The organism is Chitinophaga sp., assembly GCF_035761305.1.
Taxonomy (GTDB): domain Bacteria; phylum Bacteroidota; class Bacteroidia; order Chitinophagales; family Chitinophagaceae; genus Chitinophaga.
The window spans coordinates 1-57,671 of the sequence record NZ_DASTRI010000262.1 but is presented as its reverse complement, the minus strand read 5'-3'; the positions used below and the strand labels follow the sequence as shown (position 1 = coordinate 57,671).

The 57,671-nt window shown below is 49.1% G+C and carries 45 protein-coding genes and 1 tRNA gene (1 of these 46 running past the window's edge); 32 read left to right on the top strand and 14 right to left on the bottom strand.

Annotated features, from left to right (window positions below):
• The 3 genes from VFS25_RS22000 to priA all read left to right on the top strand — a co-directional run.
• Window positions 1-9 carry the 3' portion of a DUF4258 domain-containing protein gene (locus VFS25_RS22000; protein ID WP_326464336.1) on the top strand. Its footprint begins 402 nt before the window's first position, so the window shows 9 of its 411 coding nt (coding positions 403-411); the start codon falls outside the window, past its left edge; it ends in the stop codon at window positions 7-9.
• A 198-nt stretch (window positions 10-207) separates the two neighbouring features.
• Window positions 208-912 (top strand): lysophospholipid acyltransferase family protein, encoded by a 705-nt coding sequence (locus VFS25_RS21995; RefSeq protein WP_326464335.1) that lies wholly within the window; start codon window positions 208-210, stop codon window positions 910-912.
• 4 nt (window positions 913-916) lie between these two features.
• Window positions 917-3,361, top strand: a complete 2,445-nt coding sequence (gene priA / locus VFS25_RS21990; protein WP_326464334.1) for a replication restart helicase PriA — start codon at window positions 917-919, stop codon at window positions 3,359-3,361.
• Window positions 3,362-3,459: 98 nt separating this feature from the next.
• On the opposite strand, the gene VFS25_RS21985 is transcribed toward priA, so the two are convergent.
• The gene (locus VFS25_RS21985; RefSeq protein ID WP_326464333.1) at window positions 3,460-4,128 is read right to left on the bottom strand and encodes an NAD(P)H-binding protein; all 669 of its coding nucleotides are present in this window, start codon (window positions 4,126-4,128) and stop codon (window positions 3,460-3,462) included.
• A 176-nt stretch (window positions 4,129-4,304) separates the two neighbouring features.
• Here VFS25_RS21985 and murB point away from each other — a divergent pair, with 176 nt between their 5' ends.
• Complete coding sequence (gene murB / locus VFS25_RS21980) at window positions 4,305-5,321, top strand: UDP-N-acetylmuramate dehydrogenase (protein ID WP_326464332.1); 1,017 nt, start codon at window positions 4,305-4,307, stop codon at window positions 5,319-5,321.
• A 133-nt stretch (window positions 5,322-5,454) separates the two neighbouring features.
• On the opposite strand, the gene VFS25_RS21975 is transcribed toward murB, so the two are convergent.
• From VFS25_RS21975 to VFS25_RS21960, 4 genes are all read right to left on the bottom strand, one after another.
• On the bottom strand, window positions 5,455-6,414 hold the full coding sequence (locus VFS25_RS21975; protein ID WP_326464331.1) for a YpdA family putative bacillithiol disulfide reductase: 960 nt from the start codon (window positions 6,412-6,414) through the stop codon (window positions 5,455-5,457).
• A 198-nt stretch (window positions 6,415-6,612) separates the two neighbouring features.
• Window positions 6,613-7,332, bottom strand: a complete 720-nt coding sequence (locus VFS25_RS21970) for a type 1 glutamine amidotransferase (protein ID WP_326464330.1) — start codon at window positions 7,330-7,332, stop codon at window positions 6,613-6,615.
• Between the two features lie 69 nt (window positions 7,333-7,401).
• Complete coding sequence (locus tag VFS25_RS21965) at window positions 7,402-7,929, bottom strand: DinB family protein (RefSeq protein WP_326464329.1); 528 nt, start codon at window positions 7,927-7,929, stop codon at window positions 7,402-7,404.
• Between the two features lie 62 nt (window positions 7,930-7,991).
• Window positions 7,992-8,165, bottom strand: a complete 174-nt coding sequence (locus VFS25_RS21960) for a hypothetical protein (protein ID WP_326464328.1) — start codon at window positions 8,163-8,165, stop codon at window positions 7,992-7,994.
• A 587-nt stretch (window positions 8,166-8,752) separates the two neighbouring features.
• Here VFS25_RS21960 and VFS25_RS21955 point away from each other — a divergent pair.
• The 8 genes from VFS25_RS21955 to VFS25_RS21920 all read left to right on the top strand — a co-directional run bounded on the left by VFS25_RS21955 (window position 8,753) and on the right by VFS25_RS21920 (window position 21,415).
• Window positions 8,753-10,930 (top strand): outer membrane beta-barrel protein, encoded by a 2,178-nt coding sequence (locus VFS25_RS21955; RefSeq protein WP_326464327.1) that lies wholly within the window; start codon window positions 8,753-8,755, stop codon window positions 10,928-10,930.
• 180 nt (window positions 10,931-11,110) lie between these two features.
• Entirely contained in the window at window positions 11,111-14,200 is a 3,090-nt protein-coding gene (locus VFS25_RS21950; protein ID WP_326464326.1) for a lantibiotic dehydratase, read from the top strand.
• Window positions 14,175-16,358 carry a peptidase domain-containing ABC transporter gene (locus tag VFS25_RS21945; RefSeq protein ID WP_326464325.1) on the top strand — a complete coding sequence of 728 codons (2,184 nt, stop codon included), beginning with the start codon at window positions 14,175-14,177 and terminating at the stop codon, window positions 16,356-16,358. Before VFS25_RS21950 ends, VFS25_RS21945 begins: the two co-directional genes overlap by 26 nt.
• A 134-nt stretch (window positions 16,359-16,492) precedes the next feature.
• A complete protein-coding gene (locus VFS25_RS21940; RefSeq protein ID WP_326464324.1) occupies window positions 16,493-16,690 on the top strand; it encodes a class I lanthipeptide in 198 nt (65 codons plus the stop codon).
• 184 nt (window positions 16,691-16,874) lie between these two features.
• Complete coding sequence (locus VFS25_RS21935; RefSeq protein WP_326464323.1) at window positions 16,875-18,233, top strand: S41 family peptidase; 1,359 nt, start codon at window positions 16,875-16,877, stop codon at window positions 18,231-18,233.
• Between the two features lie 2 nt (window positions 18,234-18,235).
• Complete coding sequence (locus tag VFS25_RS21930) at window positions 18,236-19,357, top strand: sensor histidine kinase (protein WP_326464322.1); 1,122 nt, start codon at window positions 18,236-18,238, stop codon at window positions 19,355-19,357.
• Between the two features lie 40 nt (window positions 19,358-19,397).
• On the top strand, window positions 19,398-20,123 hold the full coding sequence (locus VFS25_RS21925; RefSeq protein WP_326464321.1) for a LytTR family DNA-binding domain-containing protein: 726 nt from the start codon (window positions 19,398-19,400) through the stop codon (window positions 20,121-20,123).
• Between the two features lie 116 nt (window positions 20,124-20,239).
• Window positions 20,240-21,415, top strand: coding sequence for a lanthionine synthetase C family protein (locus tag VFS25_RS21920; RefSeq protein WP_326464320.1), 1,176 nt, complete (start codon window positions 20,240-20,242; stop codon window positions 21,413-21,415).
• A 74-nt stretch (window positions 21,416-21,489) separates the two neighbouring features.
• On the opposite strand, the gene nagB is transcribed toward VFS25_RS21920, so the two are convergent.
• From nagB to VFS25_RS21885, 7 genes are all read right to left on the bottom strand, one after another.
• Complete coding sequence (gene nagB, locus VFS25_RS21915) at window positions 21,490-23,415, bottom strand: glucosamine-6-phosphate deaminase (RefSeq protein WP_326464319.1); 1,926 nt, start codon at window positions 23,413-23,415, stop codon at window positions 21,490-21,492.
• Between the two features lie 151 nt (window positions 23,416-23,566).
• Entirely contained in the window at window positions 23,567-25,876 is a 2,310-nt protein-coding gene (locus VFS25_RS21910) for a family 20 glycosylhydrolase (RefSeq protein ID WP_326464318.1), read from the bottom strand.
• Window positions 25,877-25,947: 71 nt separating this feature from the next.
• A complete protein-coding gene (locus VFS25_RS21905; RefSeq protein WP_326464317.1) occupies window positions 25,948-26,721 on the bottom strand; it encodes an endonuclease/exonuclease/phosphatase family protein in 774 nt (257 codons plus the stop codon).
• 314 nt (window positions 26,722-27,035) lie between these two features.
• Window positions 27,036-27,797, bottom strand: coding sequence for a copper homeostasis protein CutC (locus tag VFS25_RS21900; protein WP_326464316.1), 762 nt, complete (start codon window positions 27,795-27,797; stop codon window positions 27,036-27,038).
• 118 nt (window positions 27,798-27,915) lie between these two features.
• Complete coding sequence (locus VFS25_RS21895) at window positions 27,916-28,962, bottom strand: N(4)-(beta-N-acetylglucosaminyl)-L-asparaginase (RefSeq protein WP_326464315.1); 1,047 nt, start codon at window positions 28,960-28,962, stop codon at window positions 27,916-27,918.
• A 68-nt stretch (window positions 28,963-29,030) separates the two neighbouring features.
• Window positions 29,031-29,996, bottom strand: a complete 966-nt coding sequence (locus VFS25_RS21890; RefSeq protein ID WP_326464314.1) for an ROK family protein — start codon at window positions 29,994-29,996, stop codon at window positions 29,031-29,033.
• Window positions 29,968-31,593, bottom strand: coding sequence for an MFS transporter (locus tag VFS25_RS21885; protein WP_326464313.1), 1,626 nt, complete (start codon window positions 31,591-31,593; stop codon window positions 29,968-29,970). Before VFS25_RS21885 ends, VFS25_RS21890 begins: the two co-directional genes overlap by 29 nt.
• Window positions 31,594-31,854: 261 nt before the next feature.
• On the opposite strand from VFS25_RS21885, the gene VFS25_RS21880 reads away from it, so the two are divergent.
• From VFS25_RS21880 to argH, 12 genes are all read left to right on the top strand, one after another.
• A complete protein-coding gene (locus VFS25_RS21880) occupies window positions 31,855-33,189 on the top strand; it encodes a sugar MFS transporter (RefSeq protein WP_326464312.1) in 1,335 nt (444 codons plus the stop codon).
• Window positions 33,190-33,334: 145 nt separating this feature from the next.
• The gene (gene galK / locus VFS25_RS21875) at window positions 33,335-34,480 is read left to right on the top strand and encodes a galactokinase (protein ID WP_326464311.1); all 1,146 of its coding nucleotides are present in this window, start codon (window positions 33,335-33,337) and stop codon (window positions 34,478-34,480) included.
• A gap of 184 nt (window positions 34,481-34,664) precedes the next feature.
• Window positions 34,665-36,749 (top strand): alpha-L-fucosidase, encoded by a 2,085-nt coding sequence (locus VFS25_RS21870; protein ID WP_326464310.1) that lies wholly within the window; start codon window positions 34,665-34,667, stop codon window positions 36,747-36,749.
• Window positions 36,750-37,175: 426 nt separating this feature from the next.
• Complete coding sequence (locus tag VFS25_RS21865) at window positions 37,176-37,970, top strand: GNAT family N-acetyltransferase (RefSeq protein WP_326464309.1); 795 nt, start codon at window positions 37,176-37,178, stop codon at window positions 37,968-37,970.
• A 27-nt stretch (window positions 37,971-37,997) separates the two neighbouring features.
• Window positions 37,998-39,197 (top strand): argininosuccinate synthase, encoded by a 1,200-nt coding sequence (argG, locus tag VFS25_RS21860; protein ID WP_326464308.1) that lies wholly within the window; start codon window positions 37,998-38,000, stop codon window positions 39,195-39,197.
• Window positions 39,198-39,216: 19 nt separating this feature from the next.
• The gene (gene argC, locus VFS25_RS21855) at window positions 39,217-40,194 is read left to right on the top strand and encodes an N-acetyl-gamma-glutamyl-phosphate reductase (RefSeq protein ID WP_326464307.1); all 978 of its coding nucleotides are present in this window, start codon (window positions 39,217-39,219) and stop codon (window positions 40,192-40,194) included.
• A gap of 63 nt (window positions 40,195-40,257) precedes the next feature.
• The gene (locus tag VFS25_RS21850) at window positions 40,258-41,385 is read left to right on the top strand and encodes an aspartate aminotransferase family protein (RefSeq protein WP_326464306.1); all 1,128 of its coding nucleotides are present in this window, start codon (window positions 40,258-40,260) and stop codon (window positions 41,383-41,385) included.
• 52 nt (window positions 41,386-41,437) lie between these two features.
• The gene (locus VFS25_RS21845) at window positions 41,438-42,391 is read left to right on the top strand and encodes an acetylornithine carbamoyltransferase (RefSeq protein WP_326464305.1); all 954 of its coding nucleotides are present in this window, start codon (window positions 41,438-41,440) and stop codon (window positions 42,389-42,391) included.
• Window positions 42,391-43,173, top strand: coding sequence for an acetylglutamate kinase (argB, locus tag VFS25_RS21840; RefSeq protein ID WP_326464304.1), 783 nt, complete (start codon window positions 42,391-42,393; stop codon window positions 43,171-43,173). Before VFS25_RS21845 ends, argB begins: the two co-directional genes overlap by 1 nt.
• A 3-nt stretch (window positions 43,174-43,176) precedes the next feature.
• Entirely contained in the window at window positions 43,177-44,241 is a 1,065-nt protein-coding gene (locus VFS25_RS21835) for a M20 family metallo-hydrolase (protein ID WP_326464303.1), read from the top strand.
• 1 nt (window position 44,242) lies between these two features.
• Window positions 44,243-44,824: a GNAT family protein gene (locus VFS25_RS21830; protein ID WP_326464302.1), complete on the top strand. Its 582-nt coding sequence runs from the start codon at window positions 44,243-44,245 to the stop codon at window positions 44,822-44,824.
• A 108-nt stretch (window positions 44,825-44,932) separates the two neighbouring features.
• Entirely contained in the window at window positions 44,933-46,264 is a 1,332-nt protein-coding gene (gene argH / locus VFS25_RS21825) for an argininosuccinate lyase (protein WP_326464301.1), read from the top strand.
• A gap of 4 nt (window positions 46,265-46,268) precedes the next feature.
• On the opposite strand, the gene VFS25_RS21820 is transcribed toward argH, so the two are convergent.
• Window positions 46,269-48,647 (bottom strand): TonB-dependent receptor, encoded by a 2,379-nt coding sequence (locus tag VFS25_RS21820; RefSeq protein WP_326464300.1) that lies wholly within the window; start codon window positions 48,645-48,647, stop codon window positions 46,269-46,271.
• A 255-nt stretch (window positions 48,648-48,902) separates the two neighbouring features.
• Here VFS25_RS21820 and VFS25_RS21815 point away from each other — a divergent pair, with 255 nt between their 5' ends.
• The 5 genes from VFS25_RS21815 to VFS25_RS21795 all read left to right on the top strand — a co-directional run bounded on the left by VFS25_RS21815 (window position 48,903) and on the right by VFS25_RS21795 (window position 53,459).
• On the top strand, window positions 48,903-49,304 hold the full coding sequence (locus VFS25_RS21815; RefSeq protein ID WP_326464299.1) for a single-stranded DNA-binding protein: 402 nt from the start codon (window positions 48,903-48,905) through the stop codon (window positions 49,302-49,304).
• Window positions 49,305-50,578: 1,274 nt separating this feature from the next.
• Window positions 50,579-50,650, top strand: a tRNA-Met gene (locus VFS25_RS21810).
• Window positions 50,651-50,839: 189 nt separating this feature from the next.
• Complete coding sequence (gene era / locus VFS25_RS21805; RefSeq protein WP_326464298.1) at window positions 50,840-51,706, top strand: GTPase Era; 867 nt, start codon at window positions 50,840-50,842, stop codon at window positions 51,704-51,706.
• Between the two features lie 125 nt (window positions 51,707-51,831).
• Window positions 51,832-53,145 (top strand): ribosome biogenesis GTPase Der, encoded by a 1,314-nt coding sequence (der, locus tag VFS25_RS21800; RefSeq protein WP_326464297.1) that lies wholly within the window; start codon window positions 51,832-51,834, stop codon window positions 53,143-53,145.
• 107 nt (window positions 53,146-53,252) lie between these two features.
• Window positions 53,253-53,459 carry a hypothetical protein gene (locus VFS25_RS21795; protein WP_326464296.1) on the top strand — a complete coding sequence of 69 codons (207 nt, stop codon included), beginning with the start codon at window positions 53,253-53,255 and terminating at the stop codon, window positions 53,457-53,459.
• Between the two features lie 201 nt (window positions 53,460-53,660).
• On the opposite strand, the gene VFS25_RS21790 is transcribed toward VFS25_RS21795, so the two are convergent.
• On the bottom strand, window positions 53,661-55,268 hold the full coding sequence (locus VFS25_RS21790) for a S41 family peptidase (protein ID WP_326464295.1): 1,608 nt from the start codon (window positions 55,266-55,268) through the stop codon (window positions 53,661-53,663).
• 178 nt (window positions 55,269-55,446) lie between these two features.
• Between VFS25_RS21790 and VFS25_RS21785 the strand changes: the two genes are divergently transcribed.
• The 3 genes from VFS25_RS21785 to VFS25_RS21775 all read left to right on the top strand — a co-directional run.
• On the top strand, window positions 55,447-56,331 hold the full coding sequence (locus VFS25_RS21785) for an N-acetylglucosamine kinase (RefSeq protein ID WP_326464294.1): 885 nt from the start codon (window positions 55,447-55,449) through the stop codon (window positions 56,329-56,331).
• 73 nt (window positions 56,332-56,404) lie between these two features.
• Window positions 56,405-57,226, top strand: coding sequence for an N-acetylmuramic acid 6-phosphate etherase (gene murQ, locus VFS25_RS21780; RefSeq protein ID WP_326464293.1), 822 nt, complete (start codon window positions 56,405-56,407; stop codon window positions 57,224-57,226).
• A gap of 23 nt (window positions 57,227-57,249) precedes the next feature.
• Window positions 57,250-57,671: hypothetical protein (locus VFS25_RS21775; protein ID WP_326464292.1), on the top strand; the 422-nt coding region annotated here is incomplete at its 3' end.

Genomic DNA, 57,671 nt, shown 5'->3' with positions numbered 1-57,671 from the left:
TGCGACTAACCGGCTCCAAACTGCTGTAAATAAATGTTGTGGAGCCCCTGGCGGCCGCTAATTGATAATTCGTAATTGATTATTGGCAATAGTTGCTTAATTTTCCGGTTTGGTGTTCACCTAAAGGGACCTGTGTTTATGAAGTTTTTACTAAAGCCGGTACAGTTAATATATGTAATATATGCGCTGTTAGTTTGGTTGGGGATTATGTTCCTCATTCTTCCTTTTATAGCCCTGGCATCCCTGCTGGGAAAAGTAAGGGGAGGCAATATCACTTTTTACTTCCTGCGCCTGTGGGCACACCTCTGGTTTCCGCTGGTAGGTATATGGGTTCGCAAAATACATCAGGATGATCATGAGAAAGGCACCTTCGTATACACTGTAAACCACCGTTCCTACCTGGATGCCTGTATTGCCGTAAAGGTAATGGGCTTGCCCTTTCGCCCGCTGGGCAAAATTGAAATGAAGAAAATACCGTTTTTCGGGTTTATTTATAAACAGTCGGTAGTATTGGTAGACAGGTCCAGCGCGGCGGGCCGCTCCAACAGCGTGCGGGAAATGATGTATATGATCAGGCAGGGGATTTCCGTGCTTATTTTCCCCGAAGGAACCACTAATGAAACCGATAGCTTGTTAACGCCTTTTCATAACGGCGCTTTTCGTATAGCCATTGAAACACAAACGCCTTTAAAGCCGGTGCTGTACCTCGACAGCGGCATCCGGTTCTCCAATAAAAAAATGCTGGACCTTTCACCCGGGCGCTGCCGGATATTGTTCCTGCCTTCTATACCGGTGGAGGGCCTTACCATGAGCGACCTGCCGGCACTGAAGGAAAAAGTGTTCAATATTATGTACGCCGCCCTGAAGGAGCATTCCGAATATACCGATGTGGTATTAGGGCAGGCTAGTTAAATCCATGAAATACGCAGATGTAATATTACCGCTGGCCTTACCCAAAAACTATACATACGCTATACCGCCCGGTATGGAAGCAACCATCCAGGCGGGCAGCCGTGTGGCCGTACAACTGGGCCGGCAAAAGAAATATGCCGGTATTGTAAAAGCCGTGCATGAGCATGCGCCCCCCGACTACAAAACCAAACCCCTGCTGGACCTCCTGGATAAAGAACCGGTCGTATACCCGGCACAGTTATCTTTCTGGCAGTGGATTGCATCGTATTACATGTGTACAGAAGGAGAGGTGTTGAACGCCGCCCTGCCTGCACACCTGAAGCTTTCCAGCGAAACCATCTTACTGTTTAACGACGCCTATGGCGACGATTTTTCTGCTTTGGGAGATGATGAATACCTGGTGGCGGAAGCCCTGCTGATCCGTAAGGAGCTGCGCATTGGAGAGGTGCAGCTGGTACTGGATAAAGCAGATGTGTATACGACTATCAAAAAGCTGATAGAAAAAAAGGTGTGCCTGGTGCATGAGGAGTTAAAAGAGGCTTATAAAGAGAAAAAGGAAAATTATGTGCAGCTGCACCCCGCTTATGAGCAGGAAGAGCAGCTGGCAGCCCTGTTCAACGAAATGGGACGGGCGCCCAAGCAAATGGAGCTGCTGCTGGCCTACCTGCACCTCCTGAAAACACAGGGCGCTGTTTTACAAAGCGAGCTGCTGAAAAAATCCGGCGCTACTGCCGCGCAGCTGAAAGGGCTGGTAGATAAAAACATTGTTTGGATAGAAAAACGGGTGGTGGACCGTGTGCCGGGCACCAAAGCGGAAGCCCAGATAGATTTTACCCTGAGCCCTGCCCAGGAAACCGCCCTGCTGGCCGTGCGGCAAAGTTTTGTGCAAAAGCCGGTAACGCTGCTGCATGGGGTAACCTCCAGCGGCAAAACGCAGGTATATGTAAAGCTGATAGAAGAATACATAGCCACCGGTAAGCAGGTGTTATACCTGTTACCGGAAATAGCGCTTACAGCGCAGATCATCCGCCGCCTGCAAAAGCACTTTGGCAGCAAAATAGGCATTTACCACTCCCGCTTTAACAATAATGAACGGGTAGAAATATGGAACAAAGTAAAGAGCGGCGAGCTGCAAATTGTACTGGGCGCCCGTTCCAGCCTGCTGTTGCCTTTCCGCGACATAGGGCTTATTATATTGGATGAGGAGCATGATGCCTCCTACAAGCAGCAGGATCCCGCACCCCGCTATCACGCCCGCGATGCGGCCATTTATTATGCCGGCTTGTTCGGGGCCAGGGTGCTGCTGGGCTCTGCCACGCCCTCCCTGGAATCTTATTTTAACGCACAGCAGGGCAAATATGCGCTGGTTACGCTGGAAGAAAGATTTGGCGGGGTGGAGATGCCCTCCATTGAAATAGCGGATATTAAGCAGCCAACCGCCGAAAAACGGATGCTGCACAATTTTACGCCTATGCTGGCAGATGCGGTTAACCAAACCCTTGCAGCCGGCAAACAGGTAATCCTGTTCCAGAACCGGCGCGGGTATGCGCCCTTCCTGCTATGTACCACCTGTGGATGGATCCCGCATTGCAAACAGTGCGATGTATCGCTTACCTACCATCGCAACCAGGATAAGCTGCACTGCCACTACTGCGGCACGCAATATCCTTACCTGTATACCTGCGCGGCCTGCGGCAGCCAAACACTGGTGACCAAAAGCTTTGGCACCGAAAAGATAGAGGAAGACCTGCAGCAGCTGTTTCCGCAGGCCCGTATAGCCCGGATGGATGTGGATGCAGTGCGCAACAAAGACAGCCATAATAAAATGATACAGCAGCTGGAGCAGCAGCGTATAGACATACTCGTTGGTACGCAAATGGTAGTGAAAGGGCTCGATTTTGAGAATGTGAGCCTGGTGGGCATCCTCAGCGCCGACAGCCTGCTGAGCTACCCCGATTTTCGTGTAAATGAACGGGCATTCCAGCTGATGGAGCAGGTAAGCGGCCGCGCGGGCCGTAAAAAAGATAAGGGCCAGGTAGTGATACAGGCCAATAATACCCGGCATCCTGTATTACAGTATGTAACCCTGCATGACTATAAGGCCATGTACGATGCGGAAATTATGGAGCGGCAGCAATTCGGCTATCCGCCTTTTTTCCGTTTGCTGAAGATCACTGTTAAGCATAAGAAGCAGCAGGTGGCAGAACAGGCTGCGCAGATACTGGGCAGCTGGCTGCAGCCGCACCTGGGCCCGCAGCTTGTAGGCCCCGCTGCCCCGTTGGTAAGCCGGGTAAGGAATAACTATCTGCAGGAAATGTTAATTAAGCTGCCGCGGGAGTCAAAAGTAATTGCCCACACCAAACAGCTGCTGCGCGAACATTTTATAAAGCTGCAGGCAGAGAAAAAATTCCGTTCGGTAATCATTATCCCCGATGTAGACTGTGTATAGATGTGCGGATGTGCGGATATGCAGATGTGCAGATGGATTGACATTATTTTATTTTCATTTGCATATCTGCACATCCGCATATCTGCACATCTGCATATCTACAACGGTTCCCCTGCCATTTCCTTTATAGCATCTGACTCATAAATGTGCGTGCCGCTTTCTCCTTTCACGGCTGCGGCTACCATTGCCTTTGCCACGGTAAGGGCGCGTATGCCACGGTACTTTTTCCACCGGCCCTGCAGCAGAAAGTAAAATACCTGCACCAGCCATTGCGCAAACAGGTCGCCCGGGCGGGGCTCTTCCCGTTTGCCAAGCAGGGCTGACGGGCGAAACAAATGCAGGCTGTTAAAACCCAGGCGGGTTACGGCCTGCTCAACCTCTCCCTTGGTGCGCAGGTAAAAAAAGCGGGAATTTACATTGGCGCCGATAGATGATATTAGCAGGAACTGTTTAAAGCCATGCCGTTTAGCCAGGGTGGCGCAGCGCACAGGAATATCAAAATCTACCTTCCGGAATTGTTCCTTGCCGCCGGCTTTGCGCCGGGTGGTGCCTATGCAGCAGAACAATACATCGCCCTGCAGGGCGGCGGAAAGGCTTTCCTCATCTTTAAAATCCACAATAATACTTTCCAGCCCGGGCCGTTGCTTCAGTTCCGGTTTGCGCACCAGCACCTTTACCTTGTCAAAAGCAGGGTTGTGCAGCAGCAGGTTTACCAGGTGGCTGCCGGTAAAACCGGTGGCGCCAATTACAATAGCTGTCTGAGGCATTGTTCTGTTAATTATCTTTGTTCTTTTAGCTACTGGCCGCCGGCCGGTAGCAGTTAACTGCAACCTGTAGCGCTTACAGCCAGGTGATAGTTCAAATGGTTACAAGTAACAGGCCATAAATAGCCGGTATTACTTATAATCAATTCATATAAAGTTAAGTCATTGAATTCGCACATATGCAGGTAGCAGAAAATGTTTTACTCAGGCCGTACAATACATTTGGCATTGCCGCACAAGCCCGTTTTTTTGCCCCGTTTGCCACCCTGCAGCAGTTGCAGGAGCTGCTGGAAGATGCCCGCTGGAAAGCCGTTTCCCGCATGATATTAGGAGGAGGCAGCAATATCCTGTTTACCCGGGATTTTAATGGCCTGCTCCTGAAAAACGAGCTGAAAGGAATTACTGTTGTGGGAGAAGATACCGAATATGTATATGTGAAAGCAGGGGCCGGAGAAAACTGGCATCAGTTTGTACAATACTGTATAGCCAATAATTACGCGGGACTGGAAAACCTGTCGCTGATACCCGGCAATGTTGGCGCCAGCCCCATGCAGAATATCGGCGCTTACGGGGTAGAGATAAAAGATTATTTCTTTGGGCTGGAGGCCTGGCACCTGCATGACCATACGCTGGTAACCTTTAACAATGCAGATTGTGCCTTTGGCTACAGGGAAAGTGTGTTTAAGCGTAAATATAAAGGGCAGTTTGCAATACTATCTGTTACCTATCGCCTGCGTAAGCAGCCACAGTTCAATACCACCTATGGCGCCATAGAGCAGGAGCTGCAGCATATGGGCATAAAAGAGCTTTCTATACAGGCCATCAGCCAGGCCGTGATCAATATCCGCCGCTCCAAGCTGCCAGACCCTGCACAGATCGGCAATGCAGGCAGTTTCTTTAAAAACCCTACCATCAGCGGGGAACAGTTTGCTGCTGTTAAGCAGGCCCACCCTGATATTGTAGCTTATCCCGCAGCTAACGGGCAGTATAAGCTGGCAGCAGGCTGGTTGATAGAGCAATGCGGCTGGAAAGGCTTCCGCCGGGGCGATGCCGGCGTGCATGCCCGGCAGGCGCTGGTGCTGGTGAACTACGGCGATGCCAGCGGCAAGGAGATTTTTGATCTGTCGCAGGAAGTGCTGGATAGCGTACATGAAAAATTTGGCGTGCAGCTGGAACGGGAAGTGAATATCGTTTAATTATAATTACGAATGAAGGTAGTGTGTTTGTAACTGAAAATGCGTAATTGGGATGTATGACTACGGCAATAACTATCTGCCTGCAGGTTATTCAATGTATGTAAATAGCCCACTTCCGTAATTCGTAATTACATCATCCCTTTATGTGCGCAATAATCCTGTCCGCATGTTCCCTTGAGTTTTCTATAAACCATACATGCGTGTCCATACCGCCGCAAACTACGCCTGCCAGGTATATACGGGGCATATTGGTTTCCATGGTGTCCGGATCATAGGCAGGATATTTTTTCTCGTCTTTTGACAGCGCAATACCTGCCTTTTCCAGGAAGCTGAAGTTAGGCTGATAGCCTGTCATGGCAAGCACGTAATCATTTTCCACGGTTACGGTGCCCTCGGGGGTGGAAATATCTACCTCTCCCGGCCGGATGGCTTTTATTACAGAATGGCAATAGGCTTTAATAGAGCCTTCTTTAATACGGTTTTCAATATCCGGTCTTACCCAGTATTTCACCCGGCTGCCAATACCGCTTTCGCGGATCACCATGGTTACTTCCGCGCCTTTGCGCCAGGTTTCCAAAGCCGCATCCACAGCAGAGTTATGGGCGCCCACTACTATTATGCGTTGCATGGCGTAAAAATGCGGGTCTTTGTAGTAATGCTTTACTTTGGGCAGGTTTTCACCTGGTACGTTCATCAGGTTGGGAATATCATAAAAGCCCGTGGCAATTACAATGTGCCGTGCACTATAGCTTTGGCGTGGTGTAGTAACCGTATAGGTATCACCGTTAGGTGCGATATTTTGTACTTCCTCAAACAGCTTTATCCGCAGATGCCGGGAGGTGGCCACCCGCCGGTAATATTCCAGCGCTTCAGGGCGGGTAGGTTTTGCATTAATAGACATGAAAGGAATACCGTCTATCTCCAGCCTTTCAGAGGTAGAGAAGAAGGTCATGTTCAGGGGGTAATTGTATAATGAATTAACCAGGCAGCCTTTTTCCAGTATTATATAGCTCAGTCCTGCTTTTTGTGCCGCCAATCCACAGGCCATCCCAATAGGCCCTCCACCTACGATCAATAAATCCAATGTTTCCATAAGGATAAAATTACAAATTAAACGCTGAACCCTGTATGTAAAAGGCAAAAGGTAAAAAGCAAAAGCTGAACGCTGATGGCGGAAAACAAATGCCGGATGCGCGCGGCTGTCCCCGTAATGCCTGGTATAATCGCTTTTTCATATGCAACATCAGGTACCTGGCATTTGTTGACGGGCGTGCTGGTTAATATCAAGCGTTTAACTTCCCTGTTCGCCGGTCCGTGCCATATGATCCAGCAGCGCAAACATTGCTTCATTGCCAACATCAGCCAGCGAGCTGCGTTCGGCTATTTCCTCCGCAGTTTGTATGTAGGGGGCGGGCACCAGCTCGTCATCCCCGTACTGCACCATTTTCAGCACATCGTGGCGGCGCATCTCCAGGTGAAACTGCAGTGCTGTTACGTTACTGCCATATACAAAACCCTGGTTGGCGCAAGCTGTTGTAGCGGCAAAGCGGGTGGCTTGTGCCGGCAGGTCAAAGGTATCGCCATGCCAGTGAAATACGATGAGCTCCGGCGGGAAAGCCCCAGCCAGGGCTGCTGCGGGGCCTTCCGGCATAAACTGTACGGGAAACCAGCCGATCTCTTTTTCGCGGTTCGGGTAAACCCTGGCGCCCAGGGCAGCGGCAATCAGCTGCGCGCCCAGGCAAATGCCCAGTACCTTTTTTTGCTGTTGAATAGCTGCCGCAATATATTGCTGTTCCGCCGGCAGCCAAATGTAACGGTCGGTTTCATACACGCCCATTGGTCCGCCCATTACTATCAGCCAGTCAATTGACAGCAGGTCGGGCAATACGGCAGTAGGACTATACCACCTGGTAACAGTAACGGTGTGGCCGTTCTGCCTGGCCCAGTCTTCAATGCAGCCCAGTCCTTCAAAGGGAGCATGTTCAAAGTAGTGTATACGTAGTGGTTGCATGGTGCAAAAGTACTATTTTACTGCAGCCATGCCTACGCGCACTGCCGGCGCATACAAGGGTTGATTTTATTACGTCATATTTTCCAGGCTTGCTTCAATCCGGCTGATCTGCTGCAGGTGCCTTTCTGCATGGTAAATAAGATAATAAGCCCATTCCAGCCGCGTGAGGTAGCCGAAATTGTTGTGCTCCATATTTTCACATAGCCATTCCAGTGGTGCCTGTCGCAGGGCGGTTTTGATCATTTCCCGGTTTTCACGGAATGCAGGGCTGAAAGAGGCAATATCCTTATAGCCGCCGTTCAGTGTTTCCGGCTCGCCGGCAACCCGCAGACGATGGCCAAATTCCATGAAGTCCTGGGTTATTTGCTCCACCTTGCTGTCCGGCGCACGGTCTGTGATAGGATGGGAGGGGCCTTGTAAAGCTTTACACACAGCTTGTTCGGAAATGAGTATATGCTCCGCGCATTCCATAATGCTCCAGGTCGTTTGCCGGTTTTTTAACTGCAGCTTTTCTTTAGGAATGGCGTCCAGTATATCCAGGAAAAGGTTGGTGTTATTGTCCAGGTCGGTAAAAAGCTGATGAATATCTGGTATCATGGTCATTCGTTTTTGCTTTCACTTTGGCTACTGCAACATTATACCATTCATATCATATCCTTTCATGCGCCGGGCCTGCTCTCCAAATATGGCTGCCGGCAGGTGGCGGCGCCAATGGCCTGCCCGGGGTTATGATCCTGTAAGAGGGTTTGCAGACGGGCAATATCCAGGCGGTGGCGACTGACATTTTTGTTATGCCGCAACAGCCGCGTCACAGGCATAGCTTCAATAAACATGCCCGGATTTTTTGCGGCATACGTAAAAATGAGGCGGGCGCCTGCAGGAAAACGTTGTAAATAACCTAAGATTTTATCGCTCTTGTTACCCGTAAAAACACGGTGAATATCTTCCACTACCTCGTTTTGTCATGCAGCTATAGGCAATCCAGGGATCACATCGCAGATACTCCCGCTACGGGCGGCTGCCTGCTATGGCACGGCAAATGCTTTGCACACGGCCATTTTACCGGGGTAACCAGAACATAGCCGCTGCGGCCATTGATATGTAGGAGAATTCATTGATAATGGTCTGCAATACGCGGGGATGTACCTTAATGGCCCATCTATCCATAAAAGCGTTACTGCATCCGGGATGCACTGTTCAGGGTTGTTCGCTTTTGTACTGTTTATAAATATAAAGATTATGAAGCGTTTAATAGGATAATTATCATATTTTTATTTTGATGCCACACTTTTGTATCACTCCGGAACAACGGGGTTGGTACCCCGAAAGCTGGTGTTGGTGTATCATTTTTTTAACAGCAAATGCGCAAGCCTAGGTTTGTGTCAATATATTTAAGAAAATTCCGGAGAACCCGTACTGCATGAAATTTAGTATAACCCAAAGCGCAATGATGATGTACCTGGCAGCAGTGTGCCTGTGCTGGCACAGCGCAAAGGCCCAGTCAACAGATAGCTTGCGCAAACGGGACCTGCAGGAGGTAACGGTAAAAGGCAACAAACCATTTATAGTAATGCGCGCCGACAAAATTATTATGAACGTTGCGGAAAGCCCCGTAGCCGCAGGCAGCGATGCATTACAGGTGCTGTCACATGCCCCCGGTGTGGTGGACCAGGGCAGCGGTAACTATGAGCTGCGCGGTAAAAAGGTGACCATACTGGTTGATGGAAAGGACAGCCGTCTTTCCGGCGACGAGCTGAAAGAGTGGCTGGCCGCGATGCCTGCCGGCAGCATTGACCGTGTAGAGCTTATCGGCAATCCGCCTGCGCGTTATGATGCAAAGGGCATGGCCATCATCAACATTATTACGGTCAGGAACCGGAACTTTGGCACCAACGGTACCTTTACTGCAGGTCCTGGTGCAGGGCAGTACACACGCTATGTGGCCGGCCTGGGGTTAAACTACCGCAATGCAAGGCTGAATATATACGGCAGCTATGACTACCAGTATAACAAACAATATTACCAGCTGTACTCTTCCCGCGTGCTGGATGCGCATACAAATATTGCAGAAGATACCTGGGAAACAAGGGAGCGTAACAACCATTCCTTTAAAGCCGGCGCAGACTATACGATTAACGCCCGCAGCACCGCAGGCATTATGCTTAAAGGGCTGCTGAACTACCGGTACCGTAAGGTATTCACTACCTCTGTAAGGGATTACATGGGCGAAGCATCCGACTCTTTTTCCACAGTAGGCACCACCGGCGATCTGCAGATATTTAACCCGTTTGTAAATGCATACTATAAAACGGATTTTGATACCAGCGGCCGGCAGCTGGTTGTGAATGCCGACTATTTTAATTATGACAAAACCTGGAGCGATAATTATATAACCAACTTTTACGATCCAAAAGGGATGACGCTGGAAACGCCTTACCTGCTGCGCGATAACTCGCCGGCCAATAACACCATTACCTCCATAGCGGCGGACTATACGCAGCCGCTATGGAAAGGTAAGCTGGAAGCAGGTTTAAAAAGCACCTTTACTACTACAGATAATGACATACGATGGGAGCAGCAAACAGGCGGCGCTTGGGTAACAGACGCCGGCAAAACCAATCATTTCATTTACCGGGAAAATATCTATGCCGCTTATGTCAGCTATGACCGGAGCATTAAAAAGTTTGACCTGCAGGCCGGCCTGCGTGGAGAGGAAACACATATGGAAGGAGTATCGCTTACGCTGGATCAGACAAATACCCGCAACCAGTTTAACCTGTTCCCGTCTGTTGGCGTAACATATAACCATTCTGATAAGCACCGGTATGGCATAACTTACCGGAAAAGTATAGAGCGGTTCAGCTTTAATATTGTAAACCCGTTTGTAACTTATGTGAGCCAGTATTTTTATTACCAGGGCAATCCGAACATCCGTCCTTCTATAGGCAATAGTGTGGAGCTGTCCTATACATACAACAACGAACTGTTTTCCACCCTGAGCTACCAGCATTACAGCCAGGTGCTTACGGATATTTACCGGCAAGATACCGGCGATGTGGTTATCAGCACCTATGTAAACCTGCGATCTGCCTACGCAATGAATGCCAGCGTTACGCACTCAAAAAACCTGCTGCATAACCATTGGGTAAGCACCAATACAGTAATGGCCACTTATGCCAAGTACAATGAAAAGCGCGGAGCGCAGCTTACCAACTCGGGAATAGGCGTGTATGTAAACACCAGCAATACCTTTATCCTGGCTAAAGGGCTAACAGCAGAAGTGTCGGCCACTTATAATTCACCCATGGCCTTCGGGGTTTATAAAATGAAGTCGCGCTATTTTGTGGATGCCGGTATATCCAAAAGCATACTGCATAATACGGGTAAGCTTACGTTTAATGTAACCGATATTTTTAATTCGCTTACAACCAAATATGATGTGGCCTCTTTTGGCGTCATGTCTTCATATAACAATAAAATAGAGTCACGCTTTATGCGGCTGGTATTCTCGTATAAATTCGGCAACCAGCATGTGAAAGCCGCCAGCAACCGGAGAACCGGTATAGAAAAGGAACAAAGAAGGATGGAAGGGAACTGACCAACTGCACATTTTTTCGTTTAACCATTAATACTGCAATATATGACTATCGCACACAAACCTGCCAGTATATAGAGCGGCCTTTCATCCTGTGCCCCTTTTAGGAGATCTGGTAATCCCCGCTAACTGTTTATTCCTTTTGTCTTATAAGTTTAATAACCCGTAAACGCAAATGCGCTTATGAAAAATCTGTATGTCTTTGATGAGCGCCTGGTGCTCAGAACTCCCGCGTATTCCCTGTCAACGGCTGTGCCGGACCTGCTCCCCCTGTTGCAGGATACTGCCTTCCTGGAAGCCATTTACCTGGCCTCACCGGTGTTATACAATGCCTGCATTAAGTGGCGGGATGGCCATTTAACCAATAAAAAGGAAATTGAGAAAATTACCCGCGCATTAAATAAGTACTACACCCGTATGAGCAGCCGCTGCACGCCTTTTGGCCTGTTTTCCGGCTGCGCGGTAGTGCACTGGAGTAAACAGCAAACAGCTGTGCAAATACAGGGCCGGCAACGCCATACGCGGTTAGATATGCACTATTTATGTGCGCTTGCAGCTGAACTGGCACAATTACCGGGCATTCGCAGCCGGCTGCTGTATTTTCCCAACAGCAGCGCATATACAATTGGCGATGAGCTGCGGTATGTGGAATATCAATACCTGGAAGGTAAGCGCATACACCGCATCAGCGCAGTAACGGACAGCGGGTATGTACAACGGTTGATAAATGCTGCATATAACGGCGCTACCATTCAACAGTTAGCCCGATGGCTGCAGGATGACGATATTGCTGGTGCCGATGCGCACGCATTTATAGAAGAGCTGATAGCCGCGCAGGTATTGGTAAGCGAAATAGAACCCGCTATTACCGGCCCTGAATTTTTACAACAGCTCATTACCGTACTGGAAAAACTGTCGGATGATGTAACGGTAAAGCATATATTAGATATGCTGCATAAGGTAAATGCCGGGCTGCAGCAGCTGGATGCCTGTAACAATAATAATATCGGGCAATATCGCGCTATCATACAGCAGCTGGATAAGCTGGGCGTGCCTTATGAGGAAAGTAAGCTGTTCCAGGCCGATATGGTGCAGCAGGTAACCGGCGCCGGCATACACGCCGGTATACAACAGCAGCTGCAGGAGGCGCTGGAAGTAATGAACAGGCTGTACACGCCCCGCAGCAACACTTACCTGGAAACCTTTAAGCAACGTTTCCTTGCACGTTATGAAGAAAAAGAAATGCCCCTGCTGGAGGTGCTTGATGCGGAAACCGGCATTGGCGACATCAGCGGCAGCAGCAGCAACATTACCCCCTTGGTAGATGATGTGGTGGTAAGAACGGGTGAAAGCACCCTGCAGTACAACTGGGGCCGGCAGGAAGCGTTATTGCAGCAATGGCTGCTGGATGCTTATGCCGGCGGAGCCTATACGATTAATGTGAAAGAGGAAGACCTGGAAGGCCTTACCCCGGGCTGGCAGGATTTGCCTGCATCTTTTGCAGTAATGTTTCGCCTGGCTGCTGCCGACACGCTATACGTGGAGAGCGTGGGCGGCTCCAGCGCTGCTAACCTGCTGGGCCGTTTTGCCCATGCCGATGCAGCCATACACAATATGGTAAATGATATTACCCGGCAGGAGCAGGAGCGGGATCCCGGTGTTGTGTATGCCGAAGTGATACACCTGCCCGAGAGCCGTACAGGTAATGTGCTGCTGCACCCTGCTTTCAGGGCATATGAAATTCCGTACCTGGCCAAATCATCGCTCGACAGGGAACAGCAGATTGATGTGCAGGACCTGTATGTAACAGTAAAGCGCAATAAGGTAATGCTGTACTCCCGCCGGTTGGGCAAGCAGGTAATACCCCGTTTAAGCACTGCGCATAATTATTTCAGCAATGCATTACCGGTGTACCGTTTTCTTTGCGAATTACAGCTGCAGGATAAAAGGCCGGGACTTACCTTTCAATGGGGCGGGCTGGAAAATAAATATCGTTTTTTACCCCGGGTACAATACAGGAATACCATTCTGCACCTGGCTACCTGGAACCTGGGCCGGCAGGATATACCGGCTCCCGGCAGCGCTGCCATGCAGGCCTTCCGTGAAAAATGGAAGCTGCCGCAGCTAGTGGTGCTGGCCGACGGCGATAATGAGCTGCTTATTAATTTTGAAGACGCTGACATGGTAGCCACATTTATGGAGGCAATCAGACGCAAGCCGGCATTTACATTACGGGAATTTGTACAGCAGCAGCAATGTATAACAGATGCTAACGGAAATGCATATGCCAACCAGCTGGTGGCGGTGTTAAACCGCAAAGCACCGGCATACCCCGCCGATATGCAGCCTGCCGGTATTTTCAGCGCCTGCCTGCAACGGCAGTTCATACCAGGCAGCGAATGGCTGTACTATAAGCTGTACTGCGGCGCAAGGTCTGCCGATAAAATACTGGTTAATGCCGTTAAGCCTGTTACAGCGCTGCTGGAAGAAAAAGGTTTTACAGACAAATGGTTCTTTATTCGCTATAACGATCCCAACTTTCACATACGCCTGCGTTTTCATGTAACGGATGTAGCACATGTAGGTGCTGTAATGCAGCAGGTACAGGCACACCTGCAGCCTTTTGTAAGCGCCGGCTATATACACAGCTTTCAGCTGGACACTTACAACCGTGAAGCAGAACGTTACGGCGCCAACACCATAGAGCTGGCCGAAACATTCTTTTACCATGATAGTGTAGCCTGCCTGTCGATGCTGGATAGCACTATTGGAGATGAACGGGAAAACATCCGCTGGCTATGGGCCTTACGTGCGGTAGATGAGCTACTGAACAGCTGCTGCCTCACCACGGTTGAAAAGCTGGAGTTGCTTACCCCGCTGAAAGCTGCATTTGCAGCGGAATTTAATATGGACAAAGCCCTGAAGCTGCAGCTGGACAACAAATACCGCCATTGCCAGCGTGCAATAGCTCAAATGATGGATGCAGAAAAGTTGCGGCAGGAGTGGAGGCCTTTGATCACTATTTTACATGAAAGATCAGCGCTGCTGTCGCCGGTATTTTGCCAGCTAACAGGCCTCCGGCAGGCCGGTAAGCTGCAGGTGCCCCTGTCTGGCCTGTTAAGCAGCTTTATGCATATGATGATTAACCGCATTGCCCTGGCCAAGGCCCGCAAGCAGGAAATGGTGATGTATGATTTCCTGGTAAGGTATTACCACTCAATAACCGCCCGCAATAAAGCCATGTTACATGCTAAAACAGTTCCCTCACTATAGGCAGCACGACGAGATGGATTGCGGCCCTGCCTGCCTGCGCATTATCGGCAAATATTACGGCAGGTTATTTTCACTCGAATACCTGCGGGAGCTGTGCCACACTTCCCGTGCAGGATCAAGCCTGTTAAGCCTGAGTGAAGCCGCTGAAGAGCTGGGATTTCGCACAGCCGGCATGCGCCTCACCTATCACGATCTTGCAGCAGACCAGCCTTTTCCCTGCATTGCTTACTGGAACCAGCGCCATTTTATTGTGGTGTACCGTATAAAAGGTAAAAAGGTATATGCATCTGATCCTGCGCACGGCCGTATTATTTACACGCAGGAGGAGTTTATGAAAGGGTGGGCCACAACAGATACTTCGGGCATCATCCTAAGCCTGCAGCCATCTGCGGCTTTGGAAGCAAACACTGCCGCCGCACCGGAAAATACAGGCAGCCTGCGTTTTATATACAAATACCTGCGGCAGTACCGGGGCTTTATAGGCTGGCTGCTGTTGGTACTGCTGGCGGGCAGCCTGCTGCAAATGGCTTTTCCTTTTCTGACACAAGGCATTGTAGATACGGGCATCCGCAAAAAAAACCTGCCTTTTATTTACATAATGTTGCTGGCGCAGCTGCTGCTGTTTGCGGGCAAAACAATAGCCGGCATTATACAGGGCTATATGTTGCTGCACCTGGGCAATCGTATTAACCTGCAGCTGCTGTCCGATTTTTTTAAGAAGCTGATGAAGCTGCCATTGGGCTATTTTGATGTTAAGATGGCAGGCGATATACTGCAGCGTATTAATGATCACCAGCGGGTAGAAGGGTTTATGACCTCCGGTGTGCTGAACATGCTGTTTGCAGTGTTTAACCTGCTGGTGTTTGGTATTGTGCTCATTATTTACAACCCGCTCATTTTTGTTGTATTTGCAGTATTCAGCATATTGTATTTCAGCTGGATTTCCTTTTTCATGAAGAGGCGCGCCACGCTGGATTACAAGCGTTTTAACCAGCTTACCAAAAACAATGAGCAGCACCTGGAGCTTATTTATGGCATGCAGGAAATAAAGCTGCATAATGCGGAAAGTAAAAAAAGGGGGCAGTGGGAGCAGCACCAGCTGAAGCTATTTGCCACCAACCTTACCAGCCTTAAAATAGGGCAGCTGCAAAGCGGCGGCGCCGCCATGATCAATGAGCTTAAGAACATTCTTATTTCGTTCCTGGCTGCCCGGCTGGTGCTGCAGGGGCACATGAGCCTGGGTGTAATGCTGTCTGTTTCCTATATTACCGGTCAGCTGAACATCCCCGTACTGCAGCTGTCCGACTTTTTCAAGTCCTGGCAGGATGCGCGCCTGAGCCTTAACCGTATTAACGAAATACATCAGCGGCCGGATGAAGAGGCATTCCAGCCGGAAAATAATGCAGTTGTGCCGGCAGGCGACATTCACATACAGCAGCTGTGTTTCCGTTATGAGAAATGCACCCGTGCACCTATGGTGCTGCAGGATATTAACCTGCTCATACCCCGGCATAAAATTACTGCCATTGTTGGCGACAGCGGCAGCGGTAAAACTACCTTGCTCAAGCTGCTGCTGCGCTTTTATGAACCGGAAAGCGGCAATATTGCTATTGCCGGCCAACCCTTAACAGCTATTCCTCACAGCCGCTGGCGGGAAAAATGCGGCGTGGTTATGCAGGAGGGTTACCTGTTTAATGACTCCATTGAACATAATATTGCCGTTGGCGCAACGGAAATTAACCGGGAAAGGCTGGCCTATGCCGCGCATATAGCCAATATACACGGTTTCATAGCATCGTTGCCGTTAGGGTACCAGACCCGTATTGGTCAAAGCGGCGCAGGCCTCAGCACCGGCCAGAAACAGCGGCTGCTTATTGCCAGGGCAGTGTACAAGAACCCGGAGGTACTGTTCTTTGATGAAGCTACCAGCGCGCTGGATGCCCGCAATGAAAGGGTGATCATTGAAAACCTGAATAACTTTTTTGAAGGCCGTACGGTAGTGGTAATAGCACACCGTCTTAGTACAGTAAAACATGCAGATAAGATTATTGTCATGGAAAGAGGACGGATCGTGGAAACCGGCAACCACCAGCAGCTGATAAGCGAAAGAGGCTGTTATTATAACCTCGTGAAGAACCAGCTGGAGCTGGGGAAATAATTGCCCCGGTTTCGTACCTACAATCTCCCGCTTCATGTAAAGCTTTTCCTGCAGCTGTTTTATCTGTTTAGTTTTAACCTGTTAAACCATTAGACACTACAATGGAAACCTTTATCAAAACCCAAAAACACCCAATGATGAAAAAGACTGTAATAAACGATGACAAAAAGCTTAAACTGAACAAAACCACTATTGTTATGCTTGATGCAGAAAAACTAAGCAGGATCTGGGGCGGTAACCAGATAGAAAGTGACGGTGACTCTACCTACCAGGGCTGCGATACCACTACAACACCCACTACTCCCACCACTAATATAAAGGGTACGTTGTAATAAAAAGGGAATCCTGTACCACAGGAAAGATGTTATATTGATTACCTGTTTATGCTGAACGCTAATCCCCGCAACCGGGAGCAGCGCGGCATGCACGGGTAATCAATTTGTTGTTTACAAAACGGCGAAATGTATGAAATTAACTTGGGCAGCTTTATTAGTTTTATTTTTAAATGTAAAAGGCATGTGCCAGCAATGTAATTGCAGCAACAGCTTTAAAGAGCTGATGCAAAAGGTGGAAACCAATTACCCGGGCTTTGCGGACAAAGTAACCGCGGCCAACCGCAGGGAATATGAGCGTATTACAGACAGCGCCGTGAAAGCTTCCGCTGCGGCAGATATGCACGGGTGTATACCCATCATGCGTAGCTGGCTGGCATTCTTTAAAGACCATCACATGGGTGTAGGCATTAACCCTGACGCTGCCAACCATACAACTATCCGGGAGCTGTTCAGCAAGGGAGCGCACATGCCGGTATCTGAAGCAAGCCTTATTGCGTACTTAAAAAATAACAGCAGCCGTCTTGACAGCCTGGAGGGTATATGGGAAGACGAGTCGAAATTTTACCGCATTGGCATAAAAAAAGAGGGAAAGATATTTATTGGTTTTATCCTCCAAGCAGATAGTCTTTTCTGGATGCCGGGGCAGGTTAAGCTCAAGGCAGCAAAAAAAGGAACCCATTATAAAATGCTTACTTTCCTGGACAGGGAACATTTTCCGTCCACACCGGATATGGAAGTGGCTGGGCACACGCTCCGGATAAGCAATTTCGGCAACTGGTACCGCGTATATCCCGGGCCGCCGCCGGCTAAAAAGGCAGCGGCCAAAGACCCGTTGCTGCCTTCCTTCAAAAAACTGGATAAGGAAACGGCCCTGCTGGTAATACCCAGCTTTCGCATGACCTACACCGAAGCCATAGACAGCCTGGTTACAAACGAACCGGCTATTGCCGGAAGCAGGCACCTGATCATTGACCTGCGCAATAACAGCGGCGGCGTAACGCTGGGATTTGAAAAGCTGCTGCCATTGATCTACACAAAACCATTCATTACAAAAGGCGCTGCTGTACTGGCCACTGATGATAATATCCAGAGCTATATACGGGTGCTGGATAACCCTGAGCTGTCGGACAGTATGAAGAATGTGGTGAGGAGCGATGTGGCCAAGCTGCAGGCCAGCCGCGGAAAGTTCTGCGAGCTTTGGCCGGATGATACGCTGCGGTTTAACCAGGTGCTGCCTTATCCCCAAAAAGTATCTGTAATAATAAACGGGCAATGCGCCAGCAGCACAGAGTATTTTTTGCTGAAAGCCCGGCAAAGCAGCAAGGTTACTATTTTCGGGCAGCATAGCATGGGTGCTATTGACTATTCCAATGCCGTGCTCACCACCCTGTCATGCAGCTTTTACGCTTTCCGCTATCCCACCTCCCGCTCTAACCTGCTCCCCGGGGAGCCGTTGGATAACATTGGAATACAGCCGGATGTGAGAATTGGAGATAATATTGTAGATTGGATTGCGTTTGTGAAATCCTTCAAGCCGTAGCCATGAACATGCCCTATCTGAACGTTTTGAAAAATAAGAAGTTTATATTCTACCATATATTGGCCTGGCTGATATATATACTTTTTGCCGCTATTAACCAGCTGGCGTTGGGAAGAATGGCGGCGTTCAACCTGCCCGACCTCATTGTAACCTATTTGCCCAGCATATACGTGTTTTATGGCAGCACCTTTATCCTGTTCCGCTTCTTTTCCCGTAAAAACAAAGGGCTGTTCATCCTCTCGGAGGTATTGTTTTTCATCTCGTACGTGTTCTTTTCCTACTTTGTATATTATATAATAGGCCCGCTCGTACGCGATCCCAGCGAGCCTCATGTGCCGTTTAAGCTGGGCAACTTCCTGCTGTCGGGCATGTGGCTGTTTTTTATTTACTCTTATTTCTCTATCGGTTATTATTTTGCCCGCCGCACCATTCAGCGTGAAAAAGAGCTGCGAGTTATTGAGCGTGAAAAGCTGCAGGCCGACCAGGGTAAGCTGGAAGCAGAATATGCTTTTTTGCGTGCGCAGATCAACCCGCATTTTTTGCACAACACCCTCAACTTTTTTTATGCCAAATCATTGGGTTATTCCAAAGAACTGTCAGAAGGCATTCTTACCTTATGCGAGATCATGCGTTACTCCCTTAGCAGCGGGGAAGATGAGCAGGGTACGGTATTACTGAGCAAAGAGGTGGAGCACCTGCAAAATGTAATGAACATAAACCAGCTGCGGTTCAGCAACCGGCTGCAGATAGATTTTACCGTTACAGGTGATTCCGGCCACCTGCGCATTGTACCGCTGGTGCTGATTACGCTGGTGGAAAATGCCTTTAAGCACGGCGACCTTGTGAATAAGGAAAACCCGCTGGTAATAAAGCTGCTGGCGGACATGGAAAAGCAATACATTTATTTCAGCATTCATAATAAAAAGAAGAAAGGTCCCAAGGAACTATCGCACGGAATAGGTATGGATAACATCCGGAAAAGACTGGCTGCTTCCTACACCACACATTTTTCCCTGGATATAACCGACGAGCCGGAATTTTATACCGTAGTGTTAACCATAGACCTGGCTGCTGTAAAAGGTAACCAGCTAGTTACAACGTTAGCCGCCGCAGCTGTTCATTAGTAAAAGTGGAAAGTTCATTTAACAAGGAAAACCCTAAATTATGATCAACTGTTTAGTAGTAGATGATGAGCAACATGCAATTGATGTAATACTGCATTACATTAAACAAACGCCTTTTCTGAAACTGGTAAAAGCCACCACTAACCCTATTGAGGCATTACAGATAGTGAACATGGAGAAGATAGACCTGGTGTTCCTGGACGTACAGATGCCCGAAATATCCGGGCTGGATTTTGCCAAGGCCATACAGGGTAAAGCCAAGGTGATACTCACCACTGCTTACAGCGAGTTTGCAGCAGAGGGCTTTGACCTGGAAGTAGTGGATTACCTGCTGAAGCCCATTTCCCTGCCCCGGTTTTTAAAAGCCGTGCAGCGCGTTATAAACACCATTACCTCCACCGTGTCCTTTGCCCAGCAGGCAGAAAGCATTGAGGATGATTATATATTCGTAAAAACGGAGCTGAAGGGCAAAATGCTCAAGATCAACCTCCGGGATATTGACTATATAGAAGGCATGAAAAACTATGTAGCTATCAGCCATGGCGGCACTAAAACCATGGTGCTGCTGAATATGAAAGACCTGGAGGAGCGCCTGCCCAAAAAACACTTCCTGCGGGTGCATAAGTCCTACATTGTAGCGGTGAGCAAAATAGTAGCGGTAGAGGGCAACATTATAAGGCTGAAGAACCAGCGCGTTGAAATACTGCTGGGCGAAACCTACAGAAGCGCTTTCCATGAAATTATGAAACATAAGCTCATGGGGTAGCGGGAGATTACCGGAATTAAAGTTGTTTTGATACCTCGAAAATACCTTTTGGTGTAGCAGATTATGGCGGCGCGGCCTGTGGGGCTAAATTTGTTTCAATAATTATATGGGATGAAATGCAACAAATAGTTCACAGACAACTGGATAAACTCAATGCCCTCCTGGAAGCCCGGGCCAGCAGTAACGACACCTTTCTCCGGGGTAAGCTGGGCCTCATTTTTTACTACTATCACCTGTACAAGGTAACAGAACAGCCTGAAATAAAACACAGAACAGAAGAAATGCTGGAGCAGGTGCTGGCTAACATATCTTCAGCAGTGCCCGGCCTGGCAGGTGCTGCGCTTAGTACCGGCGGTGCAGGCTTTGCCTATACCGTAGATTTTATGCAGCGGGAGAGCTTCCTGAAATTTGAGGTAGACAATGAATTTGAAGAGCTGGACAAATACCTGTTCAATACGGCTGCTGCCCTGATCGCAGAAGACAATATCGATTACCTGCATGGCGCGCTGGGTGTAACACACTATTTTGCCAGCCGTGAAAACGCCACACCTCTTATCAGCGGTTACCTGGATGAGCTGGTAGTGAAAATATGCGCGCGTGCCGTGCAGGAAGAAGCCGGCTGCTGGTTCCGTAACTCCCTGATGAAATCCGGTAAAAAACGGACTATTAACCTCAGTCTTTCCCACGGTTTATGCGGGGTGCTGCTGGTGCTCATCAATGCCTATGAAAAATCTTCCCATAAAGCGCTGATACTGGAAACAGTGCGCGCCGGCGTTCGCTTTGTGCTCAAGCATAAAATGGATGTTGATTTCTCACGCAATGAATACACTTTTTTTCCTTTTGTGCTCACGCAGGATGCACGGGAAATATCTGCTCCAAACCGTATGGGCTGGTGTTATGGAGATCTGAACCAGGTATTGCTGTTTTACCGTGCCGGCCGTTTGCTGGACGATGATAACCTGCGTTGCCTGGCCGACCTGATTGGCACACAGAGCATGATGCGGCGCGACAGGCAATCCACCATGGTTACAGAAGCACATTTTTGCCATGGCACCGCAGGACTGGCCCAGTTTTGCAAAACACTGTACCTGGAAAGCGGTGCTGAAGTTTACCGCGAGGCGTATGAGCACTGGATAGAGCGATCTGTTATTTTACTGGACGATGAGCTGAACAATGGCGCCTATAATGGCCGGGAGCATGAGTTTATGGAAGGACTGCTGGGTATTGCCTTTGTGCTGCTGTCATACGTTTCCTCCATAGAGCTGGAGTGGAGCAAAGCATTTTTACTATGAACATTCGGGGCTTAAAAACAAATAACACCTCCGTATTTACGAAGGTGTTATTTGTTTTTACAGTTATTTAATGCTTACATAAAATGATACCGTACAAACGCTTCCATGGCCGCATACTTCTGTAATCCAAGCTTGTCATACAGCTCTGCGGTGGCGGCGTTGCGGTCTTCTGCCCTTTGCCAGAACTCGCGCAGGTCAGTACCCTGGAAGGGCACTACGTCTTTCTGGCTCTGGTGAATGAATATGCCCAGGCGTTTCTGCACTACCTGGTCGGGGCTCATGGGCACCGCCATTTCAATTTCATGGATCTCCCATTCCTGCCATGCGCCCTTGTACAGCCATACCCAGCAATCTTTCATAAATTCTTCGTGTTTCAGGCGGTTCAGCGCTTCAAACACAATGTCAAGGCATACCTTGTGGGTGCCATGCGGATCGGCCAGGTCGCCGGCGCAGTAAATCTGGTGCGGTTTTATCTGGCGTATCAGGTCAACGGTGAGTTGTATGTCCTCTTCGCCCATTGGCTTCTTTTCCACCAAACCGGTTTCATAGAACGGCAGGTTCTGGAAGTGTACATTCTCTTCCTTAATGCCTACATAGCGGCAGGTGGCTTTTGCTTCACAGCGGCGTATGAGCCCTTTAATGGCGCGGATCTCCGGCGTATCTTTCTGGCTGGGTTTTTTGATCTTCAGGAAGGCTTTGGCCTCATCCAGTATCTGCGAGCTTTTGCTTCTGTCAATATCAAACATGCCTTCAAAACCAACGGCAAAGTCAATAAAGCGCAGCACAAATTCGTCGGTCACGGCAATGTTGCCGGAGGTTTGGTAGGCTACATGCACATCATGCCCCTGCTCATGCAGGCGAATGAAAGTGCCGCCCATGGAAATAATGTCATCGTCCGGGTGGGGAGAGAAGATGAGCACACGCTTCTTCAGCGGTTCGGAACGTTCGGGATGATTGGGCATTTGTGCGCCGGGTTTGCCGCCGGGCCAGCCGGTGATGGTATCGCGGATGCCGTTGAATTCTTCGATGTTCAGCTCATAGGCCGAGCCGTATTGCACAATCAGGTCGTTCAGGCCGTTCTCGTTGTAATCTTTATCGGTGAGCATCAATATCGGCTTATTCAGCTTCATGGCCAGGCCGGTTACTGCTTTGCGGCGCAAACCGGGTGTCCATTCACAATCGCCGGTAAGCCAGGGCTCTTTAAAGCGGGTCAGTTCCTGGGCTGCCTGCTCATCTATCACAAATTTGGTGTTGGGATGCTGTTGCAGCAGGGAGGCTGGCACCTGGTCGGAGTAATGCCCTTCCACCGCGCGGCGCACGATCCTGGCTTTGTGGGAGCCCCAGGCCATCAGCAATACGCGTTTGGCCTTCATGATAGTGCCTATGCCCATGGTAATGGCCAGGCGCGGCACCTGGCTCATGTTCGGGAACTCAAAGCCGTTAGCCAGGCGGGTGCTGTTGTCAAGCGTTACCAGGCGGGTATGGGAGCTAACTGCGGCGCCGGGTTCGTTAAAACCTATATGGCCGTTGTTGCCAATGCCCAGTATCTGCAGGTCTATACCGCCGGCAGACTCTATTTTGCGTTCATATTCTTCACAGTAGGCTTTCATTTTTTCCTTGGGCAGCGTGCCGTCCGGTACAAAATAATTGCCTTCCGGTATATCAATGTGGTTAAACAGCTGCTCTTTCATGAACCGGTTATAGCTCTGCAGCGCATCCGGCTCAATGGGATAGTACTCGTCCAGGTTAAAGGTTACTACGTTTTTAAAGCTCAGGCCTTCCTCTTTGTGCAGGCGTACCAGCTCTGCATACAGGTACTTGGGCGTAGAGCCGGTAGCCAGGCCCAGTACACATGTTTCTTTGGCTGCCTGTTTGGCTTTAATAAGTGCTGCAATTTCCTGTGCTACTGCATGGGAGCCTTCTTTAGCTGTGGGATAAATATCCACGGCTATCTGTTCAAAACTGTCAATCAGTTCGATCTCCTGGTGATTAAGCGTCATGGTAAGTGATGTTTTGGATTAGAGGCGTTGAAAAAACGAGCCGGAAAATTAGTCAAAATTGTACTAATATGCTAACTTTTTAGCGGTTGTTTAGCATCTGCACATTGCACATTCGCATATTTGCACATTAAGGCACCTCCACACCCGCACATTAATTTATTATTATTTCATCTACAAACAGCCAGGCTTTGCTGCCTGCGCCTTCTGCGCCAGCCGGTATGGTGCCTGTATTCCGGGCTACCAGCTTTACATAACGGCCCCTTACATCTTTTAGCAGCGCCCTTACATGATTAATACCCACGGTGTTAAAAGCGGTTTGTTTGTACACTTCCTTAAAATGCCGCCCATCGTCCGATACCAGGAAGGTAAGCTGTTTAGGCGGGTAAATGCCGGGGCCCTTGGAGTTGAGGATGTTGGTGCCAACGGAATGAATGTCCTGCACGCTGTCCAGGTCCACCGTGGCCTCCATATTATTACCGCTGTAGCCAAACCACTGGTTATCATTATACTCCTTTACTCCCTCAATGCCATTTACCAGTCCAAACGGGCTGCCGGGGTTATAATTGGGGTTGGGCGGCTGTGCCAGTGTTACCTTTTTGGCCAGCGCCTTATGGAATATAAAAGGCTGCGTATATTCATTGCCGTAAGGTTTGCCGTCCTTAAACACCAGCGCGCGGATGGTTGCTGCCTTGCTGATTATTACAGGGCCGGTGTAGGGCGTAGCCTGCGGGGTAGGGGCGCTGCTGTCGGTGGTGTAAAATATTTTGCCGCCATCCAGCTTGCTGTCCAGCCTTACGGCTACGCCGGTGGCAGTGCTGTCTACCAGTCCGCGTATTTCAAATACGTGTTTGGCGTAGTTCACCTTCTTTATGTCCAGGCGGCGCAGGTGCTGCTTCAGCCTTTCCACAAAATCATCGTAGTTGCGTTTCTCTTTGGGGCTCCATAATACCTCTGCCATGGCGGTAGCGCGGGGATATACCATGTACTCTACGTGTTCGGGGTTCAGGATATATTCCGTCCATACATTGGCTTGTGCACCTTTAATGTATTTGGCTTCACCGGCATCCAGGCCTGCGGGAACAGGCTCGTAGCTGTATACCATGCTTACCGGCAGATAGCCGCCAATGGCCACTGGCTCATTTTTTCCCTTAGATTGATAGCGGTCAAAATAGCAGTATTTGCCCGGCGTCATAATAACATCATGATGCTGTTTGGCTGCTGCAATGCCGCCTTCTTCCCCGCGCCAGCTCATCACGGTGGCATCCGGGGCCAGGCCGCCTTCCAGTATTTCGTCCCACCCGATAATGCGGCGTCCTTTGCTGTTCAGGTATTTTTCCATGCGCTGTATAAAGTAGCTCTGCAGGGCATGGGCATCCTTCAGTCCTTCTGCCTTCATGCGGCGCTGGCATTTGGGGCAATGCTCCCACCGGGTTTTGGGTGCTTCGTCGCCGCCAATGTGGATGTATTTGCTTGGGAACAGCGCCATTACTTCATCCAGCACATCCTGCAGGAACAGGAAGGTGCTGTCGTTGCCGGCGCAGTAAATATCTTCATATACGCCCCATTTGGTGCCTACTTCATAAGGCCCGCCGGTACAGCCCAGGTAAGGGTAGGCCGTTAGCGCAGCCAGGGAGTGGCCCGGCATTTCTATTTCAGGTATTATAGTTACATGGCGTGCGGCCGCATAGGCTACTATGTCTTTCACTTCATCCTGGGTGTAGTAGCCGCCGTAAGGCTTGCCGTCAAATTTCTGATCGTTGTAATGCCCTACCATGGACTCTTTGCGTTTGGAGGCCACTTCCTGCAGGCGGGGATATTTTTTGATCTCAATGCGCCAGCCCTGGTCTTCGGTAAGATGCCAGTGAAAAGAGTTGAACTTATGCATGGCCAGGAGATCAATATATTTCTTAACAAAATCCGGTGGGAAGAAGTGCCGGCCTACATCCAGGTGCAGCCCGCGGTAGCTGAAGCGGGGGTAGTCGGTGATGTTTGTGCCCGGGATCCATAAGGTATTGCCTTTTTCAACCGGCAGCAGCTGTATAAGCGTTTGTATGCCGTAAAAGGTGCCGGCGCCGTCGTTGCCGTTAATGTCAACGCGGTCTTTGGCTACTTTCAGGCTGTAGCCTTCTGCATGTGCGCTGCTGTCTGTGGCGGTATGCAGCACAATGGCGTTTTTATCGCCCTGTTCTGCAATGTTCAGCTCATAGCCGGTCAGCTCTTTCAGCCAGGTATTGAACAGCGCTGCAGACGCTTTATCGGCCGGGGTGGTGGCTACCAGCACGGTTTGTTTGTCCAGCAGAAAAGAATCAGGTGTTTCCTGTACGCTTACCGGCATGGGTATGATGCTTACCTTGCCTTTGGGCGCTTGCTGTTGGTTACTCCTGCAGGCGGTCGTACCTGCCAGGGCCAATACTATTACATAGGGTAACAGGGCCCGCATGCGGTTCATTGTTCTGTTCATGGTGATTGTTGTCAGCCAGTTGATGGGTGGTATAAAAGACGGTTCCTAAGATACAACTTTCGTTATAACGGTTATTCTTTTATTTCAAGCTCGGCTACTACCGGCCGGTGGTCGGATGCTACGGTTTCCTGTACTACGCTGGCAGCGGTTACATTAAACCGGTGTTTGGGATATAGCAGTATATAATCCAGCTTTACGGTAGGCGTATCTGAGGGGTAGGTAAGGCCTGCTCCCTGGGTAGCATCGGCGAACAGCTGTTTCAGAATACCGGTTTCTTTTGCAGTGGGTGCGGCGTTCAGGTCGCCGGCCAGTATTACGGGTATTTTAGTGTTGCTGAAATGCTGCGCCAGGGCAGTGGCCTGGCTAATGCGGTCTTCGGGCTCATTGCCGGCATCCAGGTGAGTGCATACAAATTGCAGCAGGCTGTCGCCGCCGGGCAGCTGCAGGGTAACAATGCCTGCTATGCGGGGCTCCCGGTCCCTGCTACCTGGCAGGGCTATACGTTCTTTGGCAGTAATAGGCAGGCGGGAAAGAATGGCTGTACCATAAGCGCCGCCATCAAAATCCATGGCTTTGGCAAAATAAGTGTACATACCGGTAAGAGCGGCCAGCTCTTTCAGCTGATCTGCGCCGTGGGCGCGGGAGGTAGCGCTGTCTACCTCCTGCAGGGCTACCAGGTCGGCATTGGTGGCCAGTATTACATTGGCTATGCCCTGCAGGTCTACCGTGTCATGCATGTTCTGGCCGTGGTGGATGTTGTAGGTAAGCACTTTCAGGTTTTGCGCGGGCAGCAGCAACGGCCAGCCGCAGTACAGAAATGCCAGGAAGATCAGGTAATTTTTCATAGTTGTATAACTGATAAGGGAATTAATAATTAATGATTAATAATTAATAATTGAAAGAAGCGGAAGCAGTAATTAGTGTGTACATTTTAAGGCATTTGTATTACGCCCGGCATCAAACTTTCAAATCTCCATTTCCAATCCGATCACAATCCTGGTCCCTAATCTTTACTTCACTTCAATTTTCAATCCAATTTCAATCCCAATCCTCCATTTTCAATCCTTACTACGTACTTCAATCTGATCACCCCTTTCATTTCCAATCCCGATCTCTGTTACTTAAATATTTATTATTAACTATTAATTATTCATTCAAATTACAACATTTCTGTATAAGCCTTTTCTGCAGCTGCCTTAATCTGTGCTACTTCTGCTGCCTGCGTAAGGGAAATGCCATATTCCGGTACGCCAGGAATACCGCCCATGCTTACATTGGGGTTGCGGTACTGCATACCGCTTTCCACGTATGCTTTGGCAGTGGTATGGTATTCTGTTGCACCGGTTTCTTTTACCAGCGCAGCAATGTTGTGCGACCGCACCCCCGATCCAACCATAATGGCTATACGCCCCTGCGACGCCTGCACCAGTGTTTTCAGCAGGGGGGCGCCCTCCACTGCCGTATTGCGCTGCCCGGAGGTAAGTATGCGTTCACAGCCAATATCAATAATATCTTCCAGTGCCTGCAGCGGATCGGCGGTCATATCAAAAGCGCGGTGAAAGGTAACGCCCATGGGCCAGGCCAGGTCAACCAGCTTTTTACATCTTTCCTTATCCACGCGGCCGGCGGGCGTAAGTATGCCAATCACCACCCCGTCGCAGCCCAGCTGCCTGCACGCGGCAATATCGCGTTGCATTACCTCAAATTCCAGCGCATCGTATAAAAAATCGCCGCCACGGGGGCGTATAATAGGGTAAAGCGCTATCTGCACTTTTTCACGCGCTACCGCAATGGTAGCATAGCTGGGCGTAGTACCACCTTCCAGCAGGTTGTCGCACAGCTCTATGCGCTGGGCACCCCCTTCCTGGGCTGCTATGCAGGAGCCCACAGCACCTGCGCAGATCTCTAAGGTAATGTTCACTTTTATAATTAATAATTAAGAAATAATAATTTATAATTAAGAATGAATAATTAAAGGCCCCGCATTTCAAGCACCCGCTTCCTTCGCTTATTATTAATTCTTCATTCTTAATTATTAATTAAAAGTAGTGTTTCCCTTTCAACAGCTCATTCCTGGTATCACTGGTACATACGGCATAGGTAAAGCCTTCCTGCAGGCAGTAAGCGCCGTATTCTCCTTTTGTATTGAGGGCCAGGAAGCCTACCTGTATTTCTTTGGCCTTTTGCGGGCTTCTTTTTACAATGCGGGTTACCGCTTCTTTACAGGCGGCTTCGGGGCTGTAGCCCTGCCGCATCAGCTCTACTACCAGGTGACTGCCAACAATACGTATCACTTCTTCGCCCACACCGGTAGAGGTAGCGCCGCCTACTTCATTATCTACATACAGGCCGGCGCCAATAATGGGAGAGTCGCCTACACGGCCTCTCATTTTAAAGGCCATACCGCTGGTAGTGCAGGCGCCGGACAGGTTGCCCTGCGCATCCATAGCCAGCATGCCAATGGTATCATGGTTATACACATTACCGGGCAGCTGCAGCGGATTAAACGCCGTAGTGCCGTTGCCGTTATAGCTCTTGTTCTCTATATTAATCTGCGGTTTATATTCAGATTTTTTCAGCCACTCCTTCCATGCCTTTTCAGACTCGGGTGTTAACAGGTTCTCTTTTTTAAAGCCATTGGCCAGCGCAAACTGCAGGGCGCCTTCGCCCACCAGCATTACATGCGGTGTTTTTTCCATTACGGCGCGGGCCACTGAAATAGGATGCACAATATGCTCAATAGCTGCTACGGCGCCGCAGTTTCCGTGTTCGTCCATAATGCAGGAGTCCAGCGTTACATGGCCGTCGCGGTCGGGATAGCCGCCATAACCCACCGTGGTTATTTTCGGGTCGCCTTCCGGCACCTGTACGCCGGTTTCCACGGCATCCAGCGCGCGGCCGCCTTTTTTCAGTATTTCCCAGGCAGCTTTGTTAGAGGGAATGCCAAAGTCCCAGGTAGAGATTACAATGGGTTTTCCCTTTACCGCCCTGGCGGTAGCATTGGCGGGTGCTGCATTAACCCCATCTAAAGAGAAAGCAGCGGCGCTAAGGGCCGCTGCTTTTAAAAAGTTTCTACGATCTTGCATAATACAAAGATGATACGGAATGAAAGATACGTTTTTTAGTTGATAACGTATAACTGTCTTTCAATATATCAGTCTTTCATTTCCCAGGCCAGTGCGCTGGCGCCCAGGATGGCGGCATCGCTTTCCTTCAGTTCCGAAAATATCAGCTTCACTTTATTCTGGAAAATGGGCAACAGGTTCAGTTCCATATGTTCACGTACCGGTTTCATTATCAGGTCGCCGGCTTTGGTGAGGCCGCCGAATAATATAATGGCTTCCGGGCTGCTGAACATTACAAAGTTGGCCAGCGCCTCACCCAGTATTTTACCGGTAAATTCGTATACTTCACGTGCAAGGGGATCGCCAGCCATAGCCGCTTCAAACACGGTTTTGGAATTGATGTCCTCCTTGGGCAGATCCCGCAGCGAGCTTTTGGTGTCCGGGCGGTTAGCCAGGAATTCCAGTGCGGTATTGGTAACACCGGTAGCAGAAGCATAAGCTTCCAGTGAGCCGTGCGCGCCTGTACCGGGGTGGTAACGGCCGCCGGGTATCACAATACAGTGGCCCAGCTCTCCGGCAAAGCCATCGTGACCATATATCAGCTGGCCGTTGGCAACAATGCCGCTGCCTACGCCGGTTCCCAGGGTAATTACAATAAAATCTTTCATGCTGCGCGCAGCGCCGTACATCAGTTCTCCCAGCGCCGCTGCATTGGCGTCATTGGTTAATACGGTAGGCAGGCCAAATTTTTCGCTCAGCAATTTAGCCAGTGGTATAATGCCCTTCCAGCGAAGGTTGGGTGCATACTCGATATTACCCGTATAATAGTTACCGTTAGGTGCGCCTACGCCGATGCCACGGATATTTTCAATGCCGCCTGCCTGGTTTATCAGTGCAGACAGGTGTTCATGCAGCTCGTCCAGGAAACCAGCTACATCTTCGTGCTGGTTGGTTAACATGCGGCCATCGCACAGAATATTTCCTCTGCGGTCTACAATGCCGAATTTGGTGTTGGTGCCACCAATATCAATGCCCACTACTAATTGCTGACTCATAATCGATTCCCTGAGATTTTAAAATGGTTTTAACTCTAAATGCAAAGAAGGCCAGGTATGCAAAGCATAAAGCTGGTATAATATAAGAGGCATGAATGCCCAGTGAGGTATCTGCCAAACCGCCCTGTACCGGGGGAATAAGGGAACCGCCCAATATCATCATTACCAGGAAAGAAGATGCCTGGCTGGTGTATTTGCCCAATCCGGCAATGGAAAGAGCGAAGATGGATGGCCACATTACGGAGCAGAATAAGCCGCCGCTTACAAATGCAAACGTAGCTACGTAACCGGTGGTTGATAAACCTACTGCCATTGCGGCAACGCCTAACAGGCCAAATATCATTAAGGTCTTGGCCGGCTTTTCCTGGCCTGCAAAGAAGCCGATGATCTGTATAACTATTACGCCAGCATAGGGGTACAGCGCGCTTACATCATTACCCTTCCAGGCATTGGCGCCTAAGATTACGCCGTATGCAATGAATGGAACAATAATAAACAGCAGCTTGCGGGTAGCTTTTGAAACGTTGAACACCGTAATGGCGCCGGTCCAGCGGCCAATCATTAAGCTGCCCCAGAACAGAGAAATGTAAGGGTCGATCTGTGACTCCGCCAAACCGTTCGGTGTTAAAAACCCGGGATGTTTCAGCAAGGCGCCCATGTTGCTGGCAACAGATACTTCCACACCTACATACACGAATATGGCAATCATGCCCAGCACCAACTGCGGGTACTTCATAGCGCCCCAGCCGTCGCCGTTTTTCTGGGAGGCTGTTTTAGCGTAAAAAAGAATACCCAGGATGCCAATGATACCGGCAATAAAAAAAGGCAATGCGTTTTGTAATGCAATGCCTATTAAGATCAGCACAAACATGGCGGTAACACCAACCAGCGCGCCGCTGGCCTTACCGGATTTCTCAAAATGCTCATCGTCCGTTGCCTTGGGCATTTTGGCAAATGCAAAAATACCGGCTGCTACCAGGAACAACGCAATCAGCAATATGTACAGCGTGTTGATTTTGCTGATGTCTGTTTGCGCAACATCGCCGCCCTGTGCGCTGCCGAACAGCAGCATGCTTACAATAATAGGACCGATGGTGGTGCCGAACGAGTTAATGCCGCCGGCCAGATTCAAACGGTGGGTACCCTTTGAAGGATCGCCCAGTAAAATGGCAAACGGGTTGGCGGCAGTTTGCTGCAGCGAAAAGCCCAGCGCCACAATAAAAAAGGCGCCCAATATCAGGTAAAAGGCGCCGGACTTATTGGCCATGCCATTACCGATATTTACCGCACCTATCAGCGCAGCCGCGCCAACAACGGATATGAGCAAACCGTAAATGATCCCTTTCTGATAACCGATCTTGTTGAGAATATCAACACCGCGGATCGCAGAAAAAAGATAGAGCAATAAGGAACCGATGAAGTACGCGCCGTAAAAGGCAAAGTCGATCAGCTGTGACTCAAGCTGTGTTAGATCAAAATGCGCTTTACAAAACGGGATAAAAATACTGTTGGATGCCGCCACAAACCCCCAGAAGAAAAAAACGAGAACGAGCACGGGAAAGGAGGGATGTGTGCCTTGCTTTGATTGTTCAGCCATAAACGTGTTTAATTACCAAGGTTTATTACCGGATAAATGTATAAATTATTTTTTAAGATTTTCTAAAATAGAAATAAATTCTTGAAATTTTATATTATGCAAAAACGTTTTAGCGAGTAAATTATAGAAAATTATCTAAAATTAACAGAAATTGAAAAAAGGTAAAAAATCACCCTTAAGTGGCTAGAAAATACAAGAATAGTTAATTAAGTTCGTACCACGCTGAACCAAAATCTATATAATTTTTCATCATTTTAAGTTATGTCTATGGCATCAAATACCGCTGCTGCATTACCGGAAAAGAAAGCAAGTTATGTGCAATCGATTACCATTATTGGGGTACTATTTTTTGTATTTGGATTTGTTACCTGGTTAAACGGCACGCTGATCCCTTTCCTGAAAATTGCCTGTGAGCTTAGCATAGCAGAGGCTCTGCTGGTTACATTTGCATTTTATTTAGCATATCTGTGCCTAGGCTTACCATCCTCCTTTATTCTTAAAAAAACAGGCTTTAAAAACGGTATGGCATTAGGCCTGCTGGTAATGGCGGCAGGCTCGCTCATTTTTGTGCCGGCAGCCAACACCCGCAGCTTTGGCATGTTCCTTACCGGACTGTTTGTACAGGGCGCTGGTCTTACCTTGCTGCAGGCCGCTTCCAACCCCTATATTAGTATTGTAGGGCCTATTGAAAGCGCTGCCAAACGTATCAGCATTATGGGCATTTGCAATAAGGTAGCCGGCATTATTGCACCATTGGTGCTGAGCACCATTGTGCTTAAAAACGCAACAGCGCTGGAAGAACAGATTGCCGCCGCTACCGATACAGCGCAAAAGTCGCTGCTGCTGGATAGCCTGGCCTCCCGCGTAATTGGTCCTTATATAGTAATGGCCGTTGTAGTGGCATTGCTGGCGTTTATGATCAAACGCTCCTCCCTGCCTGAAATAGATACCTCCGGTAACGGCACCGGTACCGGGGGTACTTCATCCGATAAAACCAGCGTATTCCAGTACCCTTACCTGATGCTGGGCGTATTGTGCATTTTCCTGTATGTAGGGGTAGAGGTAATGGCGGGCGATGTAATTGGCACCTACGGTAACCAGCTGGGTATGAGCCTGGATAAAACCAAGTATTTTACCGCATTTACCCTGGCCGCCATGCTGGTAGGATATATAATAGGTATTATTACCATTCCGAAAATTATTTCCCAGGACATGAGCCTGCGCATATCCGCCATACTGGGCCTGGTATTTACTACCTGCGCGTACTTTACAAACGGTTATACCGCCGTAACTTTTATTGCCCTGCTGGGATTGGCCAATGCGCTTATGTGGCCCGCCATATGGCCCCTGGCCATCGATAAGCTGGGTAAATATACCCAGCTGGGCTCCGGCCTGCTGGTAATGGGCATTGTAGGCGGCGGCGTATTACCGCAGGTATACAGCGGCCTGTTTAACAAGGAAGGGCTACTGGGCTTCCTGCATTCCGACAGCATTAATTTCCGCCAGTCTTTTTTATACTGCATGCTGCCTTGTTACGCCTACATTCTGTATTTTGCGGTAGCAGGCCATAAGGTAGGTAAACCTAAGGCTGCGTAAGATTTTTTCGACTTGTTATTCATCTACCGGAAGGCCCGTGGATCACCAGATCGGCGGGCTTTTTCCTTTTGTAGTTTGGTAATTAAGCCCGGTAGCTTATTTTTAGGTGTATTTCTTACGTTTATTATTCATTATCCAATACAAGATGCTACAACAAACCAGGGATCAGTTCATTCAACTATTCAACAACACACCTGTACTGGTAAGCTCTCCCGGCAGGATTAATTTAATCGGCGAGCATACAGATTATAACGACGGTTTTGTGCTGCCGGCTGCCATTGATAAACGCATTATTTACGCTGTAGCCCTGAACGGTACCGATAAGTGCAATGCCTATGCAGATTTTAATAAAGAGCAGGTAAGTTTTGACCTGGATGCAGTAAAGCCCACCAGCGGCTGGATCAATTACCTGCTGGGCGTGGTAGACCAGCTGCAAAAGCGCGGCTACAAAGTGCCCGGCTTTGATTGTGTAATAGCAGGCAATGTGCCTGTGGGCGCAGGGCTTTCCTCATCTGCCGCGGTAGAAGGCGGGCTGGTGGCCGCGCTGGACTACTTAATGGGTTACGGGTTATCCCGCATGGATATGGCGCTGATAGGACAAAAGGCAGAGCATACTTTTCCCGGTGTGCAGTGTGGCATCATGGACCAGTTTGCGAACCTGCATGGTAAAAAAGACCAGGTAATGCTGCTGGACTGCCGCGATCTTACCTATACGTATTATCCTTTTAACTTCCCCGACCAGAAAATTGTGCTGTGCAACTCCATGGTGCATCATTCCCTGGCATCGTCGGAGTACAACGTACGGCGGCAGCAGTGTGAAGCCGGCGTAAAAATATTGCAGGCCGTTTATCCGCAGGTAAAATCCCTGCGCGATGCTACGGCGGAAATGCTGGAAGCCGTAAAGGATAAAATGGACGACCTGGTATATAAGCGCAGTGCTTACGTGGTAGCGGAAATAGCCCGCGTGCAGCAGGCCTGTATTTACCTGCAGCAGGGCAACCTGGCTGCATTCGGTAAGCTGATGTATGAAACCCACGACGGGTTAAGCCGCCTGTATGCCGTAAGCTGTCCCGAGCTGGACTACCTGGTGGAGCTGGCCAAACAGCGGCCAGAAGTAGCCGGCGCCCGCGTAATGGGCGGCGGTTTTGGCGGCTGCACCATTAATTTGGTAAAAGCAGATAAGGTAGATGATTTTACTGCGTTTGTACGTGACCGTTACCAGCAGCAGTTTGATAAGGCGCCGGAAATATACGTTACCAGCATAGAGGATGGGGTACAGGTGCAACCATAAGTTACAGGCTGTAGCTGCAATTGTCTTTTACACACCGGTAGTCGTTAAGCCATAAGCTGCGGCTTGCAGGCCCATTGCCGCCCACTGACAACTTTTTATCAAATGTTGGATTGATTTTCACTAACCTTCACTCACAACCGTTGTCGTATATTACATTTATAGTATTACCCACGATAGTCAGTGTATGATGAAAAAAGCAGCTACATTTCTGGCAGGCGCGCTGTTCTGCTGCCAGGCAGCAGTGGCCCAGTCCACCATTAAACCTTACGGTGCGCTTCCTACCAAAGCCCAGCAGGACTGGCAGGATATGGAGTACTATATGTTTATCCACTTTGGTCCCAACACCTTTACCGACCGGGAGTGGGGGCTTGGCAATGAAGATCCGAAGATCTTTAACCCTACCCAGCTGGATGCCCGCCAATGGGCGCGTACCGCCAAGCTGGCCGGCATGAAGGGAATTATCATCACCGCCAAGCACCACGATGGCTTTTGCCTGTGGCCCAGCAAATACAGTACGCATACCGTACGTGAAAGCGGCTGGAAAAACGGGCAGGGCGATGTGCTTAAAGAGCTGAGCGCCGCCTGTAAAGAGTACGGCCTCAAATTCGGCGTGTATGTATCGCCCTGGGACCGTAACCACCCTGCCTATGGCACGCCGGAATACAACCAGGTGTTTGCCAGCATGCTGAACGAAGTTTTGTCTAACTACGGGCCTGTGTTTGAGCAGTGGTTCGACGGCGCCAACGGCGAAGGCCCCAACGGTAAAAAGCAGGAGTACGACTGGAACCTGTTTCACCGCGTAGTGTACCGCAACCAGCCTAACGCCATTATATTCAGCGATGTAGGCCCAGGCTGCCGCTGGGTAGGCAATGAAGATGGTTTTGCCGGCACCACCAACTGGAGCACGCTGAACATAAAAGGCTTTGAACCCGGGAAAAAAGCGCCCTCCCAGGCCACGCTTAACAAAGGGGATGAAGACGGGGAAAAGTGGGTGCCTGCCGAGTGCGACGTATCTATCCGCGCCGGCTGGTTTTACAGCAATGAAACCAATGATAAGGTGAAAAGCGTAGCGCAGCTGCTGGATATTTACAACGCATCCGTGGGCCGTAACAGCAACCTGCTGCTGAATGTGCCGGTTGACCGCCGCGGCCTTATCCATGCCAACGACTCAACCCGCCTTATGGAGTTCCGCCGCCTGCTGGACGCCACTTTTAAAACCAACCTCGCCCGAAACGCCGAAGTAACGGTAACAGATATACGTAAAAATAATGCCGCTGTAAAAGCCGCCTGGCTGGTAGACGGCAATAACAAAACTTACTGGGCTACGCCCGACGATGTGCTGCAGGCCGGCATTACCCTCACTTTTGCCAAACCGGTTACCTTTAACCGCGTAGTGCTGCAGGAGTACATTCCCCTGGGACAGCGGGTAAAAGCCTTCACGGTAGAAGTATGGGAGAACGGCGCTTTTAAAGAGGTGGCCAGTGAAACCACTATTGGCCACAAGCGCCTGCTGCGCATTCCTGCCACTACTACCACACGGGTAAGGGTGCAGGTAAAAGACGCCAAAGCCTGCCCGGTTATCAGTGAGGTACAGTTATATAATGCGCCCGACCTGCTGGCCGATCCCGAGATTAGCCGCAACCGGGAAGGGCTGGTAACCATCCGCTGCGCCTCCCCCGATCCCGAGCTGCATTACACCGTGGATGGTACGGAACCTACTATGGCATCGGCCCGGTATACGCAGCCGTTTGAGCTGGCCCGGGGCGGCGTGGTAAAAGCAAAAGCGTTTATACATAATGGTAAAACAGCCGGCGCCACCGTTGTAGCTGATTACGATATTGCCCCGGCCAAATGGAAGGTGCTGGCAGCCGACAGCCGGCAGGAAGCCGCCGCCCGCGCTATAGATGCCAACCCATACAGCTACTGGGCTTCCGGCAGTGATGCTGCCGGCCACTACCCGCATGAACTGGCCGTTGACCTGGGTGAAAGCCTCACTATCAAAGGGTTCACCTATTTGCCCCACAAGGATGTGCATGGCGCAGCCGGCACTATTTACAAATACGCCTTTTATGTAAGCGCCAACGGGAAAGATTGGGGCCAGCCTGTAAGCAGCGGCAGTTTCGGCAATATCCGGAACAATCCCATCCTGCAAACCATCCGCTTTCCGCAGGCGGTTACCGCCCGCTACATTAAGCTGGTAGCGCTGGAACCGGCAGCTGAAACAGACCATAACGCCAGTGTGGCCGAGCTGGGAGTGTTAACAAAGTAGAAAAATAATTAATTCATTATGAACGGATTGTCCTCAGGTTAACTGCTGAAGACAGTCCGTTTTTGCATTATGTTAAAGTATTGTCACGGCAAAAAAATTTGTCTGATAATAATAGAATATGTTATAATTTTGCGGAGATTTAATAAAGACAAGTTTTTTAAAACAATTTAATGCTGAACTGAAGTTGGAAAACTTTGCGACCCATACCAACATCTCTGCGTATCATCCTTCTCTGATGGAAGGCATGTACTCTATTGGGTTTAATGTCTTTAGATACCTTTCCCGACGACCTCGCATTTGATAGCATTCGTCTTACATACTGGCATGCTATCGCACAATGATTACCCCATCATTCGTGATTTTTATTCCTGATAACAAGGAAGCTCATTTTAAAATTATTGATTCACTTTTTTCAATTTACGTAAGTTGGAAAATACAGATATAATCGTTAGGGTAGCCACCCCTGACGATAAGCATTATGCAAAAACCATCACCGACGAGATGGAGTCCTCCGCCAAAGCGCGTGGCACCGGTATTGCCAAACGCTCGCCGGAGTATGTGCAGCTGAAGATGGAGGAAGGAAAGGCTGTGATTGCTGTTACAAAACAGGGCGAATGGGTAGGCTTTTGTTACATTGAAGCCTGGGGCCATGAGAAATTCGTAGCTAACTCCGGTCTTATCGTTAACCCTGCCTTCAGAGGCCATGGCGTTGCCAAAGCCATTAAGCACCGCATCTTTGACCTGTCCAGGGAAAAATACCCGGACGCTAAAATATTTGGGTTAACCACCGGCCTGGCCGTTATGAAAATTAATTCTGAACTGGGCTATGAGCCGGTAACCTACTCGGAGCTTACCGATGATGAAGAGTTCTGGAAAGGCTGCCGGAGCTGTGTGAACTTTGACATTCTTACTGCCAAGGACCGCAAGAACTGCCTGTGCACCGGCATGCTGTATGATCCGGCGCAGAAGCTGAAAGAGGCGGAAGAAAAAGCCATGCGCGACCGGGCTGCAGCCGCAAACAAAACGGTGAACATGCAGCCGCAGATGATGGTAGCCGCCAACGGCGCCATGCAGCAGCAGAAAAAGCACCGGCTGTTCAAGGATAACTTCCGTTTATTTGAAAGATGGCTGCGCTATAAAAGGTATGTGCTGCTGAAAGGCGGCAACAACAGCGCCGCCAGCCACGCTAAAAAGAAATTCTTTTTATTTAACCTGTTTTAAGGACCAAACGTTCCAAAAATTGTCGTAATGAGTAAAAAAGTAGTACTGGGATTTAGCGGAGGACTGGATACTTCCTACTGTGTAAAATACCTGACAGAAGAAAAAGGTTATGAAGTGCATTCCGTGATTGTAAACACCGGCGGTTTTACCGATGCGGAATTACAGGAAATAGAAAAGCGCGCTTACAGCCTGGGGGTAAAAAGCCATAAAACAGTAAATGCCGTACGCTCTTATTATGATAAGGTGATCAAATACCTGGTGTTTGGCAACGTGCTTAAGAACAATACCTATCCTTTAAGCGTAAGCGCAGAGCGCATGAGCCAGGCCATGGCCATTGCGGAATATGTGAAGGAAACCGGCGCTACCGCAGTAGCGCACGGCAGCACCGGCGCCGGTAACGACCAGGTGCGGTTTGATATGATCTTTCATATCATGATACCCGGGGTAGAGATCATAACGCCTATACGCGATATGAAGCTGAGCCGGGAGCAGGAAATTGAATACCTGCGGGCAAAAGGGGTACAAATGAACTTTGAAAAAGCTATGTACTCCATTAACAAAGGTATCTGGGGCACTTCTGTAGGCGGTAAGGAAACGCTTACCTCCAACGGTATGCTGCCGGAAGAAGCCTTTCCTACCCAGCTGACCAAAAAAGATCCCGAGCAGGTATCTCTCAAATTTGAAAAAGGAGAGCTGGTGGGCGTGAACGATAAAACATTCGGTCATCCCACAGAAGCCATACAATATTTACAGTCCATTGCAGGGCCTTTTGCCATTGGCCGCGATATACATGTGGGTGATACCATTATTGGCATCAAAGGCCGCGTGGGTTTTGAAGCTGCCGCTCCCATGGTAATTCTGAAAGCGCATCACGCGCTGGAAAAGCATGTGCTCACAAAATGGCAGCTGAGCTGGAAAGACCAGCTGGCGCAGTTTTACGGCAACTGGCTGCACGAAGGCCAGATACTGGATCCTGTGATGCGCGACATAGAAGCTTACCTGGAAAGCTCCCAGCAGCAGGTAACCGGCCAGGTTTTTGTAACCCTGATGCCTTACCGTTTCCAGGTAACCGGTATTGAGTCGCCATATGACCTTATGAGCAGCAAGTTTGGCAAGTATGGCGAAATGAACAGCGGCTGGAGCGGGGAAGACGTGCGCGGCTTCAGCAAAATTTTCGGTAACCAAACCATGATCTGGCACCAGGTGAACGGGCAGCAAAAAGGGTAACGCAAAAAAAGGAAAAACAATGGCACATAAAATAAAAACAGGCATAGTTGGCGGCGCCGGTTACACCGGTGGAGAAATGATCAGGATATTACTGAACCATCCCGATGTGGAAATTGCGTTTGTACATAGCCGTAGCAATGCCGGTAACCCTTTATATGCCGTTCATGCCGATTTGCTGGGTGAAACAGATCTTACTTTTGCGGCAGACCTCAGCAACGATATAGATGTACTGTTCCTTTGCCTTGGGCACGGGGAGGCTAGAAAATTCCTGGAAGCCAATACCATTGCGCCTTCCGTTAAGATCATCGACCTGAGCCAGGATTTCCGTTTAGGAGAAAGCCTGCCTGGCCGGCAGTTCGTATATGGTTTACCGGAGCTGCAGCGGGATAAAATAAAAACTGCGCAGAACATTGCCAATCCCGGCTGTTTTGCCACCGCCATCCAGTTAGGGCTGCTGCCCCTGGCGCAGGCGGGTTTACTGCAGGAAGTACATACCACCGGCATTACCGGCTCTACCGGCGCCGGCCAAAGCCTGCAAGGCACCACGCACTTTACGTGGCGCGCCAATAATGTTTCCACTTATAAAGTGCTTACCCATCAGCACCTGAAAGAGATACGACGAACCTTACAACTGTTGCAACCTTCCTTTACCGGCAACATAAATTTTGTGCCGGTGCGGGGCGATTATCCAAGAGGTATCTGGATCACCTCCTACCTGGAAAGTGGCCTGACCCAGGAAGCGGCGCTACAGTTGTATAAATCATATTATGCATCGCATCCGTTTACGCACGTCAGCGATAAGCAGATAGACCTGAAGCAGGTGGTAAACACCAACAAATGCCTGGTACAGCTGGAAAAGATCGGCACTAAGCTGGTGATCCACTCCATTGAGGACAACCTGATCAAAGGCGCTTCAGGACAGGCAGTGCAGAATATGAACCTGGCCTGCGGACTGGAAGAAACAGCCGGCCTGAAGCTGAAATCTATCGTGTTTTAGCCAGGCGCTCTAACAATTTCTCTTTCACAATGCGTGATGCCACATCACGCCAACAACAACACCATGAAACTTTTTGACGTTTATCCGATCAACGATATTACTATTGAAAAAGGCCAGGGCTCCAATGTATGGGACGATAAAGGCACGCAATACCTGGACCTCTACGGGGGGCACGCTGTAATTTCCATTGGACATACCCACCCGCATTACGTAAAACGCATCACCGACCAGCTGCAGAAAGTTGGTTTTTATTCCAATTCTATCAAGATCCCGTTACAGCAGCAGCTTGCCGGGAAACTAGGCCAGGTGTCCGGTAAGGAAGACTATCAGCTGTTCCTTTGCAACTCCGGTGCAGAGGCAAATGAGAACGCATTAAAGCTGGCTTCTTTCTACAACGGTAAAAAGAAGGTAATTGCCTTCCGGAAATCTTTTCATGGCCGTACATCCCTGGCCGTAGCCGCTACGGATAATCCCAAAATTGTAGCGCCGGTAAATGAAACCGGTAACATCGTATTCCTGCCCTGGCAGGATGAAAAGGCCCTGGAAGCAGCTTTTAAGCAGCATGAAGTTTCTTCCGTGATTATTGAAGGCATACAGGGGGTAGGCGGCATTAATGTTGCCGGCGAAAGCTTTCTGCAAAAGATACGCAGCCTGTGCACCGCACATAATGCCGTGTTTATTGCAGATGAGGTACAGTGCGGCTATGGCCGGAGCGGTAAGTTTTTTGCGCATGACCATGCCGGCATTAATGCCGACATTTACACCATGGCCAAAGGCATGGGCAACGGTTTCCCGGTTGGCGGCATTATTATCGCCCCGCACATACAACCGGCATACGGCATGCTGGGCACTACCTTTGGCGGTAATCACCTGGCTTGCGCCGCCGCGCTGGCCGTGCTGGAAGTAATAGAGCAGGAGCAACTGGTGCAGAATGCCGCTAAAATCGGCAGCTACCTGACAGAGCAGCTGAAGCAGCTGCCCAACATCAAAGAAGTAAGGGGCCGTGGTTTAATGATTGGTATTGAGCTGCCGGAAGAGCTGAGCCAGGTACGGAAAAACCTGCTGTTCAAACATAAGATCTTTACCGGTGAGGCCAAGCCAAACGTAATACGGCTGCTGCCTTCGCTGGCTTTAACCCAGGCGCATGCCGATCAGTTTCTCACCGCTTTCCGTGAAGAGCTGGTAAAATAATAAGCACGCTTAATACAAACTTTTATAAACACACATAACTACAGTTGCCGCAATGAAGCAATTTATTTCCGTAGATGATGTTCCGGGTGTTCCGCGGTTGGTGGACATTGCACTGGGCTATAAGAAAGATCCTTTTAAGGACAAAACATTAGGCACCAGCAAAACACTGGGCATGATATTTCTGAACCCCAGTTTGCGAACACGTTTAAGTACACAGGTAGCCGCCAGGAACCTGGGTATGGAAGTAGTGGTGTTTAACATAGATAAAGAAGGCTGGGCGCTGGAAATGAATGATGGCGCTATAATGAGCGGCAGCACCACAGAGCACGTAAAGGAAGCTGCTGCTGTAATGGGCCAGTATTTTGATATACTGTCTATCCGCACATTTCCCGGCCTGAAGAACAAGGAAGAAGATTATACCGAGAAATACATTAACCAGTTTGTTAAATACGCCGGTGTGCCGGTGGTAAGCCTGGAAAGCGCCACCCTGCATCCGTTGCAAAGCTTAACAGACGTAATTACCATTAAGGAGCGCTGGCAGCAGCCCCGCAAACCTAAAGTGGTAATGACCTGGGCGCCGCATGTAAAATCATTGCCGCAGGCCGTACCCAACTCTTTTGCGCAATGGATGAATGCATGGGGTGAGGCGGATTTTGTGATCACCCATCCCAAAGGCTATGAGCTGGATAAAAAATTTACCGGTAACGCGCCCGTTGAATACAACCAGGATAAAGCTTTGGAAGGCGCCGACTTTGTGTATGTGAAGAACTGGTCGTCGTACAGCGATTATGGTAATATTATCAGCACCGATAGCAGCTGGATGATGACCAGCCAGAAGCTGAAAGGTACCAATGAGGCAAAAGTAATGCACTGCCTGCCGGTAAGAAGGAATGTAGTGATTGCAGATGAAGTGCTGGACGGGCCGCAGTCTATTGTGATACCCGAAGCCGGTAACCGCGTATGGGCGGCACAGGCAGTATTGAGTGAGATATTAAAACAACGCTGATGCTTTTTGTCATTAAAGTAGGAGGCAATGTGCTGGATAATCCTGTGCTGCTGCAATCCTTCCTGGAAGATTTTGCAGCGGTGCAGGGGCCCAAAATACTGATCCACGGCGGCGGCAAAATTGCTACCCGCATCGGTGATCAGCTGGGCATTGAGTCAAAATACGTTAATGGACGCCGCATTACCGATGCTGCTACTATTGATGTAGTAACCATGGTGTATGGTGGCCTGGTGAATAAACAGCTGGTGGCTAAATTGCAGGCGCTGGGCTGTAACGCTATTGGTATGACAGGGGCCGATGCGAATGTAATACCTGCGGTAAAACGCCCGGTAAAGGAAATTGATTATGGTTTTGTGGGGGATATTGATCCTGCAACGCTGCACGCAGCACCGCTGAAAGCCATGCTGGATGCCGGTTTAACCCCGGTGTTCGCCCCGCTCACGCATAACGGGCACGGGCAGATGCTGAACACCAATGCCGATACCATTGCATCGTCGCTGGCCATTGCGCTATCTGCCTGTTACCCCGTGCGGCTTATCTATTGTTTTGAAAAGAAAGGAGTGCTGCGCGATGCGAATGACGATAATGCGGTGATAAACCTTATTAACCGTACCATTTATGCGGAGCTGCTGGAGCAAAAGGTGCTCACAGACGGCATACTGCCTAAGCTCGAAAATGCTTTTGCCGCCATTGAAAGCGGCGTAAAGGAAGTGTTGATAGGCCATGCAGCAGACGTGCGCAGCAACACTTCCGGTAACGTGGCAGGTACTTTAATATGTTAACTTATGTGGAACCAACAGTTATATGCAGATGCCGTAAAGCTTTTACAGCAGCTAATTGCTACGCCTTCTTTCAGCCGGGAAGAACAGGGCACCGCACAGCTCATAGCAGCTGCGCTGGAACAGCAGGGCGTGGCATATAACCGGCACCTCAATAACATTTGGGCGCTGAATAAACATTTTGATGCCGCCAAACCCACGGTACTGCTCAACTCACATCACGATACAGTAAAACCCAACCCGCAGTATACCCGCGACCCTTTTAGACCGGATGTGGCAGATGGTAAACTATATGGCCTGGGCAGTAACGATGCCGGTGGCTGCCTGGTAAGCCTGGTAGCGGCTTTCCTGCATTTTTATAACCATACAAACCTCCGCTGTAACCTGGCGCTGGCTGCCACCGCAGAAGAAGAGATAAGCGGCACCAACGGTATAGAAAGCATACTATCCCTGCTGCCGCCTATAGAGCTGGCCATAGTAGGGGAGCCTACCCAAACCCAGCTGGCTATTGCAGAAAAGGGGCTTATGGTGCTGGATTGCGTAAGCCACGGCAAAGCAGGTCATGCTGCACGCAATGAAGGGGAGAACGCTATTTACAAAGCCATACAGGATATTAGCTGGTTCCGCGAATACCAGTTCCCGGAAGTATCGGAAACACTGGGCCCGGTAAAAATGTCGGTAACAGTGGTCAACACTTCCAATAAAGCGCACAATGTAGTACCGGCGGATTGTTCTTTTGTGGTGGATGTGCGGGTAACGGATAAGTATACACTGGAAGAGGTGCTGGCCGTTATCAAACAGCATGTGAGCTGCACCGTAACGCCGCGCTCCATGCGTATGCGGCCTTCGGGCATTGCACTGGATCATCCTATTGTGCAGGCAGGTATTCGCATGGGTAAAACCTGGTACGGCTCGCCCACTACCTCCGATCAGGCGCTTATACCGGCTACCTCTGTTAAAATAGGTCCCGGCGACTCAGCCCGTTCACATACTGCAGATGAATTTATTTACCTGGAGGAGATCAGCCAGGGTATTGATACTTATATTAAATTACTGACGGAAATTTTATAAGATGGACTTTTACCCGGTACTGGAAAATAAACGCGTACTATTGCGTCCCCTGCAGCCTGGGGATGTAGAGATACTGCTGCCCATGGCTTTACAGCCGGTATTATGGAAAGTGAGTACCATAAGGCTGCAGCAGCAAAGCGACCTGGTAAATTATGTTCAGAACGCCATTACGGCCAGGGAAAATAAAACGGAGATGCCTTTTGTGATCATAGATAAGCAGGCAAACCGTCCTGCCGGCAGCACCCGCTTTCTCGCCATTGTGCCTGCGCATAAACGGGCAGAGATTGGCCATACCTGGATAGATCCGCCTTTGCACGGCACTGGTTTAAACAAGGCCATGAAACTGGCCATGCTGCAGCATGCCTTTGAAGTGATGGACCTGAACCGCGTGGAACTGAAAACAGATGAGCTGAACACGCAGTCCCGCAACGCAATACTGAGCATAGGCGCCAAACAGGAAGGGATTTTCCGCCATCACATGGTAGTAAATGACGGCCGCCTGCGTAACTCCGTATATTTCAGCATTCTGAAAGAGGAGTGGCCGGAGATTAAGGAGCGGATATTTGCGAAATACGATTTTTAAAGAGAATATTAAATGCAAAATGTAAAATGTCGAATGTAAAAGTTGCTGTAGGCGCACTGCTCCCGGCTTTTACGTTGAATGTCTTACATTTAATATTTTACATTCCATATGAAACTTTGGCAAAAAGATAAAACATCGCTGGCTGCAGTAGAAAAATTTACCGTAGGCCGCGACCGTGAAATGGATGCATACCTGGCGCCTTTTGATGTGCTGGGATCATTGGCGCACATTGCCATGCTGGAAAAAATAGGGCTGCTTACCGCAGAGGAGCTGGCTGTATTGCAGCAGGAGCTGAAGCGCATCTATAAAGAGATACAGGCCGGTGATTTTGTGCTGGAAGAAGGGGTAGAGGATATTCATTCGCAGGTAGAGCTGCTGCTGACCCGCCGCCTGGGAGAAGTAGGCAAGAAGATACATAGCGGCCGCTCCCGCAATGACCAGGTGCTGGTAGACCTGAAGCTGTTCCTGCGGCATGAGCTGCAAACCCTGGTGCTGGATGTTAAAGCCCTTTTTGACCTTCTGCAGCGCAAAAGCGAGCAATTTAAAGATCACCTTTTGCCAGGTTACACACACCTGCAAATAGCCATGCCTTCCTCATTCGGCCTGTGGTTAGGCGCTTATGCGGAAAGCCTGGTAGATGATTTAACCGTATTGCAGGGCGCTTATAAGGTGGTAAATAAAAACCCACTGGGCTCAGCTGCCGGCTATGGTTCTTCGTTCCCCCTTGACCGTGAGCTTACCACTGCGTTGCTGGGTTTTGATGCCCTCAACTATAATGTGGTATATGCGCAAATGGGCCGCGGTAAAACAGAAAAAATAGTGGCATTTGCACTGGCCGGCCTGGGCGCTACCCTGGCTAAAATGGCTATGGATGCCTGCCTGTTTATGAACCAGAACTTTGGCTTTATCAGCTTCCCTGATGAGCTGACCACGGGTTCCAGTATTATGCCGCATAAAAAGAACCCCGATGTATGGGAGCTGATCCGCTCATACGGCAACAAGCTGCAGGCATTGCCTAATGAAATAGCCATGATGACTACCAACCTGCCATCCGGCTATCACCGCGATCTGCAGCTGTTGAAAGAAAACCTGTTCCCTGCATTCCAAACGCTGCGCAACTGTTTGCAGATGGCCGGTTTAATGCTGGAGAACATGCAGGTAAAGGAAAATATACTGGATGATGAAAAGTACCGCTACCTGTTCAGTGTTGAAGTGGTAAACAAGTTGGTGCTCGAAGGCATTCCCTTCCGTGAGGCGTACAAACAGGTAGGTATGGATATAGAAAAAGGTACTTTTGTGCCGGAAAAAGCGGTACACCATACGCATGCCGGCAGCATTGGCAATTTATGTACACAGCAGGTAAAAGCCCAGATGGAAGCCGTATTAAACGGCTTTCCATTCAGCAAAGTAGAAGAAGCAATCGGTCGCCTGGCGGAGTAATTACCTACAGCCCTACTGTAACACCTATCATATAATTCGTGCCTGCCATCGGGTAGTAACCATTGCTTGATTTGCGTATGCCATCCTCAATGTACATATAAGTATAGCCGTTAGGCTCGTATTTCCTGTTGAAGATATTGTTCACCATCAGCTGCAATCCCAGTTCTTTGAACAGGGGTTGCGGAACGGTGTATTGCAGGCGCATGTCGTTGGTATAATACCCGTTCAGGCTGCGTTTTTCTTCGCCGGTATTATCCAGGTACTGCCGGCTTACATATTTGCCAACCACGTCTATAGCCAGGCCCTTTACAGGTTTGGCGGTAAGGGTGTAACCTGCTACCACACCCGGGGAGAAGGAAATAGTGGAATTACCGTAATGCACCGTGTCCTGCAGGCCGGTGTCATAATTATCAATGTATGCAACATAGTCCTTTATCTTATTCCGGCTAAAGGCTGCGTTGGCGCTCAGGGAAAATATTTTGTTCAGCTGTACGCTGCCCTGCAGCTCTATACCGGCACGGTAGCTTTTCGGAATATTGGTACGCGTATAAGCACCCACATCGTTCAGCTTACCGGTTTGTACCAGCTGGTTCTTGTAATACATGTAATAGGCATTGGCTGTTAAGTTCACGCGGCTGTTGCGGAAAACATAACCGGCTTCTATGTTCTGCAGGGTTTCATGTTTGGGCGTTTGTGTAAGCCCGGCTTCAAAATCATCGCGGTTAGGTTCTTTGTTGCCTACTGCGTAGGAAGCATACAGCTGGCTGTTGTTGCTCAGGTAATAGTAAATACCTGCTTTAGGATTAAAGAAGTTGTACGAGTTGTGCTGGATTAAAGCAGGGTTATCTTCAAAACCGTCAATATTAAAGCGTATGGTACGGTATTGAAGGTCGGCAAACACGCGCAGGGCTTCTGTTACTTTCAGCTCACCTTTCCAGTAGATGTTAAAGTCGTTTTTATCTGCATCCAGGTCATAATACTTATGGTCTTTATCAATATCGTATTGCGCCCATATGATTTTGGCGTAATGCGCGCCTTCATAGCGGTTCCAACCGCCGCCCAGGCTCCAGTTCAGTTTTTTACCGGTGCTGTTCACAGAAAAAATGGCGCCGTAAAAATCATTGTCGAGCCATAGCTGCCGGACCAGGTCGGTAGTATCTACCGGCAGGCCGTTAATAACAGGCGATGCCAGTCCGTAGTCGGCAAACAGCTGCTGTGCTTTGTATTGCTCATAATACCCTTTGCCTTTGGTGTAGTGCAAAGCCACGTTAAAGTTCAGGTGATTGTTTATTTCCTGGTTCAGGAACAGCTGGTAATGATCCTGCTGGTAATTGTCGGTTTCATTATCATAAGGAGCACCGGGTTTTTCAGTACCGGCAGAGTTATAGGTGCGGTTGGTATGCAGCAGCGCTTCGGGCACGCCGTTCCAGGCCTGGTAAGTTTTTTCTTTGCCGGAAAATACGTTCAGGCGGATAGCTGTTTTTTTGGAGATGTACGCTGCGGATGTATAAAAAGAGTGCAGGTCGGCGCTGGCGCGGTCTATATAGCCGTCAGAGCTGATCTTGGAAAGGCGCGCATCCAATGTAAAGTGATCGCTGATTAAACCGGAGCCGGCTTTTACAGTATGTTTCCAGCTGTTGAAAGAGCCGTAGCTGTTATTGATTTCCCCATAGGCTTTGTCGCGGAACTCATTGGTGCTGAGGTTCAGCGTTGCGCCAAAAGCGCCGGCCCCGTTGGTAGAGGTGCCTACGCCCCGCTGCAGCTGTATGCTGTTCACAGAGGAGGCAAGGTCCGGCAGATCTACAAAAAAGGTACCTGCAGACTCGGCATCATTCAGGGGAATGCCGTTAACCGTTACATTAATGCGGGTAATATCGGAGCCCCGCACACGTATTCCCGTATAGCCGATACCGTTACCAGCATCGGAATTGGTTACTACTGCAGGCATCTGGTTCAGCAGCAGGGGCAGGTCCTGCCCCAGGTTCTGCTTTTTAATATCTTCCGCATTCAGGGTAGACTTGGTAAAAGGTGCATTTTTACCTGCGCGGAGGCTGCTGATCTCTACCGGTTGCACAAACAGGCCGGTTTCTTCCAACGCTATATCCAGCGTATTGGCTGTATTACCCTGCAGGGTAGTGGTAAAAGTGCGGTAGCCCAGGTAGCTGGCCTGCAGGCGGTAGCTGCCCCTGGCGGGCGCCTGCAGCTGGTAATGTCCGTTAGCGTCTGTATGTGCGCCATTGGTGCTGTTGCCCTGTATAATAATGGAAACGCCCGCCAGTGGCCGGCCATTGGATTTATCAGTAACAGTACCGGAAATATTTTTTTGTGCGTATAGCACAGTTGTGCTGATAAGCAGCCACAAAAGCAGTAAGTATTGTTTCATTGCTATGTTGTTTCCTAACCAGCATTACCTGGTCACAGGTTCAATGGGTGTGATCTCAGCCTGACAGTAAGGCACCCCTTAATTGAATTATAACACTGCAAAGTTATACGTGTGTTACATAAAAAAAGAAAAATTTTTTTTTGGTTTATGAAATTCCCCTATTTTCGATGCGCAATTCTCTCTCTCATTTTGCGCTCTAATGTTTTAAGAGTTAACCGCGTCGTTAACCACCCATTAAATACTAAATACAGAGCAATGATAAAAATGCAAATGATTGGCTATCTGGGAAAAGATGCCGTTGAGAGCAGTTACAATGGAAAATCCGTATTAAGCTTTCGCGTAGCCCAAACAGAACGTTTTAAGAACCAGCAGGGCGTACCACAGGAAAGAACTACCTGGGTAGATTGTGCCATGTGGGAAAGAGCTAACCTGGCTCAATATTTAACACAGGGCACCCAGGTGTACCTGGAAGGAAAACCTTATGCAGAAGCTTATAACAGCAACGCCGGCGAAGCCGTAGGCGTAATGCGGCTGCGTGTACAACACCTGCAGCTACTGGCAGGCGGCCGCCGGCAGGATGATGCTTCAAAACCCACTGCAGATGCTTTGGCAGACGATGCTTTGCTGGAGCAACCTGCAGACGACCTGCCTTTTTAACTCAATTCGGTTATATAGTGGTAAAAAACAAGCCGGCCTTATTGAAGGCAGGCACCTGATAGAAAAGGTAAACTTGTAGAAGGCTTGTAATGATCCTTCTGCTGAAGGGGTTATTTAACTAGACGCCGGCCTTGTCCAGGGCTGGTATGATATCTTATACTTTAAGAATATTGAAGGTGTTGCTGCCGGCAAACAAACGGCAGCGGAGCTAAGGCTATACATGACATGGAGCATAAGTTCCAGCAAAATATACCGGCCTTATCCAGGGCTGGTGTTATTGTTATGCCGTAACTGGTTTTGCAACAGATGGTATAACGGGCAGATAATGAAGAACGGGTTATTGTTATGCCGGTAATAAATTCATCATTACCGGTGTAAGGCCAGCCGATAAGGAAGGCTGGCGCTGTTGTGGGGCCGGTATAGTTACGGTGTGGCGCAGCCGGCAAATAATGAAGAAGGGTGTTCGTCGTTTACTATAAGGTTAGTATAAACAATGATTAAACCGGTTCTTTCCAGGGCTGGTATTCGATTTCATGCTGCTGGCTATGCCGGCAGGTGAAGTTTTGGTGTAGCAAATTTGATAATGATTTCTAACAAGGTTGGCCTTTTCCAGGGCTGACAATTATTGAATACCTGGTTGTACTGAAAATTAGGGCTCACCGCTTAACCTATTACGGCATTAAGGCTTGCCCCCCTACAAAAAACCTCACAGGCAGCAGGAAGATTGATGGCTTACCTATATGGAATTAGGGCTCAGCCTTAATTTTCTAAATAAGAACGTTGGCGCTTGGGGTCGGTTTGCTGCAATCGGTTTTTTTATGACTGCAAAATTTGTATTACGGCTGGTTGATGAACCAGGTACATCCGGCTCACAGCACCTGATCATTCAGCACATAATATGCGCTGCCCCCATCGGTATTTTCCATATCTGCAACTGCTGTTCACCTGATTATTCAGCACATGATATGCGCGGACCGGCAATTTCGCGGGCTTATCATTCCCCGGGCTTTCTCAACTACGTCGTATGTCGTTATTGTTGATGGCTTCCAGCAGCTTTGTTATTCCCCCAGGCTTCTTAACCTGACCAGAAGGGTTCTCTGCAGGTAGTTTCCTCTGCTTTGAAATTCCCCGTGGGCCGCCAAATCACCTGCGGAATTTTAAAATGAAATTAACCAGAGTGGTATAATTTCTGTAGGATTATTTACCTCAGAGCAAAACTTTTTTTAAAAAAGATTTGGCAGTAATAAATCATCCCCTTACCTTTGCACCCACATTGCGAGGTAGAGCAGAGGTAGCTCGTCGGGCTCATAACCCGAAGGTCAGAGGTTCGAATCCTCTCCTCGCTACAAAAGAGAAGGTCCCGGCAGAGGTCGGGATTTTTTGTTGAAAGTACGGAAGAAGGACATCCGCAGGTCGGTGGACGGAAGTTCAACATCCGCTCATCATTTCAAAAACATTTTTAAAGCCGAAGTAATTCGGCTTTTTTTATTTTATTTCGTTACGGCCTATAAACCCTGACGGAAAAAGTTACAGCAATGCATAAAGCAGGATTTGTAAATATTTTCGGTAAGCCAAATGCAGGTAAAAGCACCCTGCTCAACGCCCTCACCGGCGAAAAGCTGGCTATTATCTCCCCGAAAGTACAAACCACCCGCCACCGCATTACCGGCATTGTTACGGAGCCGGACTACCAGATTGTTTTTTCAGATACCCCTGGTATTATAGATCCCCGGTACAAGCTGCATGAAAAAATGATGAGTGCAGTAAAATCAGCCCTGGAAGATGCGGATGTTGCCCTGCTGATCATGGACGTGAAAGATAATGTAGCAGAGAACCTGGAACTGTTTGACTCCCTGAAATTAAAAGTGCCCTGCATACTGGTGCTGAATAAAATGGATGTGCTGAAAAAGGAAGAGCTGGCTAATGTGCAGGCACAATGTGAAGCGTGGGGCAAGGCAAAAGTGGTTACCATTTCCGCCATGCAGCAAAAAGGTATTGCCGCGCTGCTGCAGCAGATTGTTGCATTGCTGCCGGAAAGCGAACCTTTTTACCCCGAAGATACGTTAACGGATAAGTCTACACGTTTTTTTGTAGCCGAAATGATCCGTGAAAAGATCTTCCAGCTGTTTGAAGAAGAAATTCCTTATCATACTACCGTAGTGGTATCTCAGTTCCAGGAAAAGCAAACCCTGGTAAAAATTTCTGCAGAGATCGTAGTAACGCGGGAAACGCAGAAAGCCATTATCCTGGGAGAAAAAGGTAAGTCTATCCGGCAGATAGGCACCCTGGCCCGGCAGGATATAGAAAAGTTCATCGGAAGGAAAGTATTCCTGGAGCTGTTTGTAAAAGTAAGAAGCAAATGGCGGGATAATGAAACGTACTTAAGGGAATACGGGTATTAAAATCAGTTTTCAATTGTCAATTACAAATTACGAATTAAAATGCAGCGATTTATTGTAGCAGTTAAAAGTTTAATTGGTCTCTGCCTGTTAATTCGTAATTCGTAATTCGTAATTCGTAATTAATTATGTCTGGATTTACAGTCGCCATCGTGGGCCGGCCAAATGTAGGTAAATCAACTTTGTTCAACCGCCTGCTGGAGCAGCGTAAAGCAATAGTAGATGATGTGAGCGGCGTTACGCGCGACCGCCAGTATGGTATTGCCGACTGGAATGGTAAAACATTCAACGTGGTAGATACCGGCGGTTTTGTAGCTAACAGTGAAGATGTGTTTGAGCGGGAGATCCGCAAGCAGGTAAAAATAGCCATGGAAGAAGCGAATGTGCTGGTGTTCATGTGCGATGTAACCACCGGTATTACCGACCTGGATGCGGAAGTGGCAGATATGTTGCGCCGGTCATCCAAACCGGTATTCCTGGTAGTGAATAAGGTAGACAATAACGAGCGTATGCTGGAAGCCGCTGAGTTTTACAGCCTGGGCTTTGAAAAAATATTTTTCCTTTCCTCTATTACCGGCAGCGGCACCGGCGAGCTGCTGGATGAAGTGGCCGCGCTGATAACAGAAGATATGCTGGCCGAGCCCAAGGACAACGAGCTGCCGAAAATAGCCATCATTGGCCAGCCTAATGTGGGCAAGTCTTCGCTGCTGAACGCCCTCATAGGAGAGGAGCGCAATATTGTTTCCGATATTCCCGGCACCACGCGCGACACCATTCACACCCACTATAAGCTGTTCCAGAAAGATTTTGTACTGATAGATACTGCAGGCGTGCGCCGCAAGGCAAGGGTGCATGAAGACCTGGAGTTTTATTCTGTTATACGCGCTATTAAGGCCATGGATGAAGCGGATGTTTGCCTGCTGCTGCTGGATGCCACCAAAGGTATTACCGCCCAGGACCTCAGTATTTTCAGCCTGGGCGTAAAAAAAGGCAAGGGCATGGTAATACTGGTAAATAAATGGGACCTGGTGGAAAAGGAAACCAATACCGCCCGCGACTATGAGCAGGAGCTGAAAAAGCGGCTGGCCCCTTTTTCAGACGTACCAATTATTTTTACCTCTGTATTGCAGAAGCAGCGCATTTTCAAAGCAATAGAGGAGGCGCTGCGCGTGTATGACAACCGGCAGCGCAAAATACCCACCTCCCGCTTAAATGATATAATGCTCAAAGCCATAGAAGCTTATCACCCGCCGGTGGTAAGAGGTACGCCCATCCGTATTAAATATGTAACCCAGCTGCCAACCCATACGCCGGCCTTTGCCTTTTTCTGCAATTTGCCGGACGATGTAAAAACACCCTACAGGAATTACCTGGAAAACCAGCTGCGTTCAAATTTTGATTTTCAGGGCGTTCCTTTAAAAATCTTCTTCAGGAAGAAGTAAAAATGTGGAGAAAGTCCACAAATATAACGTATTATAAAAACATATATTTTATATTCAAACTTATTTATATAAATTTGCACGATCTTAAAACTAATCACTTACAGAGTATGAAAAAATTATTCGTGTTCGCCATCGCTGCAGGTATGACTACTTTCGCAGCTTGCAACAGTGGTGCTTCTTCTGAATCTGCTGATTCTACAGCAACTACAGCTGTTGACACCGTATCTGCTGCTCCTGTTGATTCTTCAGCTATGCCTGTTGATTCTACTATGGCTGACTCTAGCGCTGCTACTACCGACAGCACTGCTCACTAATTGTAAGGGGTTATATACCTTTTAACTTTCTTGCAAACAATTTATTAAAGAGGCTGCATCATAACTTTTGATGCAGCCTCTTTTGTTTTTGATATTGCCTTGTCTTACTGCAGCCGTCATTTAAAATTAAAAGGTGAAAAACACAGCCGTTCGGGCTATTGTTTTTCACCTTTTTAATATAGCTGTACTGTTGCTGCCTTATTATTTTACTTTCTCCAGCTCGGAAACCGCCCGCTTTACCACAGGGTCGGTAGCATTAATTACTTCATAAAAACCTTCTGAACGGTATAGCTGCCTGGCCAGCATGGTTTTAATACGGTCCTGTATTTCGGCCTTGTCTTTAGGTGTTATCCGCTCCGTATGGATGCTGTCTTTCCCGGCAAAGTTCAGGAAGGTATTATACAGCTCATTGTCTACGCTGAACTGGCGGGTAAAGTTAGAGGCGTCTTTATAGCGGCTCAGCGCCTCCTGGTGCGTATTGTAATACTGGTAAGCAAAATTGCTGAATGTATTACGTGTGTACATTTCAGCCAGCACCCGGGAAAAGCTGGTAGTATCAAAAGGCATGAATACATCCGGTGTAATGCCGCCGCCGCCGTACACAATGCGGCCTTTGGCGGTTTTATAGGGAATAGTGTCTGCCGGCTTAATACTGTCCTTGTTCAGCAGTTCTCCATGGTTAAAGCGGTTCATAATATCCTCATCATACGCCTCACGGCCATTGCTGTACGACTTCTGGATGCTTCTGCCGGAAGGTATATAATAGCGGGCCACGGTTAACCGTAATGCCCCGCCGTTGCTCAGGTCAAACTGCTCCTGCACCAGGCCCTTGCCAAAAGTACGGCGGCCTATGATCAGGCCCCGGTCCCAGTCCTGTATGGCGCCGGCCAGTATTTCGCTGGCAGAGGCAGAGCCTTCGTCGGTAAGCACGGCCAGGGCGCCCTTCTCAAACAAACCAGGTCTTTCGCATTTATAATCTGTGCGGGGGTAGCTTTTGCCTTTAGTATACAGGATCAGCTTATCGCCGTCCAGCAGCTCGTCGGCAATGCGGGTGGCTGCGTCCAGGAAGCCGCCGGGGTTTTGCCGCAGGTCTATCACCAGTTTTTCCATCCCTTGCTGCTGCAGTTTGCGCAGGGCATCCACAAACTCACGGTAGGTAGTAGCGGCAAATTTGCTGATCTTGATGTAGCCTGTTTTTGGGGCAATCATGTAGCTGGCATCCACGCTGTACAGCGGTATAACGCCGCGTTTAATGCGTATGTTCACCTGCTTGCCGCTCCGCAGCATGGTTACCTTTACTTCTGACCCCTTAGGGCCGCGCAGCAGCTTGCGTATCCGGTCTGGTGTAATGCCGCTGCCGGTAACATTCAGGGTATCATCCACCTTAATGATCTTATCGCCGGTAAGCACGCCTGCCGACTCCGAAGGTCCGCCGGCTATGACCGCCACCACATTCACAGTATCGTCTGTAATGTTAAACTCTACGCCAATCCCTTCAAAATTGCCTTCCAGGTCTTCATTCACCTCTTCCACGCTGGAGGGGGGAATGTATATGGAGTGAGGGTCCAGGTGGCTCAGCAAACCATCAATGGCTTCCTGCTGCAGGTCGTTTACCTTTACCGTATCTACATATTTAACTTTGATAAGGTCCATGGTTTCCTGTAAAGCGCTGCGGTTGCCCCCGTTGAAAAGCACGGCATTGATCGCATTCCTGCCTGTGGGCATTTTATGACCCAGGTACATGCCCAGCGCCAGCACAATTGCAAATAAAAGGGGTAAAAAAACATTCAGCTTTCTGTTGTTTGACATAATTTCCTGTATTGAGCCCCAATAATTTTAGATTTACGATTTTACATTTTAGATTTGGACCGAAGCAGCGCATATCAGTAGGTAAGCCCGTAAATCGTAAATTACTTGCCGATTTGTTTAAATTGTGACAAAAATAGCATTTTATATTCTGCTTCGTTAATTTCATAAATCAACGGATATGCCTGTAAAGGTTAAGCTGATAGCGGATAGTGGTTCTACCAAGGCAGACTGGAGCCTGTTAACTCCAAGTAATCATTTCCGTTATCAAACGCAGGGCATCAGCCCCTTTTTCCTCAACACCCAACAGGTGCAGGAAGTGCTGCAAAAGGAGCTGCAACCGCAGCTGCCGCCCGGCGTGGAGATAGAAGAGATCTTTTACTACGGTACCGGCTGCTCGCAGCCCAGGAGTGTACAGATCATGCAGGAGGCCCTGGGAGCAGTATGGCCGCAGGCAAACATTTTTGTATCGCACGACCTGATGGCTGCCGCACATGCGCTTTGCCAGCACAGCCCCGGCATAGCCAGCATACTTGGTACCGGCTCCAATAGCTGTTATTACGACGGGGAGCGTATTGTGCGCAACAACCCGGGCCTGGGTTATATCCTGGGCGATGAAGGCAGTGGCGCTTACCTGGGCCGGAAGCTGCTGCAGTACTACTGCTACAACTCTTTTGATGAGGAGCTGCAGCAGCGCTTTGACGCCAAGTATAAGACCAATAAAGACGAGATACTGGAAAACGTGTACCGTAAGCCAATGGCTAACCGGTACCTGGCCGGCTTTACTGTTTTCCTGGGCGAGAACCGCGGGCACTTTATAGTGGAAAACATACTGGAAGACGGCCTGAACGACTTTTTCTTTAACCATATTTACAAATACCGCGAAAGCTGGACCCACCCCCTGCACTTTACCGGCAGCATTGCCTGGCATTTCCGGGATGTGCTGCAAGCCCTGTGCGAGCTGTATGAGCTGCAGCTGGGGTCTGTATTACGCAACCCCATGGATGGATTGATAAGGTACCATGAAGAGGCAGGGGTGAAGTACGAAGCAGGCGGCAGGAGATAGGAAGTAAGATGTAAGTAATGCAGGGAACAGGCGCAACGCCTGCACCCATCAATAGATAAAAATTAAGCAACGAATGTCCTTTGTAAGAGTAACGGAGCAAACTTCCCACTATCGCCACCTCGAAAAGATGAGCGTAGCGGAGATACTGACCAATATTAATAAGGAAGACCAGACCGTGCCCCAGGCGGTAGCAGCGGTAATACCGCAGATAGAGAAGCTGGTAACCGCCATAGCAGACAAAATGCTGGCCGGCGGACGCCTTTTCTATATTGGAGCCGGTACCAGCGGCCGGTTGGGAATTGTGGATGCATCGGAATGCCCGCCCACCTTTGGTGTGCCGCATGGCCTGGTAATAGGCCTTATTGCCGGCGGCGACGCTGCCATCCGCAAAGCCGTGGAGTTTGCAGAAGACGACCGGGAGCAGGGCTGGAAAGACCTGCAGGAATTTAATGTTACAGAAAAAGATGTAGTAATAGGCATTGCCGCCAGCGGCACTACCCCTTATGTAATTGGCGCCCTGGAAAAGTGCCGGCAGGAAGGCATTGTAACCGGCAGCATCTGCTGCAATCCGGGCGCCCCTTTATCTGCCGCTGCCGACTACCCGGTTGAGGTAGTGGTAGGCCCTGAGTTTGTAACCGGCAGCACCCGCATGAAAAGCGGCACTGCGCAAAAGCTGGTGCTCAACATGATCTCTACCGCTGTTATGATACAGCTGGGCAGGGTAGAGGATAATAAAATGGTGAACATGCAGCTGAGTAATGATAAGCTCGTAGACAGGGGCGTGAAAATGCTCATGGAAAAGCTGCAGCTTACAGAATATGAGGCCGCCAAAGAGCTGCTGTTAAAGGCAGGCAGCGTTAGAAAAGCGGTGGAAGAATATAGCAAGATGGCGTAACTTTAGGAGGAGATTGAGAGCCTATGCACGATATAGAACCATATTACAACTGGCGCCATTTGTATGCAGCTGAGGAGGATGAGCTATCGCCGTTCTATGGAAGGGAGTATAGTGAATTTGAATATACCAACACCGTATATAACTATTACGTACATCCACAATGGGACGATTTCGGGTCCCGCACGCTGTATCTGAAAATACTGTTTGCAGATTACCAGTTCAACTTTGCCATTATTGAATTGTTGGGAGAATGGAATGACGCCATCGAGAATGACATTATGACCCTCAAACGGGAGATCATTGATCTTATGATCGCCGAAGGCATCAATAAATTCATTCTGATTACGGAAAACGTAATAAACTTTCATTCCTCTGATGATTGTTATTATGAAGAATGGTGGGATGATGTGAAGGATGACGGCGGCTGGATCGTTAGCCTGAACAT

Bases quoted from the DNA above. Each gene is read 5' to 3' on its own strand.
- VFS25_RS21785 (WP_326464294.1), top strand. From the start codon at position 55,447: ATGCCTGTAAAGGTTAAGCTGATAGCGGATAGTGGTTCTACCAAGGCA.
- VFS25_RS21945 (WP_326464325.1), top strand. From the start codon at position 14,175: ATGCTAAAACAGTTCCCTCACTATAGGCAGCACGACGAGATGGATTGC.
- VFS25_RS21845 (WP_326464305.1), top strand. From the start codon at position 41,438: ATGAAGCAATTTATTTCCGTAGATGATGTTCCGGGTGTTCCGCGGTTG.
- VFS25_RS21870 (WP_326464310.1), top strand. From the start codon at position 34,665: ATGATGAAAAAAGCAGCTACATTTCTGGCAGGCGCGCTGTTCTGCTGC.
- VFS25_RS21790 (WP_326464295.1), bottom strand. From the start codon at position 55,268: ATGTCAAACAACAGAAAGCTGAATGTTTTTTTACCCCTTTTATTTGCA.
- murQ (WP_326464293.1), top strand. From the start codon at position 56,405: ATGTCCTTTGTAAGAGTAACGGAGCAAACTTCCCACTATCGCCACCTC.
- argB (WP_326464304.1), top strand. From the start codon at position 42,391: ATGCTTTTTGTCATTAAAGTAGGAGGCAATGTGCTGGATAATCCTGTG.
- VFS25_RS21930 (WP_326464322.1), top strand. From the start codon at position 18,236: ATGAACATGCCCTATCTGAACGTTTTGAAAAATAAGAAGTTTATATTC.
- argC (WP_326464307.1), top strand. From the start codon at position 39,217: ATGGCACATAAAATAAAAACAGGCATAGTTGGCGGCGCCGGTTACACC.
- era (WP_326464298.1), top strand. From the start codon at position 50,840: ATGCATAAAGCAGGATTTGTAAATATTTTCGGTAAGCCAAATGCAGGT.
- VFS25_RS21940 (WP_326464324.1), top strand. From the start codon at position 16,493: ATGATGAAAAAGACTGTAATAAACGATGACAAAAAGCTTAAACTGAAC.
- VFS25_RS21895 (WP_326464315.1), bottom strand. From the start codon at position 28,962: ATGCAAGATCGTAGAAACTTTTTAAAAGCAGCGGCCCTTAGCGCCGCT.
- nagB (WP_326464319.1), bottom strand. From the start codon at position 23,415: ATGACGCTTAATCACCAGGAGATCGAACTGATTGACAGTTTTGAACAG.
- VFS25_RS21925 (WP_326464321.1), top strand. From the start codon at position 19,398: ATGATCAACTGTTTAGTAGTAGATGATGAGCAACATGCAATTGATGTA.
- VFS25_RS21820 (WP_326464300.1), bottom strand. From the start codon at position 48,647: ATGAAACAATACTTACTGCTTTTGTGGCTGCTTATCAGCACAACTGTG.
- VFS25_RS21830 (WP_326464302.1), top strand. From the start codon at position 44,243: ATGGACTTTTACCCGGTACTGGAAAATAAACGCGTACTATTGCGTCCC.
- VFS25_RS21995 (WP_326464335.1), top strand. From the start codon at position 208: ATGTTCCTCATTCTTCCTTTTATAGCCCTGGCATCCCTGCTGGGAAAA.
- priA (WP_326464334.1), top strand. From the start codon at position 917: ATGAAATACGCAGATGTAATATTACCGCTGGCCTTACCCAAAAACTAT.
- VFS25_RS21815 (WP_326464299.1), top strand. From the start codon at position 48,903: ATGATAAAAATGCAAATGATTGGCTATCTGGGAAAAGATGCCGTTGAG.
- VFS25_RS21935 (WP_326464323.1), top strand. From the start codon at position 16,875: ATGTGCCAGCAATGTAATTGCAGCAACAGCTTTAAAGAGCTGATGCAA.
- VFS25_RS21985 (WP_326464333.1), bottom strand. From the start codon at position 4,128: ATGCCTCAGACAGCTATTGTAATTGGCGCCACCGGTTTTACCGGCAGC.
- argG (WP_326464308.1), top strand. From the start codon at position 37,998: ATGAGTAAAAAAGTAGTACTGGGATTTAGCGGAGGACTGGATACTTCC.
- VFS25_RS21970 (WP_326464330.1), bottom strand. From the start codon at position 7,332: ATGCAACCACTACGTATACACTACTTTGAACATGCTCCCTTTGAAGGA.
- VFS25_RS21955 (WP_326464327.1), top strand. From the start codon at position 8,753: ATGAAATTTAGTATAACCCAAAGCGCAATGATGATGTACCTGGCAGCA.
- VFS25_RS21950 (WP_326464326.1), top strand. From the start codon at position 11,111: ATGAAAAATCTGTATGTCTTTGATGAGCGCCTGGTGCTCAGAACTCCC.
- galK (WP_326464311.1), top strand. From the start codon at position 33,335: ATGCTACAACAAACCAGGGATCAGTTCATTCAACTATTCAACAACACA.
- VFS25_RS21920 (WP_326464320.1), top strand. From the start codon at position 20,240: ATGCAACAAATAGTTCACAGACAACTGGATAAACTCAATGCCCTCCTG.
- VFS25_RS21795 (WP_326464296.1), top strand. From the start codon at position 53,253: ATGAAAAAATTATTCGTGTTCGCCATCGCTGCAGGTATGACTACTTTC.
- VFS25_RS21960 (WP_326464328.1), bottom strand. From the start codon at position 8,165: ATGTTTATTGAAGCTATGCCTGTGACGCGGCTGTTGCGGCATAACAAA.
- VFS25_RS21885 (WP_326464313.1), bottom strand. From the start codon at position 31,593: ATGGCTGAACAATCAAAGCAAGGCACACATCCCTCCTTTCCCGTGCTC.
- VFS25_RS21890 (WP_326464314.1), bottom strand. From the start codon at position 29,996: ATGAGTCAGCAATTAGTAGTGGGCATTGATATTGGTGGCACCAACACC.
- VFS25_RS21850 (WP_326464306.1), top strand. From the start codon at position 40,258: ATGAAACTTTTTGACGTTTATCCGATCAACGATATTACTATTGAAAAA.
- VFS25_RS21965 (WP_326464329.1), bottom strand. From the start codon at position 7,929: ATGATACCAGATATTCATCAGCTTTTTACCGACCTGGACAATAACACC.
- argH (WP_326464301.1), top strand. From the start codon at position 44,933: ATGAAACTTTGGCAAAAAGATAAAACATCGCTGGCTGCAGTAGAAAAA.
- der (WP_326464297.1), top strand. From the start codon at position 51,832: ATGTCTGGATTTACAGTCGCCATCGTGGGCCGGCCAAATGTAGGTAAA.
- VFS25_RS21835 (WP_326464303.1), top strand. From the start codon at position 43,177: ATGTGGAACCAACAGTTATATGCAGATGCCGTAAAGCTTTTACAGCAG.
- VFS25_RS21880 (WP_326464312.1), top strand. From the start codon at position 31,855: ATGTCTATGGCATCAAATACCGCTGCTGCATTACCGGAAAAGAAAGCA.
- VFS25_RS21905 (WP_326464317.1), bottom strand. From the start codon at position 26,721: ATGAAAAATTACCTGATCTTCCTGGCATTTCTGTACTGCGGCTGGCCG.
- VFS25_RS21910 (WP_326464318.1), bottom strand. From the start codon at position 25,876: ATGAACAGAACAATGAACCGCATGCGGGCCCTGTTACCCTATGTAATA.
- murB (WP_326464332.1), top strand. From the start codon at position 4,305: ATGCAGGTAGCAGAAAATGTTTTACTCAGGCCGTACAATACATTTGGC.
- VFS25_RS21975 (WP_326464331.1), bottom strand. From the start codon at position 6,414: ATGGAAACATTGGATTTATTGATCGTAGGTGGAGGGCCTATTGGGATG.